This window comes from Micromonospora halotolerans, from assembly GCF_032108445.1.
Classification (GTDB): domain Bacteria; phylum Actinomycetota; class Actinomycetes; order Mycobacteriales; family Micromonosporaceae; genus Micromonospora; species Micromonospora halotolerans.
In genome coordinates, this window is record NZ_CP134876.1 from 5,600,711 (window position 1) to 5,655,840 (window position 55,130).

A 55,130-nucleotide genomic window follows, 5' to 3' on the forward strand; every position below is an offset into this window, starting at 1 on the left:
CGCGCCGCGAGCTGGAGGCGCAGGACATCGCGGTGCGGGGCGCCAGCCGGCGCGGGCTGGCCGAGGAGATGCCGGCCGCGTACAAGGACGTCACCGCCGTGGTGGCGGCGGCCGAGGGTGCCGGCCTGTGCCGGAAGGTGGCCCGGCTCGTGCCGCTCGGCGTGGTGAAGGGCTGAGCCCGCTCACACGTCCAGCGTCACCGCGCAGCGCCAGCCGGCGGGCTCCGCCGCGAAGCGCAGCTCGTGCAGGGACACCGCCTTGGGAACCGCGCCCACCAGCTCCACCGCGTCGGTGCCGGTGGTCCGCCAGCGCACCGCCAGACCGCCGTCTTCGGCCGTCCGCACCTCGGTCTCCAGCGGCAGCTCGTCCGCCGTCTCCAGCCGGAAGATCACCTCGTCGAGGACGCCGACCAGCAGGTCCGCGTCGGCACCCGGCGGCACCCGGAACCCGGTCTCCCCGTCGGCGACCGCCCCCGTGGTGTCCACGAAGGTGTCCACCAGCGCGGTCACCGCCTCGGCCACGCAACCCTCCCGGTCCGGCGCCCACGCCTCGATGCGGACGTCGGCGGTGTGCGGGATGTTCCGGTGCCCGCGGGCCGGTGGTCGCTCCATGCCCCGATCATGCCGCCGCCGGTCCGGCGCCCCACCGGTTTCGACGACCTCAGGAGGACCGACGACCCGGACCACCGCACGGCCCGACCCGGCGGCGGCACGCCGCCAGGCGCACCGGCCGGCGGCTAGCGGCCGCCGGCGGCGGCGCCGGTCCGCTCGGACACCACGAAGTCGGGCGCCCCGGCGGTGAGCACCGCCGTCCGGGTCGGGGCCGCCCAGTCCGCGCCCAGCGCGGCGGCCAGCTCCGCGAGCATCCGGGGCACGACCCGGGGTCCGTCGTCGTGCATCGCCTCGATCACCACCAGCACCTCGGTGGTCTCCGCGCGCACCGCCGACGCGCCGCTCTGCCGGTGCGTCCACCGCCGGGAGTGGGCCCGGCCGGCCGCGTCGGCGAAGATCAGCTCATCCGGCTCCGGATGCTCCTCGTCCCCGCCGAGGGTCCGGTAGACCTCCGTGCCGAGAGCCGGGCGCACGGTCAGGTCCCCGGTGATCCGGGCGAGATCCAGCACGGCCACCGGCACGGCGTAGCCGAGGGAGAGGGCGTTGCCCAGGTCGACCAGCGGATGCAGCCGGGGCAGCGTCCCGTCGCGGCGGAACCGGCGCAGCAGCGACTCGGCGGCGCACCGGTAGCGGGTCGGCGGCGAGCCCGCCCGGGCGAAGGCCCGCCGCCAGGCCTGGATCTCCGGGAAGCCACCCTCCGTGCCGGCGGCGAGGCGGGCGCGGGCGGTGTCGGTGTACCGGGCGAGTCGCGGCGTGACGTCGACGCCGGGGGTGATGCCGGTGGCGTGCAGGACGCCGCAGGTCAGTTCGGGAAAGGTCGACCAGACCTGCGGGGAGTGCCGGAAGCGCACGGAAGGCTCCTATCGGGCGGTGAGGGCCAGGCCGAGGCCCAGGGCGAGGAAGCTGCCGGCGAAGCCGTGCCGCAGCAGGGCGGTGAGCCGGGGCCGCGCCAGCACGCGGCGGCGCAGCGCGCCGGCCAGCAGCGCGTACCCGGCGAAGACCACCAGGGTGGCCGCCATGAACACCGCGCCGCAGGCCAGCATCCGGACCGGCGCGTCCGGCGCGTCCGGCGGGACGAACTGCGGCAGGAACGCCACGAAGAAGACGGTGACCTTGGGGTTGAGCAGGTTCATCAGCACCCCGTCGCGGAACAGCCGGCCGGCCGGGCGGGGCGGGCGGTGCTCGTCCACCGGCAGCGGGCCGCGATCGCGCAGCGCCGCCCACGCCATCCAGAGCAGGTACGCCACGCCCAGCCAGGTCACCACCCGGAACGCCGGGGTGCCGGCGCGGAGCAGGGCCGCCAGACCGGTCACCGCGGCGACCAGGTGCGGGACGAGGCTGAGGGTGCAGCCGGCGGCAGCCACCAGGCCGGCCCGCCGGCCGGCGGAGAGGCCGGTGGCGAGGGTGTAGACGACCCCGGTGCCCGGGGTGATCACCACGACGAGCGTGGTCAGCAGAAAGGCGATGCTCACGCGGTCCAGCCTGGGCCCATAATGGTCGGATGGACAGGGCCAAACCGTCGACGGTCGAGGGGTCCATAACGTCCGGTGCGGATTTCCTCCAGCTCGACGTCGGCGAGGCCCCGCCGGGCGGGCGTGCCGACTGGCTGGCCGCCCGGCTGCGCGCCGCGATCGCCGACGGTCGGGTGCCGGTGGGCGCCCGGCTGCCGGCCAGCCGGGTGCTCGCCGCCGAGCTGGGCGTGTCCCGGGGCGTGGTGACCGAGGCGTACCAGCGGCTGACCGAGGACGGGCACGTGGTCGGGCGGGGCCGGGCCGGCACCGTCGTGGTGGCCACCCCGGCCGCCGTGGTCACCCGGGCGCCCGCGCCACGCCGCCCGCCGGAGGTGTTCGCCACGCGGCCGGACACCACCGTCTTCGACGCGCTGCGCAACGCTCCGGCGGAGCTGGACCTGACGCCCGGCGTACCCGATCTGGCGGCCTTTCCCCGCGCGGCCTGGCTGCGCGCGGAACGCGCCGTGCTGCACCGCCTGGCGCCGGCCGCCTTCGGATACGGCGACCCGACCGGCACCCCCGCGCTGCGGCTCGCCGTCGCCACCTGGCTGGCCCGCAACCGCGGCATCCGGGTGGACCCGGCCGAGGTGGTGGTCGTGGCCGGGGTGTCCCAGGCGCTCGGCCTGCTCGCCCAGGTGCTGCACACCCACGGGGTGCACACGGTGGCCGTGGAGGATCCCGGCTCGCTCGGCGTACGCCAGCACCTGAACAACTGGCGGCTGGACACCCCGCCCGTGCCGGTGGACGCCAACGGCCTGCGGGTCGACCGGCTGGAGTCCAGCGGTGCCCCGGCCGTCATGCTCACGCCGGCGCACCAGTTCCCGACGGGGGTGGTGCTCGACGGCGACCGGCGCCGCCGGCTGCTGCGCTGGGCCCGGCGCGGCGGGCTGGTCATCGAGGACGACTACGACGCCGAGCACCGCTACGACCGCCCGCCGGTGCCGGCGCTGCGGGGGATGCTGCCGGACGGCGTCTGCTACACCGGCAGCGTGTCCAAGCTGCTTGCGCCGGCGCTGCGGATCGGCTGGGTTCTGGTGCCGGCCCGGTGGCACGCCGACCTGGTGGCGGCCAAGCGGATGGCCGACCTCGGCAATGCCGCGCTGCCGCAGCTGGTGCTGGCCGAGCTCATGGACTCCGGCGCGCTGGAACGCCACCTGCGACTGCTGCGCCGCCGGCACGTCCGCCGCCGGGACGCGATGATCCGGGCGGTCCGCGAGCACCTGCCCGGCGCGGTGGTGCACGGCGCCGCCGCCGGCCTGCATCTGCTGGTCACCCTGCCCGGCGAGGTCGACGACACGGCCCTGGCCGCGGCGACCCTGCGCCAGGGCGTCAAGGTCCAACCCCTGTCCTGGCACGCGCAACGCCCGCAACCCCCCGGCCTGGTCCTCGGCTACGCCGCCAACCCGCCCTCGGACATCGACCGCGCCCTCACCACCCTCGCCCAAGCCCTCCACACCCTGCGCTGAACGCCCCCCTCGCCGGGTTGATCAAGAGGTTCGCGTCAGCGAGGAGATCGATCCCGACGCAAACCTCTTGATCGACGATGCGTTCGCCCGGCGGGAGTGGGTAAGGGTCGATGTGGATGGGCGGTCCTGACGGGCGGGGGGCGGGGATGGTGGTCGGGGAGCTGGTCGCGGCGGGTGCCGAGTCCGGGGTGGACCGTCCGCCCGGTACGGTTCTCGGCCGCTACGCCACGGCCGCCGTGCTGGTGCGCCTGGCCGACGAGGGCGCCCGGGTCGCCCTGGTGCTGCTGGCGATCGAGCGGACCGGCAGCGCGGCTTACGGAGGTCTGCTGGTTGCGGCGCTCATGGTGCCGCACGTGGTGGCCGGCCCGGTGGTCGGCGCGGTCGCCGACGCGGTTGGCCGGCGCCGCCTCTTCTACACCCTCGCCCTGCTCGGGTACGGCGGGGCGCTGGTCGCCGCCGTGGCGTCGGCGGCCGCGTCCCGGCCGCTGTCGGTCGCCCTCGTCGTCCTGGCCGGGTGCGTCGCGCCGATCATGCTCGGCGGGATGACGAGCCTGCTGGGCGACCTCGTGCCGGACCGGCTGGACACCGCGTTCGGCATCGACGCCACGTCGTACAACCTGGCGGGCATCGCCGGTCCGGCCATCGCGGCGGTCGTCGCCCTCGCGGCGGGCGCCACCGCGGCGACCGTGGTGCTGGCTGCGCTCGTGGCCCTGGGCGCCCTCATGCTGTGGACGCTGCCGATCCGCGACCGCCCGGCGCGCGCCCACCGCGACGCGGGGCCCGGCCGGCGCAGCCTCCTCGCCGGGGTGCCGCTGCTGTGGCGGCGGCCCCGGCTCGGCGCGGTGACCCTGGCCAGCAGCTTCGGGCAGCTCGGCGTCGGCGCCCTGCCGGTGGTCGCGGCGCTGCTCGCCGGCCGGTTCCAGCACACCTCGTACACCGGGCTGTTCCTGGCGGCCGCGTCGGTCGGAGGGCTGGTCGGCTCGTTGTGGTCCGCGCGCCACCCGATCCGCTCCCACCCGCCCGAGCGGGTCGTCCTGGTCAGCCTGCTCGCCATGGCGGTGCCGTTCGCGCTGGTGCCGCTCGTGCCGTCGGTGTGGGCCACGCTGCCGCTGTTCGCCGCCGTCGGGGTGCTGACCGGCCCGCTGTTCTGCGCGGTGCTCGCGGTGCGGGAGCGGGAGGCGCCGCCGGAGGCGCGCACCCAGGTGTTCACCGTCGGCGCCGGCCTCAAGTGCGGCGCGGCCGCCGCCGGCGCGGCGCTCGCCGGTGCCCTCACCGGCTTCGGGGTCGGCCTGCTGCTGCTCGGCGTGGCCGCCTGCCAGGCCCTCGGCGCCGCCGCGGGCGCTGCCGTCCTGCGCCTGCCGGACCGCCCGTAGCGCACGGTCAGGCCGGTGGCCGGTGGTAGAGGGCGGCCAGCGCGGTGGCGGTCTCCGCCAGCCGGTCGCGCAGCGCGGCGGGGGAGAGGACCTCCACCTCGGCGCCGAGCCGCAGCAGGTCGCCGTGCGCGTGGGTGAGCGACTCGATGGGTACGACCGCCCGCACCCAGCCCGCCGCGTCGGGCGGCCCGGCGCTGGCGTCCACCGCGCCGACCACCGCGTCGCTGGCGACCTCCCGCAGCCGCGCCCGGCCCGCGGGCGAGAGCCGGATGGTCGCCTCGTCCCGGTGCAACCGGGCCCGGAAGGCGACCACGTGCGCCCGCCACCAGGCCGGCAGGTCGAACTCGGGCCGGTCGAACGGCTCGTCCAGCGGGGTCAGGTCGAGGATCTGGTTGACCCGGTAGGTCGCCGGCTCGGCCCGGTCCGGGCGGGCGGCCACCACGTACCAGCGGCCGCCCTTGAGCACCAGCCCGTACGGTTCGAGGACCCGGCTGACCTCGCCGCTCCAGCTCCGGTAGCGGACCCGGACCCGGTGCTCCCGCCACACCGCCTCGGCCGCGGCGGCCAGGTACGGCGACGGGTCGCCGTCGGAGTACCAGCCGGGGGTGTCCAGGTGGAACCGCTGCTCGAGCCGGGCGGCCCGGTCGGCGAGCGGCGGCGGCAGCGCGGCGCGCAGCTTCAGTTGCAGGGTGGCCACCACCGACTCGTAGCCCAGCTCGGCGGCCGGCCCGGGCAGCCCGGCGAAGAGCAGCCGGTCGGCCTCCTCGCCGGTGAGCCCGGTGAGCCGGGTCCGCCAGCCGTCCACGAGCCGGTAGCCGCCGGCGTGTCCCGCCTCGCCGTAGAGCGGGATGCCGGCGGCGTGCAGCGATTCGACATCCCGGTAGACCGTGCGGACCGAGACCTCCAGCCGCCGGGCCAGCTCGGCGGCGGTCAGCCGGCCGTGGGCCTGGAGCAGCAGCAGGAGGGAGAGAAGCCGACTGGCCCGCATTCCACTGACACTAGCTGTCAGGGGAGCAGGCCTACTGTCCGGGCATGGCATTTCGGAACAAGGAACTGACCGTGCCGGGGACCGTCGAGGTCGCCGGCCGGCACGTCAAGCGTTACCACATCGACCAGCCGGAACGCCGCCTCGAACCGGAGGTCGTCGACGCCGCCTACGCGTACCTGCCGAAGCTGCTCCCCGACCCGGACGGCGACACCCCGCCGGCGGCCTGGGTGGTGCTGCACCGGGGCGCGGACACCGGCGCGTACCTGCTGGCGTACAGCTGGTTCTTCGACAACGTGGTGGAGTGCCGGATCGCGATCGCCGGCCAGCCCGCGCTGGACTGCCCCGACGACGACCCGGCGCACTTCGTCCCGCTGGACCGGCCCGGCGTCGGCTGCGTCTGGGAGCTGGGCGTGCTGGAGCACGAGCGGGCCGCCTGGGTCCGGCACGTCCTCGCCCCCGACCGGCCCGACCTGGCCGGCTACCTGGCCGACAGCCGCGCCGAGGGAACGGTGGGTTTCTGATGGGCGACTTCGACTTCCTCGTGGGCACCTGGGACGTGGCCAACCGGCGGCTGCGCGAGCGGCACGTCGGCAGCGACGACTGGGACGAGTTCTCCGGCACCAGCGTGGCGCACTCGTTCTTCGACGGCGCCGGCAGCTTCGACGAGATGCGCTGCCCGAGCCGCGGCTTCTCCGGCTCGACCGTCCGCATCCTCGACCCGGCCACCGGGCTGTGGTCGATCTACTGGATGAACAGCAAGCGCGGGGTGCTCGAATTCCCGCCGATGGTCGGCCGGTTCGTCGACGGCGTGGGCACCTTCTACGCCGACGACACCGACGAGGGGCGGCCGGTCCGCTGCCGGTTCATCTGGACGCGGAGCACGCCCACCTCCTGCCGCTGGGAGCAGGCGTTCTCCACCGACGGCGAGCGGACCTGGGAGACCAACTGGACCATGGACTTCAGCCGGACGGGCTGACCGGCGGGGTGGTGGTCCGGTAGATCGCGGTCAGCCAGACGTCGAGCAGCACGTCGACGACGTCCCGCTCGGCCACCGCCGGCCCGTCCCCGGCGAAGGTCGCGTACCAGACCCGCTCGTTCATGGAGTTCAACGCGATGGCGAGGTCCCGGGCGGGCAGCCCGTCCGGGGCCGCGCCGCGCGCGCGTTCCCCCTCGATGGCCGCCTCGACCGCGCGTACCCAGCGTTCGAGGACCTCGGCCCAGAGCCGGCGCACCTCGGCGTTGGTGCCGCGCACCTGGGCGCAGGCGAGCACCACGTCCCGGTGGCCGCCGAAGGTGGCGTGGAACCGGTCGATCAGCTCCCGCCAGCGGGCCCGCGGGTCCTCGGCGAGCCGGACCAGCGCGTCACCCGCGGCCGCGTCCGCCTCCTCGGTCACCCGGTCGAGCAGGGTGAGCAGCACGGCGTCCTTGGACGGGAAGTAGAAGTAGAAGGTGGGCCGGGAGATGCCGGCGCCGCGCGCCAGGTCGTCGATGGAGATGTCGCCGAAGGGCCGCTGCCGCAGCAGCCGCTCGGCGGTGGCGAGGATGGCCACCTCGCGGTCGTCGCCGGTGGAGCGGCCGGGTCGCCGCCCGCGCGTCGGCGCGGCGCCGGTCGGCGTACGGGCGGGTGTCATGTCGGCCGATGTTACACCCGCTCGACACCGTGTCGATTGCACTCGACAGGGTGTTGACTGGTGTCGACGGTGGTGGATAGTGTCCGGTCCACTGCCGGCCGAACGGGAGATGTCATGGCCTCCGACCACGTCGACGTCCTCATCGTCGGCGCCGGGCTCTCCGGCGTCGGCGCCGCCGTCCACCTGCAACGCCAGTGCCCCGGCAAGACGTACGCGGTGCTGGAGGCGCGGGGCGCCGTCGGCGGCACCTGGGACCTGTTCCGCTACCCGGGCATCCGCTCCGACTCCGACATGTTCACCCTCGGCTACTCGTTCAAGCCGTGGACCAACCCCAAGGCGATCGCCGACGGCGACGCCATCCGGGAGTACGTCCGGGAGACCGTCCGCGAGTACGGCGTGCAGCGGCACATCCGCTTCCACCACCGGGTGCTGCGCGCCGAGTGGGACAGCGCCACGGCCCGCTGGACGGTGCGCGCCCGTCGCGACGACACCGGCGAGGACGTGGTCCTGACCTGCGGGTTCCTGTTCACGAACTCGGGTTACTACCGCTACGACGAGGGCTACACACCCGAGTTCCCCGGCGTCGAGCGGTACGCCGGCCGGCTCGTGCACCCGCAGCACTGGCCCGAGGACCTGGACTACGCCGGCAAGCGGGTGGTGGTGATCGGCAGCGGCGCCACGGCGGTCACCCTGGTCCCGGCCATGGCCGAGCGGGCCGGCCACGTCACCATGCTCCAGCGCTCGCCCACGTACGTCATCTCGCTGCCCTCGCGCGACCCGTTCGCGGACGCGGCGCGGCGCTGGCTCCCGGCGAAGGCCGCGTACGCGGTGACCCGCTGGAAGAACGTCGCCCTCGGGGTGGCCAACTTCCAGCTCAGCCGGCGCGCCCCGGGCCTGGTGAAGACGTTCCTCCGCCGCGCCGCCCGGGGCAAGCTTCCGGTCGGCTACGACCTCGACCGGCACTTCTCGCCCCGCTACAACCCGTGGGACCAGCGGCTGTGCGTGGTGCCCGACGGGGACCTGTTCGCCGCGCTCAGCGCCGGGACGGCCTCGGTGGTCACCGACACCATCGACACCTTCACCGAGCGGGGCATCCGGCTCACCTCCGGCGAGGAGCTGCCCGCCGACGTCGTGGTCACCGCCACCGGCCTCAACCTGCTCGCCCTCGGCGGCATGACCCTGGCCGTGGACGGCGCCGAGGTCGACCTCGCCTCGACGGTCGCCTACAAGGGCATGATGCTCTCCGGCGTGCCGAACTTCGCCATGACCATCGGCTACACCAACGCCTCCTGGACGCTGAAGGCCGACCTGGTCGCCACGTACGTCTGCCGGCTGCTACGCCACCTCGACGACACCGGCCAGCAGGTCGTCACCCCGCTCGCCCCGGACTCGGACGACCTCGTGCCGATCATCGACCTGCAGTCCGGTTACGTGCTGCGCGCCGTCGACCAGCTGCCCAAGCAGGGCCCGGCGGCGCCGTGGCGGCTGCACCAGAACTATCCCCGCGACGTGCTGCTGATGCGCCACGGCCGGCTCACCGATGAGGGCGTGCGCTTCTCCCGCGCGGGCACGCCCGCCACCGTCGCCGACCGGCCCGCGCCCGTCGCCTGACCCCTCAGGAGCGTCATGCGTGACTTCGTCTTCCCCGGCGGCACCGCGGTGCTGACCGGCGCGGCCAGCGGCATCGGCGAGGCCCTGGCGCACGCGCTGGCCCGGCGCGGCGCCGATCTGGTCCTGCTCGACCGGGACGCCGAGCGGCTGGCCGCCGTGGTCGCCGCGATCCGCGCCGCGCACCCCGACCGGCGGATCGAGACCCACCTGGTCGATCTGGCCGACGCCGACGCGACCGACCGCGTGGCCGCCGAGATCCTCGCCGCGCACCCCCGGATCCGGCTGCTGGTCAACAACGCCGGCGTGGCGCTGGGCGGCCGGTTCGACCAGGTCACCCTCGACGAGTTCCTCTGGGTCATCGAGATCAACTTCCGGGCGGTGGTGCGGCTGACCCACGCGCTGCTGCCCGCGCTCAAGGACGAGCCCGGCGCGCACCTGGTCAACGTCTCCAGCCTCTTCGGGCTGATCGCGCCCGCCGGGCAGGCCGCCTACTCGGCCAGCAAGTTCGCGGTGCGCGGCTTCACCGAGGCGCTGCGGCACGAACTCGTCGACGACGGGGTCGGGGTCACCTCGGTGCACCCGGGCGGCATCCGCACCCGGATCGCGGCCAGTGCCCGGGTAGGCAGTGGCGTCCCGGTCGAGGAGTACGAGGCCGGCCGGAAGCAGTTCGAGAAGCTGCTCTCCATCGACCCGGCGAAGGCCGCCGAGGTGATCCTGCGCGGGGTCGAGCGCCGCCGCGGCCGGGTGCTGATCGGCTGGTCGGCGAAACTGCCCGACCTGCTCGCCCGGGTGGCCCCCGCCGGGTACGGGAAGGTGCTGGCCCTGGGGATGCGGCCGCGCCCGGCCCGGGTGCCCGCCCCGGAGGCCGTCCCGTCGGAGCCGGGACGGCCGGCGTGACCCTCGCCCTGCCGCCGGCCGACTCACGGACCGTCGCCGGGCGGCGGGTGCGCTACCGGATCGCCGGCGACGGCCCGCCGGTGGTGCTGCTGCACGGCATCGGCCGGACCATGGAGGACTTCTCCGCCGTGCAGGAGGCGCTGGCCCGGTATCACCAGGTGCTCGCCCTGGACCTGCCCGGGCACGGCGGCTCCGCGCCGCTGGACGACCGGCACACGCTGCCGACCCTGGCCACGGCCGTCGCCGAGTTCCTCGACGCCGCCGGGGTCGCCGGCCCGGCGCACCTGGTCGGCAACTCGATGGGCGGGGCGGTGGCCATGCGGCTCGCCGCCGACGCGCCGGAGCGGGCGGCCAGCCTCGTGCTGGTCAACAGCGCCGGCTTCGGCCGGGAGGTGACCGCCGCGCTGCGGCTGCTCGCGGTGCGGCCCCTGGCCCGCCTGCTGCTGCGCCCGCACCCGGCGATCGCCCGCCGCACCGAGCGCGCCATCTTCCACGACCCGGCGTACGTCACCGAGGCCCGGATCGCCACCGCCCTGGCGGCGGCCCGGCAGCCGCACGCCCCCCGGGTGATGCTGGAGCTGGTCCGCAGCCTCGGCACCTGGCGCGGGGTACGCCCCGAGTGGCGGGCCGAACTGCTCGACGCGGTGGCCGCGCTCGACCTGCCCACCCTGGTCGTCTGGGGCGACCGGGACTTGATCCTGCCCGCCGCCCACCTCGCGTACGCGCGGTCGCGGCTGCCGCGGGCGCAGGGCCACCTGTTCCGCGACACCGGGCACATGCCGCAGATCGAGCGGGCCGCCGAGTTCGCGGCCCTGGTCAAGAGGTTCTGGACGCGTCCCGGTGCCGCAGGACCAGCGTGACGGCCACCAGGGCGACCAGCACCCCGGCGATCAGGTCGACGGGTGCGAACAGCCACGGCGTCACCAGCACCAGCGCGGCCGTGGCGGGGAACAGCACCAGCCCGAGACCGCGTTTGGCCGGTAGGTGCAGCCCCCAGAGGGCGACCAGGAAGACCGCGACCGGCACGGCGACGGCGTAGCCGGCCACCCGGCCGGACACGTGGCCGGTGTGCAGGTCGTGGTCGACCGCCACCGCCAGCCCGGCGCCGACCGCGGCGATCGAGGTGAACGCGAAGTAGTGGCCGTAGCCCCAGAACAGCGCGCCGGGCACCGACTCCGGCGGCAGCGGGTTCGGCCGGTCGAAGTAGAGCCACCAGATCGCGAAGACGATCACCGTGCCGGCGGCGGCCAGCGACCACAGCTGCCCGTTGCCCGCGTCCACCCCGCGCTGGATCGCCACCGACGTGGAGAGGACCACCTCGCCGAGCACGATCAGGGTGAACAGCTGGTACCGCTCGGAGATGTGCCGCGGGTGCCAGGTGGTCTGTCCGCGCCGTTCGCCGAGCACCGGCACCAGCAGGTCGGCGACGACCAGCACCACGAACGCGGGCACCAGCCAGGCGGGCGGCAGCAGGAGCCGGAGCAGCCAGCCGAGCTGCACCACGCCGACGCCCGCCACGAACGTCAGGGTGGTGGCCCGGCGTTCCGGGTCGCCGGCCGCGGCCCGCGCCCAGTTCGCCATGGCGGCCAGCCGCATCACCACGTACCCGTAGGTGATCGTCGTGAAGTCACCCTCGACGAAGGCGCGGGGTACGCCGGCGGCGAGGATCAGCGCCCCGGCGATCTGCACCAGGACGGTCAGCCGGTAGAGGTCGTCGTCGGTGTCGTAGGCGGAGGCGAACCAGGTGAAGCCCACCCAGGCCCACCAGATCGCGAAGAACACGCTCAGGTAGGAGAACACCCCGTGCCCGAGGTGCCCCGCCGCGACGTCGTGGTGCAGGCCCTCGGACGCCTGCGCCACCGCGACCACGAAGCACAGGTCGAAGAAGAGCTCCAGCGGCGTGGCGGACCGGTGCTCCTCGTCGCGCCGGCGCGGCCGCATCGGCCGGTGCCAGGCGCGGAACGAGGCGGTCGTGGTCAAGGGGACTCCTCACCGGCGGCCGGTCAGCTGCGCCCACGATAACCAGCTCAGGCCGCTGCGGACGGGACCGGCTCCGGAACTTCGGCGGAAAGGGGAGCGGTGGCCCCGGCGCGGGACAGCGTGACCAGCGCGGCCTCCACCTCGACCGGCAGCCGGCGCCGGTGCCGCAGCACCCAGCCGGAGTGGCGGGCCGCGTCGCGCAGGCCGGCCCGCCCGGCCGGGTCCCGCCAGGCGTCGGCCACCACCGCGCGCAGCACCGACCCGGGCCGGCGCAGCGCCGCGGTGAGCACCCGGTTGCGCGTTTCCACCCGGCGGCGGGCGCGCGGGTCGCGCCCGGCCGGCACCGGCAGGTGGTGGGCCACCAGCTCCGGCACGTACGCGAGGTTCCAGCCCGCCGCCGCCAGGTCCATGGCCAGCAGCGCCTCCTCGCCGTACGTGCCGAGCCGCTCGGCGAAGCCGCCGACCTGCCGGTACGCGTCGCGACGCAGCACCACGGCGCAGGCCAGGAAGCCGAGCACCGTGGGCCCCGGCGCGTCCGGCTCGGTGCCCAGCGGCGCCCGGGCCATGGCGGCCGAGACGGGGTCCCGCCGGGCCGCCGCACCGACCCGCACCTCCCCGGTGAGCAACGCGGTACGCGGGTGCCGGCGCAGCAGTGCGGCGGCCCGGTCGAGCGCGCCCGGCGCCCAGTACGAGTCGTCGTCGGCGAACGCCACGTACGGCGTGCGGGCCAGGCCCACCCCCACGTTGCGGGCCGCCCCGGCGCCCGCGTTGCGGCCCAGTTCCACGACCCGGACACCGGGGAACTCCCGGGCCACGGCGGCCGGTGTGCCGTCGTCGGAGCCGTTGTCCACCATGATCACCGGAGCGGTGTGCCGGGGCAGCAGGGACAGGAGCTGGTGGCGCCGGTTGCGGGTGGCCACCACGATCGTCACGTCCGTCGTCATGGCGGCCCTGGTACCCCCGCCGGCCGGTCTCACGCATGGCGCGCCGCGCGGCGGGAACACCCCGGCATGGCCGAGGTGACGCTCTTCCTCGCCGGTGACGTGATGACCGGGCGGGGCGTGGACCAGCTCCTCCCGCACCCCGGCTCGCCCGAGCTGCGGGAGGAGCTGGTCACCGACGCCCGCCGGTACGCCGCGCTGGCCGAGTCCGTCGCCGGGCCGGTGCCGCGCCCGGCCCCGCCCGGGTGGCCCTGGGGCGACGCGCTGCGGCTGCTCGACGCGGAACGTCCGGACGCGCGGATCGTCAACCTGGAGACGGCGGTGACGGCGCGCGGGGCGCACCAACCCGGCAAGGGCATCCACTACCGGATGCACCCGGCGAACCTGCCCTGCCTCACCGCCGCCCGGCTCGACGTCTGCGCCCTCGGCAACAACCACGTGCTGGACTTCGGCCCCACCGGCCTGGCCGACACCCTGGACGCGCTACGGGGCGCGGGGATCCGGACCGCCGGCGCCGGCCGGGACGCCGAGGAGGCGTGGCGCCCGGCGCTGGTGCCACTGGCCGGTGACCGCCGGCTGCTGGTCTGGTCGGTGGGCGCGGTGTCCAGCGGGATCCTCCCGCAGTGGGCCGCGGCGGCCGGCCGGCCCGGCGTGGCGTACCTGCCGGAGGTGTCCGCCGCGGCGGCCGGCGCGCTCGCCGAGCGGATGGCCCGGACCGTGCGGCCGGCCGACCTCGTGGTGGTCTCGGTGCACTGGGGGAGCAACTGGGGCCACGAGGTGCCGGACGGGCACGTCGACTTCGCGCACGCCCTGATCGACGCCGGGGTGCACGTGGTGCACGGCCACTCGTCCCACCATCCCCGCGCCGTCGAGCGCTACCGGGGCCGGCTGGTCCTCTACGGCTGCGGCGACCTGATCGACGACTACGAGGGGATCGGCGGGCAGGAGGCGTACCGGCCGGAGCTGCGGCTGCTGTATCTGGCCACCCTCGACGCCGCCACCGGCGAGCTGCGGGGACTGCGCCTCGTCCCGCTGCGGATACGCCGGATGCGCCTGCGACCGGCCACGCCCGCGGAGGCCGGCTGGCTTGCCGACCTCCTCGACACCGTCGGCCGGGGCACCCGCTTCACCCGCGCGCCCGACGGCGTGCTCACGCTGCGCTGACGTGGCCCGGGCCACGTTCGGGCCGGTCGACGACGGTGCCGCGCCGACCGGGGCGCACCATAGATACATGACGCATCCCACCCCCGTGTCCGGGGCGCGGCCCGCCGCACCGTCCGCCGCCGAGCGGGCCTACCGGCACCTCAAGCGGGCGATCCTGGAGAAGGTCTACCCGGGCGGGCTGCTGATCAGCGAGGGGGAGATCGCCGAGGCGACCGGGGTGTCCCGGACGCCGGTCCGGGAGGCGCTGCTGCGCCTCGAGGCCGAGGGCCTCGTGAAGCTCTACCCGAAGCGGGGGGCGCTGATCCGGCCGGTCTCCGCCCGGGAGATCGCCGACGTCGTCGAGGCCCGCCGGCTGGTCGAGCTGCACGCCGCCGAGCAGGTCTGGCCGCGCCGGGCCGCCATCCGCGACGACCTGGCCCGCCGGCTCGACGAGATGCGCCGGGCGCACGCCGCCGGCGACGTCACCGCGCTGATGGCCGCCGACCGGGCCTTCCACGCCACCGTCGTGGAAGCGGCCGGCAACGAGATCCTCGCCGAGCTGTACCACCGGCTGCGCGACCGGCAGCTGCGGATGGGCGAGGCCAGCTTCCGGCTGTCGCCGGGCTGGGCCGAGGTGGCCCTCACCGAGCACGCCGCCCAGCTCGCCGCCCTCGACGGCGACGACCCGCGGGCCTGGCTCGACGCGGTCGGTGCGCACATCGACAACGCCGCGACCGTGCTGCGGACGCTGCGGTGACCGCCGCCGTCCGTGCCGTTGCGCCGCGCCGGTCCGCCGCCCTGGTCTTCGCGGTGGCCGTCACCGCGTACGTGACCGCGGTCTTCCACCGCAGCTCGCTCGGCGTCACCGGGGTCGACGCGGCGGACCGCTTCCACATCAACGCCGCCGCCCTGGCCACCTTCAGCGTCGCGCAGCTCGCCGTCTACGCGGCCATGCAGGTGCCGGTCGGGGTGCTGCTCGACCGGTTCGGCTCGCGCCGGCTGCTGCTGGCCGGCGGCGCGCTCATGGTGGCCGGGCAGCTCTGCTTCGCCGTGGCCACCGACGTCCGGCTCGCCGTCGCTGCCCGGGTGCTCGTCGGCCTGGGCGACGCGATGACCTTCATCAGCGTGCTGCGGATCGTGGCGTTCTGGTTCCCGGGCCGGCGCAACCCGCTGCTGGTGCAGCTCACCGGCACGATCGGGCAGCTCGGCGCGGTGCTCGGCGCCGTACCCCTGGTCGCGCTGCTGCACCACGCGGGCTGGACGCCGGCGTTCCTCACCGCGGCGGCGCTCGGCGCGACCGTGCTGCTGGTGGTGCTCGTCGCGGTCCGGGACACTCCGCACGCGGAGCACACCACCGCGCTCGCGCCCGACCTGACCACGGTACGCCGGCAGCTCGCCGACGCCTGGGCCCAGCCCGGCACCCGGCTGGGCCTCTGGACGCACTTCGTCACGCAGTTCTCCGGCTCGGTGTTCGCCCTGCTCTGGGGCTACCCGTTCCTGGTGCAGGGCCAGGGCTTCTCGCCCACCGCGGCGGCCGGCCTGCTCACCCTGATGACCGTGGTGACCCTGGTCTGCGGCCCGGTGATCGCCCACCTGTGCGCCCGGCACCCGTTCCACCGCTCGGCCGTGGTCTTCGCCATCACCGCCGGCACGGCCGCCGTCTGGGCGGTGGTGCTGGCCTGGCCCGGCCGCGCCCCGCACGGGCTGCTCGTGGCCCTCGTGGTCGTCCTCGCGGTCAACGGCCCCGGCTCGGTGATCGGCTTCGACTACGCGCGCACCTTCAACCCGGTGCACCGGATCGGCAGCGCCACCGGCATCGTCAACGTCGGCGGGTTCGTCGCCTCGATCCTGCTGATCCTGGCGGTCGGCGTGGTGCTCGACCTGGCCACCCCGGCCGGCCGGAGCGCGCCGCCGCTGTCGGCGTTCCGCTGGGCGTTCGCCGTGCAGTACCTGCTCTGGGCGCTGGGCGCGGTGCAGGTGCTGCGCTACCGCAACGCCGCCCGCCGCCGCTACGCCGCCGACACCCTGCGGTTGCCCGCCGGCGCGGTGGGGAGCCCGGTCACGTGAACCGACGCTTGTGGGCCAGCGAGTCCAGGATCAGTGTCAGCCCGGCGGCCACCAGCCAGCTGTCCTTGGCCAGCCCGATGCCGGCCTGGGACGGCTTCAGGCTGTTCCCCTCCCGCATCCCGGGCGTCTTCAGATAGAGCTGCACCAGGCCGGCCCCGAAGGCGGTCAGCCCGGCGCCGGCCAGCAGCGACGGCACGAACGGGGTGAGCAGCGCGGCGCCCAGCGCGATCTCGGAACCGGAGAGCAGCTTCGCGAACTGGTCCGGCGGGAACTGCCGCAGCTGCGGAATCGCTCCCACCGCCATGCCGTGCATGCCGGCGGCGGCCTCACCCTCCAGGGACCGCTTGGACAGCCCGGAATTCAGGAAGAACGCGCCGATGATGATCCGTAGTGGCGCATGGGTCAACCTCATGATCACTCCCGTCGGTGCCGGACAACCGGGCCACCGCGTACCCGGCGACGCGCGGGGATAACCCGCCGGACGGCGGTGGGCCGCGCACCGTGATCAGCGGTAGGTTTTCGACGCACAGCGAACGCAGGGGGCACCGTGAGCGCGAGGAGCGAGCCGGGTCTGCGAGCCCCGCAGTCGCGAACGAAGGAGGCACCGTGAGCGCGAGGAGCGAGCCGGGTCTGCGAGCCCCGCAGTCGCGAACGAAGGAGGCAGAGTGAGCCAGGAAGTCCGGGGAGTCGTTTCGCGGCGCAAGGGCGCGCCCGTGGAGGTCACCACCATCGTGGTGCCCGACCCGGGGCCGGGCGAGGCGGTGGTGCGCGTCCAGTCCTGCGGGGTGTGCCACACCGACCTGCACTACCGCGAGGGCGGCATCAACGACGACTACCCGTTCCTGCTCGGCCACGAGGCCGCCGGCATCGTGGAGCAGGTGGGGGAGGGGGTCACCGAGGTGGCCCCCGGCGACTTCGTGGTGCTCAACTGGCGGGCGGTCTGCGGGCAGTGCCGCGCCTGCCGGCGGGGCCGCCCCTGGTACTGCTTCAACACCCACAACGCCGCGCAGAGGATGACGCTCACCGACGGCACCGAGCTCGCGCCCGCCCTGGGCATCGGCGCGTTCGCCGAGAAGACCCTGGTGCACGCCGGCCAGTGCACCAAGGTCGACCCGTCCGCCCGGCCCGCCGCCGTCGGCCTGCTCGGCTGCGGCGTCATGGCCGGCCTGGGCGCGGCCATGAACACCGGCAACGTGACCCGGGGCGACTCGGTCGCGGTGATCGGCTGCGGCGGGGTCGGCGACGCGGCGGTGGCCGGCGCGACCCTGGCCGGCGCGACCACCGTCATCGCCGTGGACACCGACTCGCGGAAGCTCGACTGGGCGCGGAAGTTCGGCGCCACGCACACCGTCAACGCCTCGGAGGAGGACCCGGTCGAGGCCATCCGCGCCGCGACCGGCGGATTCGGCGCCGACGTGGTCATCGACGCGGTGGGCCGCCCGGAGACCTGGAAGCAGGCCTTCTACGCCCGCGATCTGGCCGGCACCGTCGTGCTGGTCGGCGTACCCACCCCGGAGATGAGGATCGAGCTGCCGCTGCTGGACGTCTTCGGCCGCGGCGGCGCCCTCAAGTCCAGCTGGTACGGCGACTGCCTGCCCAGCCGCGACTTCCCGATGCTCACCGAGCTGTACCGGCAGGGCCGCCTCGACCTGGACGCCTTCGTCACCGAGGAGATCGCCCTCGACCAGGTCGAGGAGGCGTTCACCCGGATGCACCACGGTGACGTGCTCCGGTCGGTGGTGGTCTTCCCGTGACCGCCCGCGTCGACCACACGGTCACCTCCGGCACGTTCTCCCTCGACGGGCAGACCTTCGACGTCGACAACAACGTCTGGGTGGTCGGCGACGACGACGAGTGCGTGGTCGTCGACGCGCCGCACGACGTCGCCGCCATCCGCGCGGTGGTCGGCGACCGCCGGGTGGTCGCCGTCCTGGCCACCCACGCGCACGACGACCACGTCCGGGTCGCGCCCGAGCTGGCCCGGGCCACCGGCGCGCCGGTGCTGCTGCACCCGGCCGACCGGGTGCTCTGGGACCTGGTCCACCCGGACACCCCGCCCGACGGCGACCTCGCCGACGGGGAGACCGTCGAGGTCGGCGGCACCACCCTCCGGGTGCTGCACACCCCGGGCCACAGCCCCGGCGCGTGCAGCCTCTACGCCCCCGACCTCGGCGCGGTCTTCACCGGGGACACTCTCTTCGCCGGCGGTCCCGGCGCCACCGGCCGCTCCTTCAGCGACTTCGGCACCATCGTGGAGTCGATCCGCACCCGCCTGCTCACCCTGCCGCCGCAGACCGTGGTCCACACCGGGCACGGCGACGACACCAGCATCGCCGCCGAGGCGCCCCACCTCGACGAGTGGATCGCCCGGGGGCACTGAGCCGACCGCCCGGCCGGGTCGCGGCCCGGCCGGGCGCCGCCGGCCTCAGCGCTCGCCGTCGAGCACCGGCTTGACATCGAGTACGGGCGTGCCGTCCAGCGCCTCCAGGTCGGCCACCCGCAGCCGGACGCCGTCCACGGCGAGCACCCGCACCCGGTGCAGGCCGATCGGGTTCGGCCGGTGCGGCGAGCGGGTGGCGAACACCCCCGTCTCCGGCCGGGACACGTCGCCGCGCGGGTGCACCGCGAGGACGTCCCGCCGGGCCCGGTCCAACCAGGTCAGCACGAGCACGTCCGCGCCGGGCCGCAGCCCGTCCAGCGCCGGCGCGTACGCCTCGTCGAAGACCAGCCACGCCTCCGGGGCGCCCTCGTCGCCCTGCTTCGGCGCCGCCGCCGGATCGGTCAGGGGCGACTCGACCCGGCCGACCGGACACAGTGTCTGTTCGCTTCCCGTCACGGGACCTCCCGGAGCATGTGCAGCCGGACCGTGGTGCCGGCCGCGGTGGTGTGCAGCAGTACCAGGTCGCACAGGGCGTGCACGATGACCAGACCCCGTCCGCCGATGCCGTCGTGCGCGGGGGTGAGCCGGCCGGCGAGCGGATCGGCCAGCCAGCCGTCGTCGTGGATCTCGCACACCAGGTGCCGGTCGGTGCGCCACGCCTGGAGGGTGCCGGCGCCGCCCGCGTGTACCACGCTGTTCGTGGCCAGCTCGGTGACCGCGATCTGCAGGTCGGCCACCCGGTCGGCGGCCAGCCCGGCGGCAAGCCCGTGCTCGGCGACGAACCGCCGGACCTGCGGCAGCGTAGCCAGGTCGTAGCGGAGCACCGCGACCTGCTCGGCGGGGGTGGGCAACGGCTTGTTGTGCCGCTCGGTGACCGCCGCCGGTGCGTAGCCGGCGATGCGGCGGCACCCACCGCCGTCGGCCAGCAGCGGGTGCGTGCAGCGCGCCTCGGCGAGCACGCCGGGGTCGAGCCGGCCCGCGTCGTACGGGCAGAGGATGCTCGCGGCCCGGCCCGCGAAGGCCCAGTTGATCGCGGCCTCGTGCTGGGCGCAGGCCCGGTACTCCTCGGCGGTGCGTCCCGCCCAGACCGGCTCGCCGATGATCCGGACCCGCCGCTCGGGATGCCGGTCGGCGAACGCCTGGAGCACGCACGGGATGATCTGGCCCGGGTTGCGCCCCGCCTCGGTCATGTCGGCCCATCCGACGGCGTCGCCGGTCGCACCGAGCGCCGCGCGGATCAGCGCGAGCTGCGGGCCCGGCGTCGCCACCAGCACCGGCTCGCCCGCGGCCAGTCCCTCCTGGACGAACGGCACGGTGACCGCCAGCAGGCTCGCGGCGTCGGTGTAGAAGGTCAGCTCGTGGCGGAAGCCGGCCGGCGCCGGCCCGGCGGGCGCGCTCACGCGGGCCGCTCCGGGGTCGGCACGTCACCGAGCAGGTGCAGCAGCCGGTGCAGCGCCGGCCGGCACCCCACCAGCCGCACGCCGGTGGCGCTCGCCCGGTCCGCCCACACGATGGCGGTGGCGGCGCCCACGTCGGCGAAGCTCAGGTCGGAGACGTCCAGCACCGGCGGGAGGCCCGCCGCCCGCTCGTCGGTCGTCACCTCGTCCAGCACCGCGGTGAACGCCTCCCGGTTGCTCCGGTCCACCTGCCCCACGAGCCGCACCCCCGGCGGGTCGGTCGTCCGGTACGCCCGCAGCAGCGGCGCCCAGGTCCGCGCGGCGTGCGGACCGGCCGTGCCCGGATGGGCGGCGGCCAGGGCGCGCAGGTCGTCGGCCGGGAAGAGCCGCCGGTCGTACAGGCACAGGCCGGCGACCCGGGTGTCCAGGAAGAGCGGGTTGAGCGCGGTCTCGTACCGGCGCAGGTCGCCCAGGGTGCTGCCGCTGCGCAGCACCCACGCCATGTCGCCGGCCAGCCGGATCCCCGGGTAACCCTCGTGCCGCGCGCGGTCGACCTCGTCGACCATGACGGCGACCATCGTCTCCGGGGCCGGCGGGCCGCCGGTCGGGTAGGCGTCCACGGCCGGCACGATGCGCAGCTGGCCGGCGGCCACGGCGGCTTCGGTCGGCACGCCGACGGCGTCGACGCGGGCGCGCACCGCCTGCGGCGGGGAGGTATCGGTGAAGCAGACGACCTTGTGGCCGAGCCGCAGGCCGGTGGCGGCGAAGCGGCCGACGACGTCGAGAGCGACCCTCTCGTCGTCGTGCGTCCAGCAGACGTGGTCACCCAGGTGGACCTGGTCGACCACGGTGGTAGCGGTCACGGTGCTGGCCTCCCGGTCGGCGCGCCCCTCACTGTAGCCCCGGCCCGGGCGCCTACCGAGCCGGCCGTGATCCGCTTGTCGGCGGCGGCGTTCCGGGGTAGCCTGCCGGTGGACCCGGATGCCGGCGCGTCACACCACCCGAGGTCCACTCCACCGAACTGGCAGCTCATTCGGCGACACGACGCCGATCCGGCCGCGACCACGCCGCCACCGCCGTCCTGGCTCGCTGAGCACCCGACCCGGGCCTCCACGGGAGTGAACCGGGAGCACGGTTCCCGCGCCGCCCGACGGCTCGCCCGCCGGCCGCGACCTCCAGGCATGACGCCGGAGAGCAGGCTCGCCCGCTCCGGCAGAACGTCCCACCGGCGCACAGGTCAGCGCGGCCACTCGAGCCTGCGCCTTCGCCGCGCGTCCCGCGGTCAGCCCCACCCGGCCGTCGACGACCGGTCCTGCGCCGGTTCGTGGACACGGTGGCCAGGCGCCGCATCCCTCGCCTGCGCACCGAACGAGCCGATGCTCGCTTCTCCCTCGCCTGTCCCGATCGGGACGGCCACTTCTCGAAAGGCACCCGATGACCGACACCTCCGCGCCGCTCCCGGTGAGCGGCATCGTCGACACGGTCGACGACCACGCACTGCTCCGGGTGGACGGCTACCTGCCGTCCACCGCCGACGCCCACCTCAGCGCCGGCCAACTGCGCCGGTACGGCCTGCGCCGCGGTGACCTCGTCACCGGCGCGGTCGCCGCCACCGCCCACCGGGGCCGGCACACCCCGCTCCTCCGGGTCGACACCGTCAACGGGACGCCCCTGGAACAGGCCCGCCGCCGCCCGGAGTTCCACCGCCTCACACCGGTCCACCCGCACCAGCGGCTGCGGCTGGAGACCGAGCCGCACATCCTCACCACCCGGGTGATCGACCTGGTGATGCCGATCGGCAAGGGCCAGCGGGCGCTGATCGTCTCGCCGCCGAAGGCGGGTAAGACGATGGTGCTGCAGGCGATCGCGAACGCGATCACCCGCAACAACCCGGAGTGCCACCTCATGGTGGTGCTGGTCGACGAGCGGCCGGAAGAGGTCACCGACATGCAGCGGTCGGTGAAGGGCGAGGTCATCGCGGCCACGTTCGACCGTCCGCCGCAGGACCACACGACGGTGGCGGAGCTGGCGATCGAGCGGGCGAAGCGCCTGGTCGAGCTGGGCCACGACGTGGTCGTGCTGCTCGACTCGCTGACCCGGCTCGGCCGTGCCTACAACCTGACCGTCCGCTCCGCCGGCCGCACCCTCTCCGGCGGCATCGACGTGGCCGCGCTCACCCCGCCCAAGCAGCTGCTCGCCGCCGCCCGGATGGTCGAGGAGGGTGGTTCGCTGACCGTCGTCGCCACCGCCCTGGTCGACACCGGGTCCGCCGCGGACAACCTCATCTTCGAGGAGTTCAAGAGCACCGGCAACGCCGAGCTGAGGCTGGACCGGGCGCTGGCCGAGCGGCGCACGTTCCCCGCCGTCGACGTGCGGGCCTCCGGCACCCGCCGGGAGGACCTGCTGCTCACCGGCGTCGAGCGGGACCGCCTGCGGGCCCTGCGGTCCGCGCTGTCCACCCTGGACCGCCAGGCGGCGCTCGACCAGCTCCTCCACCAGCTCGCCGCCACCGGCGGCAACGCCCACTTCCTGGCCCGCCTCGGCGCCGCGACCCGCGGCTAGGATCTGTGCCCATGGACGCTCCCCGGGCCGACCGGCCGCCGACCGTACGCCAGTTGCGCCTGGTCGTCGAGGCCGAGGACTACGACACCGCGGTCGCCTTCTTCCGGGACGCGCTGGGCCTGCCGGAGCAGGCCGCCTACTCGGGTGGCGACGGCGCCCGGGTGGTGATCCTGGAGGCGGGCCGGGCCACCCTGGAGCTGGCGAACCCCGCGCAGAAGCGGCTGATCGACGAGGTGGAGGTCGGCCGCCAGGTCGCGCCCCGCCTGCGGGTGGCGTTCGAGGTGGACGACAGCCGGGCGACGGCCGAGCGTCTCGTCGCGGCGGGCGCCACCGAGGTCGCCCCTCCGACGGTCACCCCGTGGCAGTCGCTCAACGCTCGCCTCGACGGCCCGGCGGGCCTGCACCTCACCGTCTTCCAGGAGCTGCGGAGCCCCGCCGAGCGGGAGGCCCTGGACGGGTTCGGCACCGACGGCTGAGAATCCGCGTGGCGTGCCGCCGGCGGGTGCGGCGATACTTCGGCGCGTGCCCGACGTGACGTTGACCCCCGCACAGGCCGCAGCCCTCCAGCACGTCCGCGAGGTCGCCCTCCGCGACCGGCCCGCGGCGCTCGCCGTCATCGCCCGGCACCTCGCCGGGTCCGGCGCCGCCTACCACGCGGAGGAGATCGTCGCCGCGGTGGCCGCCCACGGCCGGCTGACCCTCAACTTCCACCCCGACCGGCTGCTACGCGACGGCCGGACGGTGGCCGAGGCGCTCGACCAGGAGGGCGTCTACCGCAGCCAGTTCGAGACGGGCGTCTCCAACGGTGGGCTGACCGCCTTCCCCGGCGGCGACCGGGACCGCTGGGAGGAGAGGCTGTTCGGCGGGGCGTACCAGCGGCCCGGCGTGCCCCCGGCGGAGCGCCCGAAGTACGGCGGCCTCAACCTACTCGACCACCCGGACGGCGCCTGCCCCCGGTTCGGCTCCTGTCACCTGCGGCTGCGGCCCGCGGCGCTCGCGCGGGCCACCTTCAGCTTCGGGGACAGCCACACCGAGCCGAAGGACCTCGGCACCGTCACCGTGTTCGAGCCCGTGCTCGCCGCGCTGCTGGCGGCCACCGCCACGACCGGGATCAGCCTCGGCGTGGCCGGCATGGACACCGGCACCCTCCTGCGGACGCTGCTGCGCCGCCGGGAGCGCGCGTCCGACGCGGCCGGCCGGGCGCTGGACGACTACATCGAGGCGCAGGTGCACGGTGAGCTGAACCTCGCCCGGGACGTCGAGGCCGTGGTGGTGGACCCGTCGTTCCGGGGCACGGAGGAGGGGCGGATCCTCGCCGGCGTCGCCCGGCGGCACGGCTTCGCGCTGTGCTGGCACACCGGGTTCGAACTGCCGGTCGACGGCGTCGACGCCGAGTTCCGGGGACCGGCCATCCCGCCGCTCGCCGCCCGCGTGCACGCCGAGTTCGCGCGCCCGGGGGAGCCGGTGCACGCCGCGCTGATCGGCCGGGCCGCCGCCTCGGTGGTACGCGAGCCGCACCGCTGGGCCGACCGCGGCCCGGCCGAGGTGACCCTGCAGCACCTCAAGCAGCTCTGGCACGTTCTGGTCCGGTTCGGCGTCCCCGCGGCCGGCTAGGCCGTTTCCGCCGGACCGTCCCGCGCCGTCACGGCCGTCCGGAACGGTCGGTGACCTGGACCGCAGGTCGAGCGGGCACGGGCATTTCCGGAATGCCCGACACGGCGAGCTGGTTGTGTCCCCCGTAGCGCCGGAAGCCAAACCCGTACCGGCGAGTAGTTCCCCCGAGGGGCGCTCACCCCGGAGCGCGTCGTGACGATCGAAAGGGCAACCATCGTGAAGCAGCACTTCACTCGATGGCTCCCCGCCATCGCGAAGACCGCCGTGGCAACGACCGCCATCGCCAAGACCGCCGCCGCGAGGACCGCCGTCGCCGCCGGCCCCAACCGCCGCACCGCGCTGACCGTCGCGGGCGTGGCCTGCCTGGGCGGGCTGGCGTTCGGCCCCACCGCCGTCGCCGCCCCGGTGACCAGCGGCCCGCACGCCGGGGCCCTGGCCGCCATCGACCTGGCCACCGGCAAGAAGACCGGCACCGAGACGGTGAAGTCCGGCCTGACCACCGGCAGTGACAAGGTCCCGACGAAGGCCGACCGTCCCGACCGGGAGAAGCTCATCCCGCGCGGCGTCGAGGGCGCCCAGTCGCGCATCCCGCTCGACGACGCGCAGCTCGACAACGCCAAGGCCATCGTGAAGGCGGCCAAGGAGACCGGCGTGGGGGAGCGGGGCGCCGTGATCGGCGTCGCCACCTCCCTGCAGGAGTCGAAGCTGTACAACCTCGGTCACCTCGGCACGTACAACGACCACGACTCGGAGGGTCTGTTCCAGCAGCGCCCGTCGTCCGGTTGGGGTACGCCCGAGCAGGTCACCGACCCGGACTACGCCAGCAAGGCGTTCTTCAACGCGCTGAAGAACGTCGGCGGCTGGCAGGACCTGCCGCTGACCGCCGCGGCCCAGACGGTCCAGGTGTCCGCCTTCCCGTACGCGTACGCGCAGTGGGAGGAGCAGGCGGCGGACATCGTCCAGCAGCTCTGGTGACGACACCCGCGAAGCGGCCGGCCCTCGGACAGGGGGCCGGCCGCCTCCGTATGCGGGGATGATCCCGACTGTCGACGTCAGCCCCGGCTTCGGTTGTGGGATGAATGTCCGGTTCCCGCGCTCGCCCGGGGGCGGTGAGTGGAACGCTGTGGGTGTCTCCGGTGCCGGGATACACCCATACCGTTCCACCGACCGTCCCGCCTTGGGTGTGGTGTCCGGTTCGCGGGGTGACCGGCGGCATCCCGGCGGTGGAATGGCCGCCGGGTGGGGGTCGTTATACCCGGTGCACGACCGAGGACCACGCCCCGCTCGACGGGGCGCCCCGCCCCGCTACCCGTGCCCGGCCCCCGGGAATGATGGTGGTTGGTCGGTCGTTGGACATGGTCCCGGCGCGACGAAGAGGCCCCCGCCCCGTCCGCTGGATGATCCCCCTTGAGACTTCTTGAGCGCCTGACGGTGCTTGCGCCCACCAGCTAAGAGCCGACCCCCCGGTCGGTGCGTGTGCGCCAACCCCCGAATGGAGCCATCCCCCATGAACACGATGCTGCGTAAGAGCGTGCTGGGTATTGCTGGTCTGGCCTTCACCGGTGGTGTCTTCGCCGGTCCGGTCGCCGCCCACGCCGACGCCCGCCCCGTGCAGGGTAAGCCGGCCGCCGTGGCGACCGTGCAGGGCGCCCAGTCGCACATCGACCTCAACGACGAGCAGCTGGCCAACGCGAAGGCGATCATCGCGGCGACGAAGAAGGCCGGTCTGCCCGAGCGGGCCGCGGTGATCTCGATCGCCACGAGCCTGCAGGAGTCGAAGCTGGAGAACCTCGGCCACCTCGGCGACGCCAACGACCACGACTCGCTGGGCCTGTTCCAGCAGCGCCCCTCCAGTGGTTGGGGTACGCCGGAGCAGATCACCAACCCCGAGTACGCGACCCTGGCCTTCGAGAAGGGTCTGAAGCAGGTCGACGGCTGGGACAAGATGCCGCTGACCGAGGCCGCGCAGACCGTGCAGGTCTCGGCCTACCCGGACGCCTACGCCCAGTGGGAGCAGCAGGCCACCGACATCGTCCACCAGCACTGGAACAGCTGACCCAAACAACACGACCGCTGGCCGGCACCCCCAACGGGGTGCCGGCCAGCGGCGTCTTCACACCGGGGCGCTCTCGGCGCGCAGGCGGGACGAGCCCGTCCCCACCGACCAGCCCGCCACCCACCGGCTGCCGCTGGTGCCGCTGGTCCGGTCAGTGACGTGGTACCAGTCCATCCGGCAGCGCTGCGGGGTCACGTCGAGCACCCCGTACCCGTGCCCGTCCAGCTCGGCCCAGCGCACGTGCGGGTTCGTGGAGCCGAGCAGCCCCGCGCCGAGCCGGCTCAGCGGGTTTCCGGCCGGCAACCTGAGGAAGTCGTTGACGTTGTCGCTGGTCACCGACGGGACGACGAACTCCGCGGCGGCCGGCTCGAACAGTGTGGTCCGGGTGGTCACCTCGTTGGCCCAGGAGGTGTGGATGTCCCCGGTCAGGAAGACCACGTCGCGGGTGCCGGTGGCCCGCAGGTGGTCGACCAGTTCGTTGCGGTCGGCGTTGTAGCCGTCCCACTGGTCGGCGTTGAGCACCGCGCCGTTCTCCGGGATGCCGAGCAGCTTCCCGAGCGGGCCGAGCAGCCAGGACGGCAAGGCCCCGACGTCCAGCCGGGCCATCATCACCGGGTTGCCGACCAGCTTCCAGCGGGCGGCGGAGCCGGACAGTCCCGCCTTCAGCCAGGCCATCTGCGCGTCGCCGGTGATCGTCCGGTCCGGGTCGTCGACGTCGTCGCCGGACGCCTGCGCCGACCGGTACGAGCGGAGGTCCAGCATGGACAGCTCCGCGAGCCGGCCGAACCGGAACCGCCGGTAGATCGCCCCGTCCGCGCCGATCCGCACGGGCATCCACTCCAGGTACGCCTGCCGGGCGGCGGCCAGCCGGTCGGCGAACGGGCCCTCGGCGCCCGGCGTGTGGTTCTCCGCACCGCCGGACCACTCGTCGTTGGCCACCTCGTGGTCGTCCCAGGTGATCACCCAGGGCACGGTGGCGTGCAGCGCCTGCAGGTCGGGGTCGGTCTTGTAGAGCGCGTGCCGGATCCGGTAGTCGGCCAGGGTGAGCACCTCGTGCGCCGGCTGCGTCGGCCGGACCACCCGACCGGCGGCGGCGAACTCGCCGGTCCCGTACTCGTAGATGTAGTCGCCGAGGTGGACGACGAGGTTGAGGTCGCCCCGGTCGGCCAGCCGCCGGTAGGCGGCGAAGTAGCCGGCCTCCCAGTTCGCGCAGGACACCACGCCGATCCGCAGCCGGTCGACGGCGGCGTCCACGGGTGGGGCGGTCATCGTCCGGCCGGTGGGCGACCAGGCGCCGGCGTGGCCGAAGCGGTACCAGTAGGTGGTGGCGGCGGCCAGGCCGGAGACGGCGATCTTCACCGTGTGGTCCCGGGCCGGACCGGTGGTGAGCGTGCCGGCGGCCACCGGAGACCGGAAGTCGGGGTCCGCGGCCACCTGCCAGGTAACCTCCACGTCCGGGCCGGCGCCGGAGCCGGGCCGGGCGTCGGGGGTCGGGGTGACCCGGGTCCACAGCAGGATCCCGTCCGGCAGCGGGTCACCGGAGGCGACGCCGTGCCGGAACGCGGCGGTGGCCGCGCCCGCGGAGGAGGGGCCGGCGAGGGTGGTGCCGGCCAGGACGGCGGTGCCGGCGGAGGCACCGGCGAGGCGCAGGAGGGTACGACGGTCGAGGGTGTTCGTCATGACCCATGTATCTACCGCCGTCTACGTGTCCGACGCACCCCTTGGGACGGCGAATTCGCAAGCTGTTCTGCGCCGGTTCGCAATTCGGCGGCACGGCGGGCCGGCGCGCGCCGGCCGCCCCCGTACGCGGGTCAGGAGGACGAGTCGGAGCGGTTCCGGCCGGCGACGACGTCGACCAGCGCGGCCACCAGCGCCAGCGCGATGATCGCGACGGCCAGCAGCAGGGAGTGCCGGTAGGCGACGGTGAAGTCGCCCCGGCTGTCGGCCAGCGTCGAGAAGAACAGCGCGCCGACCGCGGCGATGCCGGCCGCCGAGCCGATGCGTTGCCCGGTCTGCAGCATGCCGGCGCCGCTCCCGGCCTGCGGCACCGGCACCTCGGAGAGGGTCAGGGTCTGGTTCGGCGCGATGACCAGGCCGCTGCCGAGCCCGGCGAGCAGGAACGGCACGGCGAGCAGCAGCGGCACCGAGTGCCGGGGCTCGTCCCGCAGCACCCAGACGGTGGCGAGCAGGCCGAGGATCACCACCAGCAGGCCGGCGGCGACCAGCGGGCGGCCGTACCGGGTGACGACCCGGCCGCCCACCGCGGAGGCGGCCGCCGAGCCGAGCGCGAACGGGGTGATGGCCAGGCCGGCGACGAGCGCGCTGTAGCCGAGCCCGACCTGCAGGTAGAGCGTGAAGATGAAGAAGATCGCGGTGAACCCGGCGAAGTAGACCAGGCCGATGAGGGAGCCCAGGGTGTAGGAGCGCATCCGGAACAGCCGCAGGTCGAACAGGGGCGTCCGGTGCCGCCCGTACCACCGTTCCCACAGGGCGAAGCCGGCCAGGAAGAGCAGCCCGGCGGGGATCAGCGCCCACTTGCCGGCGCCGCGCCACTGCTCCCGCTGGACGAGTGGCAGCAGCACCAGGGTCACCCCGACGCCGAGCAGCAGCACGCCGACCGGGTCCAGGCGGTGCCGGTCCGGCTGGCCTTCCGGGCGGGCCGGGATGAGCCGCCAGCCGAGCACCACGGCGAGGATGCCGACCGGGATGTTCACGAAGAAGACCCAGCGCCAGCCGTGCTCCTCGCCGCCGAGCTGGATGAGCAACCCGCCGAGCAGCGGGCCGACCGCGGTGGAGATGCCGATCGTGGCGCCGAGCAGGCCGAACGCCCGGCCCCGCTCGGCGCCTCGGAACAACTGCTGGATCATGCCGCTCACCTGGGGGTTGACCACCCCGGCGGCGGCGCCCTGGACCAGCCGGGCGACGACCAGCCACTCCGGCGAGCGGGCCAGGCCGGCCAGCGCGCTGGTCACGGTGAACAGCGCCACCCCGACCACGAACGCGGCACGCCGGCCGCGGGCGTCCCCGAACCGCCCGGCCGGCACCAGCACCAGACCGAAGGTCAGCGCGTAGCCGGAGAGCACCCACTGCAGGTCGCTGGGTGTGGCGTGCAGCGCCCGGTCGATCGACGGCACGGCGACGTTCACGATGCTGACGTCCAGCAGGGTCATGAACGCCGCGACCAGGCCGACGCTGAGGGCCTTCCAGCGGCGCCGGTCGTCGGGTCCGCCGGTGACCACCGGCGCCGACGACCGGTCCGTGTTCATCGTGCCTCCCGTGGACCGTCGATCACGCATCCCCGATCGCTACCCGGCCCCGGGTGGGGCAAACGACGATCACGCCACCTGGCGGGCGCACCACCGCGGTCCGAAGTCCAGGCCGGCCATCGGGGAGTCCTCCCGGTGCAGCAGCCCCCGCTCGGTGAGCAGGTGCAGCGGCTCGCGGAGCTCCTTCTCGGTCATGCCGGCCTCCTGGGCGATCGTGTCCGGGTAGGGGACGTGTCCCCGCACCTCCAGCGCGGTCACCGCCTGGTACACCCGTTCCTCGATCGCAGACAGCCGTACCTGCTGCATCGCTTCCCTCCTCGGCGTGGACCGCCCGACCGGCGGGCGGCCTGCGCCCGGCGGTTACCCGGGCGACGTCCGATGATGCCCACCCGATCGGGGGGTCGCGGCCGGGTGCGTGCCGGGCGGTCGGTCGGTGCCGTGGCCTAGGCTGCTCTCGTGATCATCTGGGACCTCGTCGTGGTCGGTGGCGGCCCCGCCGGCCTCTCCGCCGCGCACGCGGCGGCCCGGGCCGGCGTCCGCACCCTGGTGGTCGAGCGGGCCACCCATCCCCGGTACAAGACCTGCGGCGGCGGTCTCATCGGCACGTCGCTGACCGAGATCGCCGACCGGATCGAGGTGCCCGCGCACGACCGCGTCGACCGGATCACCTTCACCCGCGACGGGCGACGCGGCTTCACCCGCCAGCACTCCACGCCGCTGGTGGCCATGGTCCGCCGCGAGGAGTTCGACGACCGGCTGCGCGCCGCCGCGGTCGCTGCCGGCGTCGAGGTTCGCGAGGGCGTCGCGGTCCGCGCCGTCGAGCAGGACCCCGACGAGGTACGCCTGCGGCTGGCCGACGGCGACACGGTGCGCGCCCGCGCGGTGATCGGGGCCGACGGCTCGTCGGGCGTGACCGCCCGGCACGTCGGGGTGACGTGGCGGCAGGTCGACCTCGGGCTGGAGCTGGAGCTGCCGGTCCCACCCGCCGAGGCGGACCGCTGGCGCGGGCGGGTGCTCATCGACTGGGGGCCGGTCCCCGGCTCGTACGCCTGGGTCTTCCCGAAGGGCGACCGGCTCACCGTCGGTGTCATCGCCGCCCGGGGCGAGGGTGACCGCACCCGCGCCTACCTGCGTGACTTCGTGGCCCGCCTGGGCCTGGCCGGGGTCACCCCGGAGCACGACTCGGGGCACCTGACCCGGTGCCGGGCGGAGGACTCGCCGCTGCGCCGCGGCCGGGTCCTGGTCGCCGGCGACGCGGCGGGCCTGCTGGAGCCGTGGAGCCGGGAGGGCATCAGCTTCGCCCTGCGGTCGGGCCGGCTGGCCGGCGAGGCGGTGGCCGGCGGCGACCTCGACACCTACGCACGGGAGGTCGGCCTCCGGCTGGTGCCGGAGATGCGGGCCGGGCACCGGCTGCTGGAGGTCTTCACCCGGCGGCCCGACGTGTTCCACGCCCTGCTGGCGACCCCGCCGGGTTGGCGGATGTTCGTGCGGTTCTGCCAGGGGCAGGCCAGCTTCGCGCGGGTGCTGGCCCGCCGCCCGGTGCGGGCCGGCCTGGCCCTGCTGGACCGGCTGCCGCCGCGGCAGCCGGGCGCCGCTGAGAACGCGCGGTAGTCAGGGCACGACGACGCCCCAGAACGGCACCTCGACCACCGTCTCCAGCGGGACGGTCGGCGGCTCGTCGGCGACGGCAGGGTGCCGCCGGCCAGGCCGACCAGCAGGATCTGACCGCCGGTGGCGACCACCTGCCGGGCGGTGGTGACCGTGGGGTCCGCGCCGACGAAGTCGAGCACCACGTCCGCGCCGTCCGGCGGCGGGCCCACCAGCGCCCGGATCCGGTCCACGCCGTCCGGACCGGCCTGCACCAGGTCGTGCGCGCCCATCCGGCCGGCCAGGTCCAGGGCCGCGACGCTGGTGTCCACCGCGATGATCCGCACGGCGGTGGTGGCGGCCAGGATCTGCACCGCCATGTGCCCCAGCCCGCCGATGCCGATCACCACGCAGGAGGTGCCGGGACGCAGCCGGTCCCGGGCCAGCTCGACGGCGTGATACGGGGTCAGCCCGGCGTCGGTGAGCGGGGCCGCCTGGGTGAGGTCCAGGTCACCGACGGGCAGCAGCCGGGAGGCGGGCACCACCACGTGGTCGGCCAGCCCCCCGTCGCGGCTGAGCCCGACGCCGCCGACCGGCACCACCCGGCACTTTGGTCGCCCTCCACCTCGTCGCCGGACGGGTCGCCGGGGCGGCTTACCCGGGCCGGATCGGTTGATGCGGCGGCTGGCCGGGCGGGCGGACAATGCGGTCATGAGCGAACCGCGCGAGTCGTTCACCGACGAGGAGTACGCGTTCCTGCGGCACGTCCGCTTCGGCGAACTGCCGCCCGGGGTACGCCCCGAGGAGCGGTTGGAGTCGACCGAGAGCGAGACCGAGCCGCGCCGGGACCGGCCCGACCCGACCGGCGGTCAGCACGAGTGGGACCTGCGGGCCGGGGGCGGCTGACCGGTCCGTGACGCCGACGGGCCCCGGGTGCGACACCCGGGGCCCGCCGTGACCGGTACGGATCAGAAGACCGGCACGCCCTCGCGGACCAGCTTCCAGTTCGGCACGGAGAAGTCGGCCGGGCGGATGACGCCCTTGGCCTGCGCCCAGTCGATGAGCAGCTGGCGGATCTCCTGCTGCTGGTTGTAGACCTGGGTCTTCACGATGCCCGGGAAGTTGCCACCACCGCTGCGCCGGTAGTTGTTGACCGCGACGACGAACTGGGCGTCCGCGGCGACCGGGGTGTCGGTGCCCGGCAGGACCAGGCGGGTGATCCGCTGGCCGACCGGCTTCGAGATGTCGATGTCGTAGTCGAGGCCGGAGATCACGTCGTAGTTGTAGTCCGGGACGGCCGGGTCGCTGATCGTCTCCGGGTTGACCGCCGCGCCCACTCCGACGGTGACGAAGTACTTCGCGGAGTACTCCAGGTACGCCTTCACCTCGGCGCCGGTCATGACGACCGCCTCCAGGGTGTTGTCGAAGACGTACAGCCCGGCGACGTCGCGGATCCGCACGTCCCCGGCGGGGAAGACCGCGGTCCGGCTGAACGGCGACGCCTGCGACAGCACCGGCAGGTTCGCGTACGCGGTGCCGGCCAGGGCCGCGGTGACGACCTCGGCCTGGACGTGGTTGATGAAGTCCAGGATCGGGGTGTCCTTGTACCGCGACTCGACGGTGGACAGCTCCACCTCCGACTGCGCCACGACCTGGTTGACGTACCCGACGGTCTTGGTGTGCTGGCCGCGGACGGCCGCGAGCACCGCCGGGTCCTCGACCACGGTGTTGGTGTTCAACATGGTCGAGCCCTTGCCGACGACCTTCCAGCGGCCCTTCTCCCGGGTCAGGGTGAAGTCCATCCGGGTGAGCCGCTGGCCCCACTTCGACGGCTCCGAGGTGAGCACCTGCGCGCCGGTGGCCGTGTTGGTGACGAACTTCTCCGGCACCTCGTTGTGGGCGTGGCCGAAGAGGATCGCGTCGATCCCCGGCACCTGCTCGGCGATCAGCGCGACCGGGTTCTCGTTCGGCAGCTCCGGGCCGTAGCTGGAGGTGCCGCTGTCGCCGCCGTGGGCGGAGATGATGACCAGGTCGGCGCCGCGCTCGCGCATCACCGGCACCCACGTGGCGGCGGTGGCCACCATGTCGGCGAAGACCAGCTTGCCCTCGACGTTGCCCTTGTCCCAGATGGCCACGCCCGGGTTGGTGAGGCCGAGGATGCCGACCTTCAGCTTCGGCGCGTCGTGCCCGCCGAGGTCGACCTCCTTGATCACGTACGGCAGGAAGGCCGGCTTGCCGGTCTTCTCGTTGATCGCGTTCGCCGCCAGGGCGGGGAAGCCGAGCTGGCCGATCCAGGTGGCGAGCAGCGGCAGGCCGTAGTTGAACTCGTGGTTGCCCAGCGTCACGGCGTCGTACTTCAGCACGTTCATGGCGTTGGCCATCGGGTGCGTCTCACCGGTGCTGGTGATCGGCTCCTGCTTGGCGTAGTAGGTGGCCAGCGGGGTGCCCTGGATGGTGTCGCCGGCGTCCAGCACGAGGGTCGCCTTACCCGTGCGCTGCGCGCGGATCTGGTTGACCAGGGTGGCCAGCTTCGCGACGCCGACGTCGTTGTGCTTGCTGTCGTCGAACTCGGCGTCCCGGTAGTAGTCCCAGTTGTAGACGTTGCCGTGGGTGTCCGAGGTGCCGAGGACCGTCAGGTCCCAGGTCTTCGGCGGCTTCGGCTTGGCCTCGGCGGGAGCGCCGGCGATCAGGGGGGCGGTCGCGGCGGCGGCCGCGACGGCCAGCACCTGGCGGCGCGAGGCGCCGGAGGAGGAGGTCATGAGGTGCCCTTCCATGGGGGTGGACGCGCCTCGTGGGCGCCGTTGCGCACCATAACGACCAGCTGTCACAGACGCCACATCGCCCAGAGGTATCTCACACCAGCAGCGCCGCGGGGCCCCGCGGCGTAACACCCGCGGCCACCGTTTCCGCCCCCGCCCGCGGGGTAGGGCGGGGAGGACGGAGCGACGGCCCGAGGGAGACCCGGTGAGCGACGACCAGTACACCCAGCAGGACCCCACCCGCCAGTACGGTCAGCGGCAGGGCCAGCCCGGCCAGCAGCAGTCGGCGCCCGGCACGGAACGCGAGATGGGCCCGAAGCCGGACCACGGTGAGGAATCATACCGGGGCAGCGACCGGCTCAGCGGCAAGCGGGCGGTGATCACCGGCGGTGACTCGGGCATCGGCCGGGCGGTCGCCATCGCCTACGCCCGCGAGGGCGCCGACGTGCTGATCTCCTACCTCGGCGAGGAGGAGGAGGCGGACGCCCGGGAGACCGTGCGGCTCGTCGAGCAGGCCGGGCGCAAGGGCGTCGCCGTGCGGTGCGACGTGCGGGAGGAGGCGAACTGCCGGAGCCTGATCGAGCGAGCGCTGGCCGACCTCGGCGGCATCGACATCCTCGTCAACAACGCGGCCTTCCAGATGTCGCAGGACCGGGGCCTGCTCGACATCAGCACCGAGCAGTTCGACCGGGTCGTCAAGACCAACGTGTACGCCATGTTCTGGCTCTGCAAGCTGGCCGTGCCGCACCTGCCCGAGGGCTCGGCGATCATCAACACCTCCTCGATCCAGGCGTTCGACCCGTCGCCGCACCTGCTGGACTACGCCACCACCAAGGCGGCCATCGCCAACTTCACCAAGGCCCTCGCGCTGAACCTGGCCGGCCAGGGCATCCGGGTCAACGCCGTCGCGCCCGGCCCGGTCTGGACGCCCCTGATCCCGGCCACCATGCCCGAGGAGAAGGTGAAGCAGTTCGGCACCGACACGCCCATGGGTCGCCCCGGCCAGCCCGCCGAGCTGGCGCCCGCGTACGTCTTCTTCGCCTCCCAGGAATCCAGCTACGTGACCGGGGAGATCCTCGGCGTGACCGGCGGCCGGCCCACCAAGTGACGCGACCGCCCGGCCGCGCGGGTGGTCAGCGCGGCCAGGCGGCCATCCGGCGGCGGACCTCGGCGACCTGGCCGGGGTCCAGGCCGTAGCGGGCGAACCGGCGGTCCGGCACCCGGTCCAGGTAGCGCCCGGCCGCCCGGACGTCGTCGTCGTCCAGCGCGGGGTCCACCTGCCGGGCCAGCTCCAGCAGCTCGGCCACCGCGTACCGGTCCAGCGCGGCCGACACGTCGATGTAGTCCCGGACCTCCCGGCGGTTGACCAGCGCGGCGGTCTTGTTGGCGATGAGGTCCCGGACGTCCATCACCGGGCCCAGGTCCATCACCACCGGGCTGCGGTACCGGTCGAGCCGGGCCAGGCTGAGCCGGATCTGCCGGCCGTCCCGGCTCACCACGAAGTCCCGCAGGTCCCGGTCGTAGCCATCGAACAGCTCGCCCAGCTCGCTGCCCGGATCGGCGTCGGCCACCCGGTAGCCGGCCCGTTCCAGGGCGGCCCGCACCCCGGCCGCGGCCGCGGCGGCCGCGCCCTCCACGTCGGCGAACAGGTCCACGTCCTCCGTCGGCCGGGTGACCAGGCCGTGCGCTGCCCAGGCCACCCCGCCGCCCAGCACGAACCGGTGCGGGCCGGCGGCCGCGAGGGCCACCCGGGCCACCTCCCGGTAGAAGTCGTGCAGGTGGGTCACGCGGCGCGCAGGCCCCGGTGCCGGCTCTCCCACGCGAGGCGTACGCCCCGGGGCAGGTTCAACAGCGGCCACACCCGGCGCAGCGTCCCCCCGTGGATCAGCTCGCGCAGATCCTCGACGCGGCTCGTCTCGCGCAGCACGTTCTCGTACATCCAGAGCAGGTCGTCGGGGTCGCCCAGGTCGAAGGCGCGCTCGCTGCTCCACATCAGGCGCACCGGCAGCTCCACGATGCCCCGGGTGGGGCCGGCGAGCTCGCCGAGGGTGCGCGCCACCACGGCGGGTCGCCCAGGACGGGCGAGGTACGCGGTGCTGGTGGCCGACATGGTGTCAGGGTAACCCCTGTCCGGCGTTTTCCCCTCGCCCTGACCTGCCACCCGCCGACCCCCGAGCGTTGACTCGACCGGTCCGCGCCGTTCGGTGACGCCCCGCCCGGCCTGGGGTGGTTGTCCGGATCGGGGCTGTGATCCGCGGCATCCCGGTGGCGGAATGGCGGGTGGGTGGGGGTCGTTGTATCCCCGTGAACGACCGAGGAGGACGGCCCCCGAGGCGGGTGCCCGAGGCCCGGAATGATGGCGGGCCGGCGGTCGTTGTACATGGTCCGGCGCGATGAAGTGGCCCCCCCGGCCCCGCGCTGATGATCCCCCCGAGTGACTTCTTCGAGCGCCTGACGGTGCTTGCGCACGCCAGCTTGCCGACCCCCCGGTCGGGGTGTGCGTCGACCCCCGAATGGAGCTACCCCCATGAACACGATGCTGCGTAAGAGCGTGCTGGGTATTGCCGGTCTGGCGTTCGCCGGTGGTCTGGCTGCCGGTCCGCTGAACCATCAGGAGACGGCGCCGGTGACCGGGCTGTCGGAGGCGGCGGTGGTGCAGGCCGACAAGCCGGACATGGGCAAGCTGATCCCGCACGGTGTGCAGGGCGCCCAGTCGCACATCGACCTGAACGACGAGCAGGTGGGCAACGCGAAGGCGATCATTGCCGCCACGAAGAAGGCCGGCCTGCCGGAGCGGGCGGCGGTCATCTCGATCGCGACGAGCCTGCAGGAGTCGAAGCTGGAGAACCTGGGTCACCTCGGCGACATGAACGACCATGACTCGCTGGGCCTGTTCCAGCAGCGCCCGTCCAGTGGTTGGGGCACGCCGGAGCAGATCACCGATCCGGAGTACTCGACGCTGGCGTTCCTGAAGGGTCTGAAGCAGGTCGACGGCTGGCAGGACATGCCGCTGACCGAGGCCGCCCAGACCGTGCAGGTCTCGGCCTACCCCGACGCGTACGCGCAGTGGGAGCAGCAGGCCGCCGACATCGTCGCCCAGTACTGGAACAGCTGAGTCGGCAACCGGTGGCCGGCACCCGGGAACGGGGTGCCGGCCACCGGTGACCGCCGTCACCGACAACCGGCGGAAGAACGAGCGAGCCAGTACCGTTGTGCAGAGCGTCGGTGTGTCCAGTGTCCCCGGGCCTCACCTAAATTGCCTTCGCGGAATACCGTTCGGCTGGAGCCGCGTCGCGCCACTCGCCGAGAGGCGACCTGCACACCGACGCCCAGCGGCGCCCCGGCCATCCGGCCGGGGCGCCGCTGTTTCTGCGTCTCCCGGGCTGCACCGCGACCCCGCCCGGCCGGGGCGCCGCTGTTTCTGCGTCTCCCGGGCTGCACCGCGACCCCGCCGGGCCGGGGCGCCGCTGTTTTCCGCGTCCTGGGTCGCGAGCACACCTCGGCTGGCCTAATGTTCAAGAGGTCAGCTACCCGCCAGCCGGGAAGGGGGTGCGCCGCATGGGGGTGAAGACCTTCATCCAGGGGTGGCCGGTCTACCGGCAGCTCACCGGCACCGACCCGCTCGGTCGGGGCGCCGCGGCGCAGTCGGCCCGCTCGGCGGCGCTGACCGCGCGCACCGAGACCGCCGACAGCATGGCCCGCTCGGTCTGCCCCTACTGCGCGGTGGGCTGCGGGCAGCGGGTCTTCGTCTCCGACGGGCAGGTCACCCAGATCGAGGGCGACCCGGACAGCCCGATCTCCCGCGGCCGGCTCTGCCCCAAGGGTTCGGCCAGCAAGAGCCTGGTGACCAGCCCGCTGCGGCAGACCAAGGTGCGCTACCGCCGGCCGTACGGCACGGAGTGGGAGGACCTGGATCTCGACGTCGCGCTCGACATGATCGCCGACCGGATCCTGGCCGCCCGCGACGAGACCTGGGAGGACGTCGACGACCAGGGCCGCCCGCTCAACCGGACGCTGGGCATCTCCAGCCTGGGCGGGGCGACGCTGGACAACGAGGAGAACTACCTCATCAAGAAGCTGTTCACGGCGATGGGGGCCCTCCAGATCGAGAACCAGGCCCGCATTTGACACTCCGCCACCGTCCCCGGTCTGGGGACCAGCTTCGGTCGCGGCGGCGCGACGGACTTCCAGCAGGACCTGGTCAACGCTGACGTCATCGTCATCCAGGGCTCCAACATGGCCGAGGCCCACCCGGTGGGCTTCCAGTGGGTGATGGAGGCCAAGAAGCGTGGCGCCAAGGTCTTCCACGTGGACCCCCGGTTCACCCGGACCAGCGCGCTCGCCGACACGTACCTGCCCATCCGGGCGGGCACCGACATCGCGCTGCTCGGCGGCGTGGTGCGGTACATCCTGGACAACGAGCTGGACTTCCGGGAGTACGTGCTGACGTACACCAACGCGGCCACCGTCGTCAGCGAGCGGTTCGCCGACACCGAGGACCTCGACGGGCTCTTCTCCGGCTACAACCCGGAGACCGGCTCGTACGACCAGACCACCTGGCAGTACGAGGGGCACGAGAGCGAGTCCGCGGAGCGGGGCACCGGCAAGGAGCGCGACAGCGCGGCCGGCCTGCGGCACGAGTCGCACGGCATGCCCGTGCCGGCGCAGACCCAACGCGACGAGACGTTGCAGCACCCGCGCTGCGTCTACCAGATCCTCAAGCGGCACTTCGCCCGCTACACGCCGGAGATGGTGGCCCGGGTCTGCGGCATCCCCGAGGAGAAGTTCCTGGAGCTGGCCCGTGCCTGGACGGAGAACTCCGGGCGGGAGCGGACCGGGGCTCTGGTCTACTCGGTGGGCTGGACCCAGCACACCGTCGGCGTGCAGTACATCCGCACCGGCGCCATCATCCAGACCCTGCTGGGCAACATGGGCCGGCCGGGCGGCGGCATCCTGGCGCTGCGCGGGCACGCCAGCATCCAGGGCTCCACCGACATCCCGACCCTGTTCAACCTGCTGCCCGGCTACCTGCCGATGCCGCACCACGCCGACCACCCGACCTTCGACGAGTGGGTGGACAGCATCCGGCACCCCGGCCAGAAGGGCTTCTGGGGCAACTCCCGGGCCTTCGCGGCGAGCCTGCTCAAGGCGTACTGGGGGGACGCGGCGACGCCGGAGAACGACTTCTGCTACGGCTACCTGCCCCGGATGACCGGCGACCACGGCACCTACCAGCAGGTGCTCAACATGATCGACGGCAAGATCAAGGGTTACTTCCTGCTCGGCCAGAACCCGGCGGTCGGCTCGGCGCACGGCCGCGCCCAGCGGCTCGGCATGGCCAACCTGGACTGGCTGGTCGTCCGCGACCTGTTCATGATCGAGAGCGCCACCTTCTGGCGGAACAGCCCGGAGATCGCCACCGGCGAGATCGTGCCGGAGGAGTGCCGCACCGAGGTGTTCTTCCTGCCCGCCGCGTCGCACGTGGAGAAGGAGGGCACCTTCACCCAGACCCAGCGGCTGCTCCAGTGGCGGGAGAAGGCCCTCGACCCGCCGGGCGACTGCCGCTCCGAGCTGTGGTTCTTCTACCACCTCGGCCGGGTGCTGCGGGAGAAGCTGGCCGGCTCCACCAAACCCCGCGACCGGGCGCTGCTCGACCTGGCCTGGGACTACCCGACGCACGGCCCGGACGCCGAGCCGAGCGCCGAGGCGGTGCTCAAGGAGATCAACGGCTACGAGGTGGCCACCGGCCGCCTGCTCGGCGGTTTCCCGGAGGCCAGGGACGACGGTTCCACCGCCGTCGGCTGCTGGATCTACACCGGTGTCTATGCCGACGGCGTCAACCAGGCGGCCCGCCGCAAGTCCCGGCACGAGCAGGACTGGGTGGCCGCCGAGTGGGGCTGGGCCTGGCCGGCCAACCGGCGCATCCTCTACAACCGCGCCTCGGCCGACCCGGAGGGCCGGCCGTGGAGCGAGCGCAAGAAGTACGTCTGGTGGGACGCCGACAAGGGCGAGTGGACTGGCTACGACGTGCCGGACTTCGAGAAGACCAAACCGCCGAGCTACCGGCCTCCGGAGGGTGCCGCGGGTCCGGCAGCCCTCGCCGGGGACGACCCGTTCGTCATGCAGGGCGACGGCAAGGCCTGGCTGTACGCGCCCACCGGCGTGCTCGACGGGCCGCTGCCGACGCACTACGAGCCGGCCGAGTCCCCGATGCGCAACCCGCTCTACGGGCAGCAGGCCAACCCGACCCGGAAGGTCTACGAGCACCCGGTGAACTCGGTCAACCCGAGCCCGCCCGAGCCGCACAGCCAGGTCTTCCCGTACGTGTTCTCGGTCAGCCGGCTCACCGAGCACCACACGGCCGGTGGGATGAGCCGGACCGTGCCGCGCCTGGCCGAGCTGCAACCGGAGATGTTCGTCGAGGTGTCCCCGGAGCTGGCCGCCGAGGTCGGGCTGACGCACCTCGGCTGGGCGCACCTGGTCAGCGGCCGCGCGGTGATCGAGGCGCGGGTCCTGGTCACCGACCGGCTCACCCCGCTGCGGGTCGACGGCCGGGTGATCCACCAGCTCTGGTTGCCGTACCACTTCGGCAGCGAGGGCCTGGTCACCGGCGACTCCGCCAACGACCTGTTCGGCATCACCCTGGACCCGAACGTGCTCATCCAGGAGAGCAAGGTGGGCACCTGCGACGTGCGGCCGGGCCGCCGGCCCACCGGGCCGGCCCTGCTCGACCTGGTCGCCGACTACCAGCGGCGGGCCGGGCTGACGCCGGGCCGGAAGGTGCCGCTGGTCACCACCGGCACGGCGGGCGGGGACGACGCCGCCGGCAGCACCGACGAGCGGTCCGCCGACGCGGCGCGGGACAGGGGCGGGGATGCCTGACGTCAACAGCCTCTACGGCCCGCTCGACCCGGCCCCGGACGCCGGCTGGGTCGAGGCCGGCCCCCGGATGGGGTTCTTCACCGACACCAGCGTCTGCATCGGCTGCAAGGCCTGCGAGGTCGCCTGCAAGGAGTGGAACGGCGTCCCGGACTCGGGCTTCGACCTGCTCGGCATGTCCTACGACAACACCGGGGCGCTGACCGCCAACTCCTGGCGGCACGTCGCGTTCATCGAGCAGCCCCGCCCCGTCGGGCACGGCACCCCGCCGTTCGCGGACAACCCGACCGGCCCGCCGAGCAGCGCGGGCAGCGCGGCGACCGCCGCCGGCACGGCCACCGACACCGGCACCGACCCGGGGCTGCCGCCGGGCCGGCCGGAGGTGGCGGCGCGGATGGCGGCCGGCCCGGAGTTCCTCGGCATGCCCGGCGCCCAGCCGCCGGGGCGGGCCACCGGCGTCGACACCCGGACCGACTTCCGCTGGCTGATGATGTCGGACGTCTGCAAGCACTGCACGCACGCCGCCTGCCTGGACGTCTGCCCCACGGGGTCGCTGTTCCGCACCGAGTTCGGCACGGTGGTGGTGCAGGAGGACATCTGCAACGGCTGCGGCTACTGCATCTCCGCCTGCCCGTACGGGGTGATCGACCAGCGCAAGGACGACGGCCGGGCGTGGAAGTGCACGCTCTGCTACGACCGGCTGGGCGCCGGGAAGACGCCGGCCTGCGCGCAGGCCTGCCCCACCGAGTCGATCCAGTTCGGCCCCCTGGACGAGTTGCGGGAACGCGCCGCGCAGCGGGTCGCCAAGCTGCACGAGCACGGCGTGCCGGAGGCCCGCCTCTACGGCCACGACCCGACCGACGGCGTCGGCGGGGACGGCGCGTTTTTCCTGCTCCTCGACGAGCCCGAGGTGTACGGCCTGCCGCCGGACCCGGTGGTCACCACCCGGGACCTGCCGAGGATGTGGAAGCGCGCGGGGCTGGCCGCCCTGGCCATGGCGGCGGCGGCCGTCGCCGCGTTCGTCGGAGGTTCATCGTGAGTCCGGAGCGCCCCGCCGTCGGTGCCCTGTTCCGCCGCTTCCGCGAGCGGCTCGCCGCCCAGGGGCCGGTCCGCCCGGGCGAGCCGGGTGGCCACGCGCCGAAGACGGGTGCGAACGGGAGCCGGGCGACCGGCACCGGGGCCGGCGTGGCGCGCACCGACACGGCGGCCGCCGGCGCCCGGCTGGCGCCCCAGCCACCCCGGGACGTCCCGCCGACGGAACGCCGCCGGCGCCGCCGCGGGGGCGGCGGCGGGGAGCAGCTCACCGTGCCGCCCGCCGAGTTCACGTCGTACTACGGGCGGCCGATCCTGAAGGCGCCCGTGTGGAAGTGGGACGTCGCCGCGTACCTGTTCACCGGCGGGCTCGCGGCCGGGTCGTCACTGCTGGCCGCCGGTGGACAGCTCACCGACCGGCCCGCGCTGCGCCGGGCCGGTCGGGTCACCTCCCTCGCGGCGGTCAGCGCCAGCGCGTACTTCCTCATCCACGACCTGGGCAGACCGGCCCGGTTCCACCACATGCTGCGGGTGGCGAAGCCGACCTCGCCGATGTCGATGGGCACCTGGATCCTCAGCGCCTTCGGCCCCGCGGCCGGTGTCGCGGCGGTCGCCGAGGCCGCGCGCTGGCTGCCGGAGCGGGGTGTGCTCGGACTCGGCCGGAGGCTGCTGCCGCCGGCCGGGAACGCCGCCGGGCTGGCCGCCGCGGTCACCGCCCCGGCCCTCGCCACTTACACCGGGGTGCTGCTCGCCGACACGGCGGTGCCGTCCTGGCACGAGGCGTACCCGGAACTGCCGGTCATCTTCGCGGGCAGCGCGCTGGCCAGCGGGGCCGGCGTCGGGCTGCTGGCCGCGCCCACCCGGCAGGCCGGGCCGGCGCGGCGTCTCGCGGTCGCCGGCGCGGCGCTGGAGCTGTGGGGCGGGCACCGGGTGGAGACCCGGCTGGGCCTGCTCAGCGAGCCCTACGCGACCGGCACCGCCGGGAAGCTGCTGCGTGCCGGGCGGGCGCTCACCGCCGCCGGGGTGCTCGGCGCGCTGGCGGGGCGCCGCAGCCGGGTGCTCTCCGGGCTGTCGGGCGGCGCGCTGCTCGCCGCGTCGGTCTGCACGCGGTTCGGCATCTTCCACGGCGGGGTCGCCTCGGCGCGGGACCCGAAGTACACCGTGGTGCCACAGCGGGACCGGGCCCGGCGACGGGAGAGCCCGGGAACAGACATCAACGGGCCGGGCGCCGGCCCGAACGGGGGATAGGCAGGACAGGCGCCGGCCCATGAGCCGATACGGGGGTACCGCTCATGGCCACAACAGCCGCGCATTCGCGGGGGGATCGACCACCGACACGAGGCCGCTGGGGTCTCGTCGTCGCCGCCGTGCTCGTCCAGCTCGCGCTGGGCGCCGTGTACGCCTGGAGCGTGTTCAACAAGCCGCTCCAGGCCGAGTTCGGGTGGAGCAAGGCCGAGGTGGTGCTGCCGTTCGAGGTGGCGATCGGGACCATCTTCATCGGCAGCCTGGTGGGCGGGCGCATCCAGGACCGGCGGGGGCCACGGCCCGTGGCGCTGGGCGGCGGGATCCTCTACGCCGTCGGGACCATGCTCGCGTCGCTGGTGTCGTCGAGCGACCAGCTGTGGCTCCTGCTGCTCACCTACGGCGTGCTGGGCGGCATCGGGCTCGGTGCCGCGTACATCACGCCGATCGCCATGCTCAGCAAGTGGTTCCCGGACCGGCGCGGGCTGATCACCGGGATCGCCGTGGCCGGCTTCGGGTTCGGTGCGGTCATCACCGCGCCGGTGGCGAAGGCGCTGCTGAACGGCACCGACCACAAGACCAGCGTCTTCCTGCCGCTGGGCATCGCCTACCTGGTCGCGGTGCTGCTGGGGGCGTCCTTCTTCCGCGATCCGCCGGCCGGCTACCAGGTGCCGGGTTTCACCCCGGCGGTCGGTGGCCGGGCCGTCGCCGGCACCCGGGTGTACACCTTCGGCGAGGCCCTGCGCACCCGGCAGTGGTACCTGCTCACGCTGATCCTCACGCTCAACGTGACCTGCGGGATCGCGCTGATCTCCCAGGCGGCGGACGCCGCGCAGGCGGTTGCCGGGGTCGGCGCCGCGACCGCCGCCGGCCTGGTCGGCGTCCTGGGCCTGTTCAACGGTGGCGGGCGGGTGGCCTGGGCGTGGCTGTCCGACCGGATCGGCCGGATGACGGCGTTCATCGGCATGCTCGCGTTGCAGGGCGTCTGCTTCCTGATCCTGCCGCACGCCTCCGCGTTCTGGCTGTTCGCCGTCCTCGCCGCCCTGGTCTACCTCGCCTACGGCGGCGGCTTCGGCACCATGCCGGCGACCGCCGCCGACTACTTCGGGACGCCGAACGCCGGCGCCATCTACGGGGCGATGATCGTGGCGTGGAGCATCGGGGGAGTGGTGGGTCCGCTGCTCACGTCGCTGCTGTACGAGGCCAGCGGCAAGAGCTACACCCTGCCCTTCACGGTGATCGGCATCCTCGCCTTCGTGGCGCTGGTGCTTCCGCCCATCACCCGCCTGCCCACCACTCCCGGCAAGCCACGACCCCACTTCCAGACGCCGGGGCCCTGATCCGGTGCGCTTCCCGCCCTCGCCGGGCGTCCGGAGATCGCATGTGGTTAGGTGCTGGGTGGAGGCGTTCAGGCGGCTGGTGCCCCTCCCGGTCTTCAAAACCGGAGTGGTCCGGGACCCGGGCCAGGCGGGTTCGATTCCCGTCCGTCTCCGCCAAGCTGTCCCCTGGGAGACCCGATGCGTGACGTCGACCCGCGGCGGCGGGTGCCGCGCACCGACGCGCTGCTCGCCGACCCGGCGCTGGCCGCCGCGGCCGGCACGCTCGGCCGCGACCGGGTCAAGGCCGCGATCGTGCGGGCGCAGCGGCGCGCCCGCGCGGGCGAGCTCGCCCCCGAGCAGGTACGCGACGCCGCGCTGGCCGACCTGCCCGCGCCGACCCCCCGGGCGGTGCTCAACGCCACGGGCGTCGTGCTGCACACCAACCTGGGTCGGGCCCCGCTGGCGGCCGCCGCCGTCGACGCCCTGGTGGCCGCCGCCGGGCACACCGACGTGGAGCTGGACCTGCGCACCGGGCGGCGGGCCCGGCGCGGCCGGGAGGCGCTCGAGGCGCTCGCCGCCGCCGTGCCCGACGCGGCGGCCGTGCACGTGGTCAACAACGGCGCGGCCGCCCTGGTGCTGGCCGCCACCGCCCTCGCCGCGGACCGGGAGATCGTGGTCAGCCGCGGTGAACTCGTCGAGATCGGCGACGGGTTCCGCCTGCCCGACCTGCTGGAGAGCACCGGCGCCCGGCTGCGCGAGGTGGGCACCACCAACCGCACCGGCCTCGGGGACTACGCCGCGGCCGTCGGCCCGCGTACCGGGTTCGTGCTCAAGGTGCACCCGTCGAACTTCCGGGTCACCGGCTTCACCTCGGCCGTGCCGGTCGCCGAGCTGGCCACCCTCGGCGTGCCGGTGGTCGCCGACATCGGCTCCGGGCTGCTCGCCCCCGACCCGCTGCTGCCCGACGAGCCGGACGCCGCGACCACCCTGCGCGCCGGCGCGCACCTGGTCACGGCCAGCGGCGACAAGCTGCTCGGCGGACCGCAGGCCGGGCTGCTGCTCGGCGCGGCGGACCTGGTCGAGCGGCTGCGCCGGCACCCCCTCGCCCGGGCGCTGCGGGTCGACAAGCTGACCCTGGCCGCGCTCGCCGCGACCCTGCACGCGCCGACCAACCCGACCCGGGAGGCGCTGCACGCGGAGCCGGGCGCGCTGCGCGCCCGCACCGAGCGGCTCCGCGACCGGCTCGGCGAGGACGGCTGCAAGGCCGAGGTGGTGCCCAGCGTGGCGGTGGTGGGTGGCGGCGGCGCCCCCGGGGTCGACCTCGACTCGTGGGCGTTGAGCCTGCCCGAGCGGTACGCCGAGCCGCTGCGCACCGGCGCGCCGCCGATCCTCGGCCGGGTGCTGCACGGCCGGCTGCTGCTCGACCTGCGCTGCGTGCCCGCCGCCGCGGACCCGGACGTGCGGGCGGCGATCCTGCGGGTCGGGGCCTGACCGTGTGGGTGGTGGCCACCGCCGGGCACGTCGACCACGGCAAGTCCACGCTGGTCCGGGCGCTGACCGGGATGGAACCCGACCGGTGGGCGGAGGAACGCCGCCGGGGCATGACCATCGACCTCGGCTTCGCCTGGACCACCCTGCCCTCCGGCGGCACCGTGGCGTTCGTCGACGTGCCCGGGCACGAGCGGTTCGTGCCGAACATGCTGGCCGGCGTCGGGCCGGTCCCGGCCGCGCTGGTCGTGGTGGGCGCCGACGAGGGCTGGATGCCGCAGTCCGCCGAGCACCTGGCCGCGCTGGACGCGCTCGGGGTGTCGTACGGGCTGCTGGCGGTGACCCGCGCCGACCTGGCCGACCCCGGCCCGGCGCTGGCCCGCGCCCGCGCCGAGATCGCCGCGACCTCGCTCGGCGAGGTGGAGGCCGTGCCGGTCAGCGGGGTCACCGGGGCCGGCCTGCCCGAGTTGCGGGCCGCGCTGGACCGGCTGGCCGCCCGGCTGCCCGACCCGGCCCGCGACGCCTCGGTCCGGCTGTGGGTGGACCGCTCGTTCACCGTCCGCGGCAGCGGCACGGTGGTCACCGGCACCCTCGGCGGCGGCCGGCTGCGCGTCGGCGACACGCTCGAACTCGCCGCCACCGGGGAACCGGTCCGGGTCCGCGGCCTGCACGCGCTGAACACCGCCCACGCCCAGGTCGACGCGGTGGCCCGGGTGGCCGTGAACCTGCGCGGGCTGTCCCGCGACCGGGTGGCCCGCGGCGACGCCCTGCTCAGTCCCGGCCGGTTCCGGGCCACCGACCTGCTCGACGTGCGGCTCGCCGGCGATCCGGCGGCCGACCTGCCGCCCACCCTCACCCTGCACGTGGGCTCGGCCGCCGTGCCGGCCCGGGTCCGCCCGCTCGGCCCGGACACGGTCCGGCTCCGGTTGGACCGCCCGTTGCCGCTGCTGATCGGCGACCGGGCGCTGCTGCGCGACCCGGGCCGGCACCACGTGAGCGGCGGGGTGACCGTGCTGGACGTGGACCCGCCGCCGCTGCGCCGCCGGGGCGCCGCCGCCGCCCGGGCCACCGTGCTGGCCGGGTTGGACGGCCGGCCCGACCTGGCCGGCGAGCTGCGGCGGCGACGCCTGGTCCGCGCCGGTGACCTGACCCGGATGGGCGTGCCCGCCGACGCCGCCCCGGTCGCCGGGGACTGGCTGGCCGACCTGGACCACTGGCGGGACCTGGGCCGCCGGCTGGCCGAGGAGGTCGCCCGGTACGCCCGCGAGCAGCCCCTGGCGGCCGGCGTGCCGGTCGACGTGCTCCGGCACCGGCTGGACCTGCCGGACCGGGCGCTCGTGGAGGCGCTGCTGCGCCCGCCGCTGCGGCTGCGGGGCGGCCGGGTCACCGCCACCTCCGGCGACGCGCTGCCGGAACCGGTGGCCCGGGCGGTGGCCCGGGTCCGCGCCGAGTACGGCGACCGCCCGTTCCAGGCGCCCGAGGCGCACCGCCTGGCCGATCTCGGCCTCGGCCCCCGCGAGATCGGGGCGGCGGTGCGTGCGGGCGCCCTGCTCCGGCTCGCCGACAACGTGGTGCTGCTGCCCGGCGCCCTGGACGACGCGGTGCGGGTGCTCGCCGGGCTGCCGCAGCCGTTCACGCTCAGCGCCGCCCGGCAGGCGCTGGACACCACCCGCCGCGTGGCGGTGCCGCTGCTGGAACTGCTCGACCGGCGGGGCGCCACGCGGCGGCTGCCCGACGACGCCCGCGAGGTGGTCCACCCGGGCGGGTGAGCCAAGCGGCACCGGCGGCCCCACCCGGTCACCTACCGTGACGCCATGGACCCCTCCGCGGTCTGGCGGGACAGGAACCACCGGTGGCGCATCGAGGCGTACCGGGCACCGGACCTACGGTTCGCCATCTTCGCCACGAACGGCACCACCGAGTCGGCGCCGCTGTGGCTGTTCGGGATGGGCGCGCTGGCCCGGTGGCTCATGACCCACGCGATCTCCCTGGACGACCTGGAGACCGACTGATGGCCGGCCAGCTTGTCCTGGTGCTGGTCCTGGTGCTGGTCAACGCGGCGCTGTCCGGCAGCGAGATGGCCATCGTGACGCTGCGCGAGGCGCAGCTGCGACGGCTGGGCCGGACCGGGCGCAGCGGGGCGCGGCTGACCCGGCTGGCCCGGGAGCCGAACCGCTACCTGGCCACCATCCAGCTGGGCATCACCCTGGCCGGGTTCCTCGCCTCGGCGGCCGCCGCGGTGTCCCTGGCGGAGCCGCTGGTCGGCCCGCTGGGCTTTCTGGGCCGGGCCGCCAGCCCGGTGGCCGTGGTGCTGGTGACGGTGGCGCTGACCTTCGTGACGCTGGTCGTCGGCGAGCTGGCCCCGAAGCGGCTGGCCATGCAGTCGGCGGAACGCTGGGCGCTGCTCAGCGCCGCGCCGCTGGACCTGCTCGCCCGGCTGTCCCGCCCGGCGGTGTGGCTGCTCAGCCGGGCCACCGACCTGCTGGTCCGGCTGGCCGGCGGCGATCCCCGGGCGAACCGGCAGGAGGTGACCGAGGAGGAGCTGCGGGAGATGCTGGTCAGCCAGCGCGGGCTCTCCGCGCAGCAGCGGGAGATCCTGTCCGGGGCGTTCGACATCGCCGGCCGTACCCTGCGGGAGATCCTGGTGCCGCGCCGGGAGGTCACCATGCTGCCGGTGGATCTGTCGGCCGCCGAGGCCATGCGCCGGCTGGCCGCCACCGGCCGGTCCCGCGCGCCGGTGACCGGTCCCGGCGGGCTGGACGACGTGCGCGGGGTGGTGCACATCCGTGACCTGGTCGACGCCGACGGGGCGGGGGTCGGGCAGCGCGCCCGGCCGCCGGTGCTGCTGCCCGGCACGCTGCCGGTCGCCGACGCCATGCGGCAGCTGCGCCAGCGCCGCGAGCAGCTCGCCCTGGTCATCGACGAGTTCGGCGGGGTCGACGGCCTGGTCACGATGGAGGACCTGCTCGAGGAGGTGGTCGGCGAGCTGTACGACGAGACCGACCGGGACGTGCACCAGGCGGTCCGGGAGCCCGACGGCGCGCTGCTGCTTCCCGGCGACTTCCCGCTGCACGACCTGCCCGACGCCGGCGTGCAGGTGACCTTTCCGCTGACGCGGGAGTACACCACCGTCGCCGGGCTGGTCCTGGCCGGGCTGGGCCACCTGCCCACCGGGCCGGGGGAGCGGATCCGGCTGCCGGGCCTCACCGTCGAGGTGGTCGAGGTGTCCGACCGGACGATCCGCCGGGTGCGCCTGCGCGGCCCGGCCGCCGGCTGCCGGGCCGAATGACCCCCGACCGGGGGACAGGCACGCCAAACCGGTCTTCCGTGGCGCCGGAGCGCCGTACCGTCCGGAACGTGAAGGACCGAGGACTGCGGACGTTCATCACCGTGCTGGCCGGACTGGCCGTGATCTACTTCGGCGCCACCGGGCACCGCAGCAGCGGTGAGGAGGGCGGGGGCATCTCCGGCGGCGTGGTGCTGCTGGCCCTGCTCGCCTCGGCGCTCGCGTGGAACCTGACCAAACCGGGCCCGGCCAAGTGACGCGCGGCCGGCTCAGCGGGCCGCCGCGGTCCGGCTGATCTCGCCGGCCGACTCCTCGCCGAGCGCCACCCGCACCAGCGCCGACGCCAGTCGCCCGAAGTCGGCCTCGCCGACCAGCCCGGCCAGGCCGCCGGGGTTCGCCGGCAGGCCCAGCCGGCGGGCGCCGGCCAGGGTCCGCCGGTCGGCGTACGGGCGCACGTCCGGCCACACCGCCTGTGCCTCGCGGAGGAAGATGTCCGCCCCGGTCGGGCCGATGCCGGGGAACTCGGTGAGCAGCCGGCGCAGCGCGGTCCGGTCGCCGTCGGCCTCCTTGTGCATCCGGCGCAGGTCCCCGTGCCACCGGTCCAGGCAGAGGCGGGCCCCGGTGCCGAGCATGGTGGCGGTCCGCTCGTCGTAACGCCGGTAGTGGCCCCGGCCGAGCGCGTCGACGCGGTCCTGCCAGCTCGCCGCCTCCATGGCCTGAGGGGTGCGGCAGCCGGCGGCGAAGAGTTCCCGCGCCGCGGCGATCGCCACGCACGCCCGGATCCGGGTGCTCAGCAGCGTGGTGAGCACCAGCAGCTGGTAGAGCGGGCCGGGCCGGTCGGCGAGCGCGATCCCGGCCTCCTCCGCGTAGGTCCGGGACTGCCGGTCCAGCAGCGCCCGCGCCACGTTCCGATCGTCTGGCATCCCTCGGTGATACCCGCCCGGCGGCGGACCAGACGCCCGCGGCCCGGCCCGAATGCGCCTCCCGGCGGCGGGTACCCAGCTCAGGTGCGCGGCCCAACCGTGCGCCGTCAGCGGAGGGAGAGACCTGTGGTCAAGCCGCAGCAGGAGGAACTGCGCCGGAGCGACAAGGGCGCGACCAGCCAGGACAGCCGGGAACTGATTCCCCAGAGCGGCAGCAAGGGGCCGCACGGCAAGGGTGGGAGCTCCAACGCGGACGTGGGGCGGCCGGTCCCGAAGGGACAGGTGTCGCCGTACGGCCCGGCGGGCCAGCCGGTGGCCGAGGACGAGAGCGACCGGCGGGGCTGAGTCAGCCCCGCCGTGACGGCGGCCGCAGCCTCCGCCAGGTGGCTGCGGCCGCCGCTCCGTACGCCAGGTGCGGCACCAGGTCGGACAGCCAGTCGGCCCGGCCCCAGGTCCGCGGGTCGCTGATGCGGAGCGCCGCGATGGAGCCGTCGGAGGTGGCCATGACGCCGCCGCCGAGCAGCCCCACGGCCACCGGCAGCGGAATCCGGCGGCGAGCGGCCAGGAGACCGAACAGCGCGCCGGCCGCGATGCCGGTGCCGTACCCGATGACCGGGCCGAGGCCGGAACGGCGGTTCGCCGCCTTCGCCTCGGGCCCCAGGTCCACGTGCGCCGCGTCGGCCAGCTTGCCGGCGGTCTGCTCCGGTGTGCTGCTCGCGGGCCGCCCCCGCACCGCCATGTCCAGGTAGCTCACCACGTTCAACGCGGCGCTGCCGACGGCGCCCGCGATGGCGCCGTCGACAACGGGAGCGGCCCTCACTTCGGGTCGCCCGGTTCGCGTTCGCCCTTGGGCCCGAACGTCCGTTCGCCCCGCACCACGCCCCGCTGGCCGCGGTCGTCCTGGAGGATCCGGTTCGCGACCTGGTTCGCCTCCTGGTCGGCGGCGCGCCCGGACTGCTCGATCACATCGCGCAGCCGCGCCCGTTCCTTGTCGTACGCGTTGCTGCCCGGCCGTGGTCCTGGCATCGCTGCCTCCTCCGGTCGCTGTGGCTGACCGTACGGTCTACCCGCCGTGGCCGGGGCCAACCGTTCAGCCGGGTGCGCGGACCACGGCCACCGGGCAGTCGGCGCGGTGCAGCACCCCCTGGCTCACCGAGCCGAGCAGCAGCCCGGTCAGCTCGCCCCGGCCGCGCCGGCCCACCACCAGGAGCTGGGCCTCCCGGGACGCCTCGACGAGCGCGGCGACCGGCCGGGCGTGCACCACGGCCCGGGTGACCGGCACCTCCGGCCGGCGCTCGGTGAGCCCGCCGAGCGACTCGGCCAGCACCCGGTCCTCCTCGTCGCGCAGGTCGCTCTCCTCGTACACCAGGGGTTGCATGTCGCCGGGGCCAGCGGACGCCGGGTGGGTGTAGGCGTGCACGGTGTGCAGCCGGGTGCCACGGATCACGGCCTCCTCGGCGGCGAAGTCCACGGCCGCGCGGGACAGGGTGGAGCCGTCGACCCCGACCACCACCGGACCGGCCGGGCGGGCCGTGCCGCGGGCGACCAGCACCGGGCAGTCGGCGTACGAGGCGACCTGGATCGCGACCGAGCCGAGGACCAGGGCGGCGAATCCGCCGAGACCGCGGTCGCCCAGCACGATCATCGCGGCGGTCGGGGACTCGCCGAGCAGCACGGCGGCGGCCTCCCCGTCGATGATCTCGCCGGAGACCCGCAGCCCGGGCGCGGCCGACTCGGCCTCGGCGACCGCCTCGGCGACCAGCTCCTCGGCCTGGTGCCGCAGGCCGCCGCCGGGTGGTCCCTCGGCCGGCGCCGACACGGGTACGCGCAGCAGCGGCCAGATGAATCCGTGCACCACCCGCAGCGGGCGCTGCCGCCGGGCCGCCTCCTGGGCCGCCAGGCGCACGGCGGTGCGCGCCGGCTCCGAGCCGTCGACCCCGACCACCACCGCCGCGCCGTTCGCCGAGTTCACGCGTACCTCCTCGCCGTGGTCGCCCGCGGCCAGTATCGCGGCCCCCGGGCCGTCGCCGAGGCGATACCGCGCGAGCCGACCCGTGGGTACGCTGGCGACCGTCGCCGGAGAGAGGGAGCGTTGTCGATGGCCGAGCCCGACCAGCCGAGCACCGCCCGCATGATCGACTACTGGCTCGGCGGCGAGCACCACTACCCGGTCGACGTGGCCGCGGCGGGCGCCTTCGAGAGCGCGTACGGGCCGTGCGCGGAGATCTTCCGTTCGCTGCGCGCCTTCCTCGGCCGGGCGGTCCGGTCGATCGCCGACGCCGGGGTGGACAGCTTCCTGGTCTTCGGGGCGGGCGTGCCCACTCGGGGCAACGTGCACGAGGTGGCCCCGGACGCCACCGTGCTCTACACCGACGTCGACCCGGTGACGATCCGGCTGGGCCAGCGCCTGCTGGCCGACAGCGACCGGGCCGGCTACGGCTACGGCGACGCCACCGACATCGGCACGGTCGACCCGGCCCAGCTGCACCGGTTCGTGCCAGGGTGGGGGAGGCAACCGGTCGGGGTGGTCTTCCTCGGGCTGGCCGCGTTCCTCGACGACGACACCCTCGCCCGCACCCTCGACGAGCTGTACGAGGCGGTCGCGCCGGGCAGCTTCCTCGCGATCGACTTCGACAGCGAGGAACTCGCCGCGTACCCGGAGGCGCTGGCCATGATGGGTCCGGCGTTCCGGATGCGGGCGCCCGCGCGGTTCGCGCCGCTGCTCGGCCGCTGGCAGCCGACGGCGGACGGCATCGTGCCGGTGGCGCGGTGGCGGCCGGCCGGCGCCCCGGAGCCGGTGCCGGACGCCTTCCACGGCGCGCTGGCCACCAGGCCGGCCGGCTGACGCGGGACCGTCCACCTCGAACGGCGCGGGTCGGAGCCGGGTCGTGCCGGTGTCGGCGGGCCTCCGTATGATGCTTGCTCTACAGCAATAATCGCCATCGGAGGATGTCAGCATGCCGGACGCGTCCGGAGCGGTGTCGCGCGCACTGCGCGCCGCGCCCCCCGACCAGTTGGCAGAGGCCGCGGACGCGGCGCTCCGCCGGGTGTTCGGCGCGTCGCGGACCGAGGTGTTCGTGGCCGACTACCGGTTCACCGGGCTCTGGCCGGTGCTGGACCCGGAGCTGCCCGAGGGCGGCTTCCTCGCCTGCCAGGGCGTCGCACAGCGCTGCTTCAGCAGCCAGGAACCGGTGCTGGACACCGGCGAGGACGGCCGGTGCCGGGCCTACCTGCCGCTGTCGGCGTGGGGGGAGCGGCTCGGTGTGCTGATGGTCGAGCTGCCGGCCGCACCGGACGCCGCGACGGTGGCGGCGGTCCGGGACGCCGCGGGCGAGCTGGCGGTGGCGCTGCGGGCGGCCGACCGGGAGACCGACCGCTACCGCCGCGCGCGCCGCCGGGAACGGCTCACCATGGCCGCCGAGATGCAGTGGGACCTGCTTCCCGGGCGCAGCGTCACGCACGGCGACTTCGTGCTGGCCGGGCAGCTCGAACCGGCGTACACGGTGGGCGGTGACCACTTCGACTGGTCGGTCGACGGCGACCGGCTCACCGTCACGGTGCTCAACGGCGCCGGCAGCGGGCTGGCCGCCTCGCTGCTCACCGCGGTGACGGTCAACGCGATGCGCAACGCGCGACGCTCCGGCGGCAGCCTGGTGGAGCAGGCCGAGCTGGCCTCGGACACCATTTTCCACCAGCACCGGGGGAGCCGGCACGTGGCTACGCTGCTGCTGGAGCTGGACAACCGGCGGGGCGTGGTGCGGGCCGTGGACGCGGGCTCGCCGCAGGTGCTGCGGCTGCGCGGCGGCACGGTCACGCCGATCACGCTGGATCAGCAACTGCCGCTGGGCATGTTCGCCGAGACCCGCTACGACGTGCAGGAGTTCACCGTGGAGCCGGGGGACCGGCTCTTCGTGGTCAGTGACGGGGTGTACGCGGCCGAGCCGGCCGGCCGGGAGCCGTACGGGGACCGGGCCATGGCCCGCGCGATGCGGTCCACTCGGTTGCAGCCGGCGACCGAGGCAGTTGGTACGGTGATGCGCGAACTGCACGCGTACCACGTCGAGGCGGATCTTCGCGACGACGCGGTCGTCGTCTGCCTGGACTGGCGCGGTTCCCGCCCGCCGGACGGCGACGTCGGCGGGCGGTGACGGACCGGCGGAGCGAACACGAGCGGGACGATCGCAGGGGACACCGGGTGGAGCGACCTCCGAATCTTGCCGCGGCCATCGATGCGGCGGCCGAGGCGCTCATCGGTGTGCTCGACTCCGCCACCTCGCGGCACACCGTCAGCGTCTCGCCGACCCAGCTGCGGGTGCTGTCGCTGATCATGGCGCACCCGCGCACCAACGTGAACCGGCTGGCCGAGCTGCTCGACGTGGTGCCCTCGTCGGCGAGCCGGCTGTGCGACCGGCTGGAGGCCGTCGGCCTGCTGCGCCGGGTGGCCGACCCGCGCGACCGGCGTGAGGTGCGGCTGATCCCGACGCCCGCGGCGGAGACCCTGCTCCGCGAGCTCGCGGAGCGGCGGCACCAGGCCGTCCAGGCGGTGCTGGACCGGATGCCCCACCGGGTGCAGCACGAGCTGCTGCTGGCGCTTGTCGCGTTCGGCCAGGCGGCGTCGATGAACGCTCCCCAGGCTGCCGCCGCCGACTCCACCGCCCGCACGGCCTGACCGTCGACCGCGTCGAGCGAACCTCGGCGTGGTCACGGCATTCAACTAGTGTCCTAGGATGCCTTAGCGGTGGTGTGGCGCCGCACACACGCCGAACCTGAGCACCGGCACAGCGCGGGGCCCGGGGCGGGCCGGGGGAGCCCGATATAGTGGCAGCGCAACTGGCCGGCCCATGATCGACGCGATCCTGGGCCGCGAGGGGAGGTCCCAGCCCGGGATCGCAGAGAGGGCGCCGGCGTCTGACCGGCCGGCAACGCGCACGTTCCCGCGGCGGCCGTTCACTCGGCCGCCGGACCGTGCTGCGAAGGGAGGTTCGGTGTCGCGTCGGCCGGCTCCATCGGAGCACCCGGCTACCGGCGGTGCGGCGGAGGTCGTGGGCGACCGTGTCCTCACCGTGCCGAACCTGATCAGCTTCGTCCGGCTCGTCGGTGTGCCGCTCTTCCTCTACCTGT

At 74.8% G+C, this 55,130-nt stretch carries 57 protein-coding genes, 1 tRNA gene and 1 pseudogene (2 of these 59 running past the window's edge); 37 read left to right on the top strand and 22 right to left on the bottom strand.

Features of this window, described 5'->3' with window-relative positions; translation table 11 throughout:
- Nucleotides 1–176 carry the end of an RtcB family protein gene (locus RMN56_RS26330; protein WP_313720308.1) on the top strand. Its footprint begins 1,243 nt before the window's first position, so the window shows 176 of its 1,419 coding nt (coding positions 1,244–1,419); its start codon lies off the left edge, out of view; its stop codon occupies nt 174–176.
- A 6-nt stretch (nt 177–182) separates the two neighbouring features.
- Here the strand turns inward: RMN56_RS26330 and RMN56_RS26335 are convergent, their stop codons facing one another.
- The 3 genes from RMN56_RS26335 to RMN56_RS26345 all read right to left on the bottom strand — a co-directional run bounded on the left by RMN56_RS26335 (nt 183) and on the right by RMN56_RS26345 (nt 2,083).
- A complete protein-coding gene (locus tag RMN56_RS26335) occupies nt 183–611 on the bottom strand; it encodes an archease (RefSeq protein ID WP_313720309.1) in 429 nt (142 codons plus the stop codon).
- A 125-nt stretch (nt 612–736) separates the two neighbouring features.
- Nucleotides 737–1,462 (bottom strand): B3/B4 domain-containing protein, encoded by a 726-nt coding sequence (locus RMN56_RS26340; RefSeq protein ID WP_313720310.1) that lies wholly within the window; start codon nt 1,460–1,462, stop codon nt 737–739.
- A gap of 9 nt (nt 1,463–1,471) precedes the next feature.
- On the bottom strand, nt 1,472–2,083 hold the full coding sequence (locus tag RMN56_RS26345; RefSeq protein ID WP_313720311.1) for a LysE family translocator: 612 nt from the start codon (nt 2,081–2,083) through the stop codon (nt 1,472–1,474).
- A gap of 29 nt (nt 2,084–2,112) precedes the next feature.
- Here RMN56_RS26345 and pdxR point away from each other — a divergent pair, with 29 nt between their 5' ends.
- The gene (pdxR, locus tag RMN56_RS26350; protein ID WP_313720312.1) at nt 2,113–3,588 is read left to right on the top strand and encodes a MocR-like pyridoxine biosynthesis transcription factor PdxR; all 1,476 of its coding nucleotides are present in this window, start codon (nt 2,113–2,115) and stop codon (nt 3,586–3,588) included.
- A gap of 116 nt (nt 3,589–3,704) precedes the next feature.
- Entirely contained in the window at nt 3,705–4,961 is a 1,257-nt protein-coding gene (locus RMN56_RS26355) for an MFS transporter (RefSeq protein WP_313720313.1), read from the top strand.
- Between the two features lie 7 nt (nt 4,962–4,968).
- Here the strand turns inward: RMN56_RS26355 and RMN56_RS26360 are convergent, their stop codons facing one another.
- Complete coding sequence (locus RMN56_RS26360) at nt 4,969–5,949, bottom strand: helix-turn-helix transcriptional regulator (protein ID WP_313720314.1); 981 nt, start codon at nt 5,947–5,949, stop codon at nt 4,969–4,971.
- A gap of 44 nt (nt 5,950–5,993) precedes the next feature.
- Between RMN56_RS26360 and RMN56_RS26365 the strand changes: the two genes are divergently transcribed.
- Together RMN56_RS26365 and RMN56_RS26370 are read left to right on the top strand one after the other, a co-directional pair.
- The gene (locus RMN56_RS26365) at nt 5,994–6,470 is read left to right on the top strand and encodes a hypothetical protein (RefSeq protein ID WP_313720315.1); all 477 of its coding nucleotides are present in this window, start codon (nt 5,994–5,996) and stop codon (nt 6,468–6,470) included.
- Nucleotides 6,470–6,925, top strand: coding sequence for a hypothetical protein (locus tag RMN56_RS26370; protein WP_313720316.1), 456 nt, complete (start codon nt 6,470–6,472; stop codon nt 6,923–6,925). Before RMN56_RS26365 ends, RMN56_RS26370 begins: the two co-directional genes overlap by 1 nt.
- Here the strand turns inward: RMN56_RS26370 and RMN56_RS26375 are convergent.
- Nucleotides 6,909–7,580, bottom strand: a complete 672-nt coding sequence (locus RMN56_RS26375; protein ID WP_313720317.1) for a TetR/AcrR family transcriptional regulator — start codon at nt 7,578–7,580, stop codon at nt 6,909–6,911. The two genes, RMN56_RS26370 and RMN56_RS26375, sit on opposite strands and share 17 nt — an antisense overlap.
- A 114-nt stretch (nt 7,581–7,694) precedes the next feature.
- Here RMN56_RS26375 and RMN56_RS26380 point away from each other — a divergent pair, with 114 nt between their 5' ends.
- Genes RMN56_RS26380 through RMN56_RS26390 form a run of 3 tightly spaced genes read left to right on the top strand, consistent with a single transcriptional unit; the run spans nt 7,695 to nt 10,948 of the window.
- Nucleotides 7,695–9,191, top strand: coding sequence for a flavin-containing monooxygenase (locus tag RMN56_RS26380; protein WP_313720318.1), 1,497 nt, complete (start codon nt 7,695–7,697; stop codon nt 9,189–9,191).
- Nucleotides 9,192–9,206: 15 nt separating this feature from the next.
- On the top strand, nt 9,207–10,088 hold the full coding sequence (locus RMN56_RS26385) for an SDR family NAD(P)-dependent oxidoreductase (protein ID WP_313720319.1): 882 nt from the start codon (nt 9,207–9,209) through the stop codon (nt 10,086–10,088).
- Nucleotides 10,085–10,948 (top strand): alpha/beta fold hydrolase, encoded by an 864-nt coding sequence (locus tag RMN56_RS26390; protein WP_313720320.1) that lies wholly within the window; start codon nt 10,085–10,087, stop codon nt 10,946–10,948. The genes RMN56_RS26385 and RMN56_RS26390 overlap by 4 nt, the downstream gene beginning before the upstream one ends.
- On the opposite strand, the gene RMN56_RS26395 is transcribed toward RMN56_RS26390, so the two are convergent.
- Nucleotides 10,905–12,068 carry a low temperature requirement protein A gene (locus RMN56_RS26395; protein WP_313720321.1) on the bottom strand — a complete coding sequence of 388 codons (1,164 nt, stop codon included), beginning with the start codon at nt 12,066–12,068 and terminating at the stop codon, nt 10,905–10,907. The genes RMN56_RS26390 and RMN56_RS26395 overlap by 44 nt on opposite strands.
- Before the next feature lie 47 nt (nt 12,069–12,115).
- Nucleotides 12,116–13,012 (bottom strand): glycosyltransferase family 2 protein, encoded by an 897-nt coding sequence (locus tag RMN56_RS26400; protein WP_313720323.1) that lies wholly within the window; start codon nt 13,010–13,012, stop codon nt 12,116–12,118.
- Between the two features lie 66 nt (nt 13,013–13,078).
- Here RMN56_RS26400 and RMN56_RS26405 point away from each other — a divergent pair, with 66 nt between their 5' ends.
- The 3 genes from RMN56_RS26405 to RMN56_RS26415 all read left to right on the top strand — a co-directional run bounded on the left by RMN56_RS26405 (nt 13,079) and on the right by RMN56_RS26415 (nt 16,219).
- Nucleotides 13,079–14,173 (top strand): CapA family protein, encoded by a 1,095-nt coding sequence (locus RMN56_RS26405; RefSeq protein WP_313720324.1) that lies wholly within the window; start codon nt 13,079–13,081, stop codon nt 14,171–14,173.
- A 67-nt stretch (nt 14,174–14,240) separates the two neighbouring features.
- Complete coding sequence (locus RMN56_RS26410; protein WP_313720325.1) at nt 14,241–14,909, top strand: GntR family transcriptional regulator; 669 nt, start codon at nt 14,241–14,243, stop codon at nt 14,907–14,909.
- Nucleotides 14,906–16,219, top strand: a complete 1,314-nt coding sequence (locus RMN56_RS26415) for an MFS transporter (protein ID WP_313720327.1) — start codon at nt 14,906–14,908, stop codon at nt 16,217–16,219. The genes RMN56_RS26410 and RMN56_RS26415 overlap by 4 nt, the downstream gene beginning before the upstream one ends.
- Here RMN56_RS26415 and RMN56_RS26420 read toward each other — a convergent pair.
- The gene (locus tag RMN56_RS26420; protein WP_313720328.1) at nt 16,212–16,631 is read right to left on the bottom strand and encodes a hypothetical protein; all 420 of its coding nucleotides are present in this window, start codon (nt 16,629–16,631) and stop codon (nt 16,212–16,214) included. The genes RMN56_RS26415 and RMN56_RS26420 overlap by 8 nt on opposite strands.
- A gap of 253 nt (nt 16,632–16,884) precedes the next feature.
- On the opposite strand from RMN56_RS26420, the gene RMN56_RS26425 reads away from it, so the two are divergent.
- Both RMN56_RS26425 and RMN56_RS26430 read left to right on the top strand, forming a co-directional pair.
- Nucleotides 16,885–17,973 (top strand): S-(hydroxymethyl)mycothiol dehydrogenase, encoded by a 1,089-nt coding sequence (locus RMN56_RS26425; RefSeq protein ID WP_262281756.1) that lies wholly within the window; start codon nt 16,885–16,887, stop codon nt 17,971–17,973.
- Nucleotides 17,970–18,599 (top strand): MBL fold metallo-hydrolase, encoded by a 630-nt coding sequence (locus RMN56_RS26430; protein ID WP_313720329.1) that lies wholly within the window; start codon nt 17,970–17,972, stop codon nt 18,597–18,599. The genes RMN56_RS26425 and RMN56_RS26430 overlap by 4 nt, the downstream gene beginning before the upstream one ends.
- A gap of 45 nt (nt 18,600–18,644) precedes the next feature.
- Here RMN56_RS26430 and tsaA read toward each other — a convergent pair whose 3' ends face one another.
- The 3 genes from tsaA to RMN56_RS26445 are packed head-to-tail and all read right to left on the bottom strand — an operon-like array spanning nt 18,645 to nt 20,859.
- Nucleotides 18,645–19,055: a tRNA (N6-threonylcarbamoyladenosine(37)-N6)-methyltransferase TrmO gene (gene tsaA / locus RMN56_RS26435; protein ID WP_313720330.1), complete on the bottom strand. Its 411-nt coding sequence runs from the start codon at nt 19,053–19,055 to the stop codon at nt 18,645–18,647.
- Nucleotides 19,052–19,999, bottom strand: coding sequence for an anti-sigma factor RsbA family regulatory protein (locus RMN56_RS26440; RefSeq protein ID WP_313720331.1), 948 nt, complete (start codon nt 19,997–19,999; stop codon nt 19,052–19,054). The genes tsaA and RMN56_RS26440 overlap by 4 nt, the downstream gene beginning before the upstream one ends.
- Nucleotides 19,996–20,859 carry an MEDS and STAS domain-containing protein gene (locus RMN56_RS26445; RefSeq protein WP_313720332.1) on the bottom strand — a complete coding sequence of 288 codons (864 nt, stop codon included), beginning with the start codon at nt 20,857–20,859 and terminating at the stop codon, nt 19,996–19,998. Before RMN56_RS26445 ends, RMN56_RS26440 begins: the two co-directional genes overlap by 4 nt.
- 571 nt (nt 20,860–21,430) lie before the next feature.
- On the opposite strand from RMN56_RS26445, the gene rho reads away from it, so the two are divergent.
- From rho to RMN56_RS26470, 5 genes are all read left to right on the top strand, one after another.
- Nucleotides 21,431–22,558 (top strand): transcription termination factor Rho, encoded by a 1,128-nt coding sequence (gene rho, locus RMN56_RS26450; RefSeq protein WP_376787232.1) that lies wholly within the window; start codon nt 21,431–21,433, stop codon nt 22,556–22,558.
- 11 nt (nt 22,559–22,569) lie between these two features.
- Nucleotides 22,570–23,034, top strand: coding sequence for a VOC family protein (locus tag RMN56_RS26455; protein ID WP_313720333.1), 465 nt, complete (start codon nt 22,570–22,572; stop codon nt 23,032–23,034).
- Nucleotides 23,035–23,080: 46 nt separating this feature from the next.
- Nucleotides 23,081–24,172 (top strand): DUF3626 domain-containing protein, encoded by a 1,092-nt coding sequence (locus RMN56_RS26460; protein WP_313720334.1) that lies wholly within the window; start codon nt 23,081–23,083, stop codon nt 24,170–24,172.
- Between the two features lie 216 nt (nt 24,173–24,388).
- Nucleotides 24,389–25,147, top strand: coding sequence for a hypothetical protein (locus tag RMN56_RS26465; protein WP_313724866.1), 759 nt, complete (start codon nt 24,389–24,391; stop codon nt 25,145–25,147).
- Between the two features lie 532 nt (nt 25,148–25,679).
- Nucleotides 25,680–26,228, top strand: a complete 549-nt coding sequence (locus RMN56_RS26470; RefSeq protein ID WP_313720335.1) for a hypothetical protein — start codon at nt 25,680–25,682, stop codon at nt 26,226–26,228.
- A 57-nt stretch (nt 26,229–26,285) separates the two neighbouring features.
- Here the strand turns inward: RMN56_RS26470 and RMN56_RS26475 are convergent, their stop codons facing one another.
- From RMN56_RS26475 to RMN56_RS26485, 3 genes are all read right to left on the bottom strand, one after another.
- Nucleotides 26,286–27,908, bottom strand: coding sequence for an alkaline phosphatase D family protein (locus RMN56_RS26475; RefSeq protein ID WP_313720336.1), 1,623 nt, complete (start codon nt 27,906–27,908; stop codon nt 26,286–26,288).
- Between the two features lie 131 nt (nt 27,909–28,039).
- On the bottom strand, nt 28,040–29,494 hold the full coding sequence (locus RMN56_RS26480) for an MFS transporter (protein ID WP_313720337.1): 1,455 nt from the start codon (nt 29,492–29,494) through the stop codon (nt 28,040–28,042).
- Nucleotides 29,495–29,563: 69 nt separating this feature from the next.
- The gene (locus tag RMN56_RS26485) at nt 29,564–29,800 is read right to left on the bottom strand and encodes a hypothetical protein (protein WP_313720338.1); all 237 of its coding nucleotides are present in this window, start codon (nt 29,798–29,800) and stop codon (nt 29,564–29,566) included.
- Between the two features lie 150 nt (nt 29,801–29,950).
- On the opposite strand from RMN56_RS26485, the gene RMN56_RS26490 reads away from it, so the two are divergent.
- A complete protein-coding gene (locus RMN56_RS26490) occupies nt 29,951–31,105 on the top strand; it encodes a geranylgeranyl reductase family protein (RefSeq protein WP_313720339.1) in 1,155 nt (384 codons plus the stop codon).
- A 122-nt stretch (nt 31,106–31,227) separates the two neighbouring features.
- Here RMN56_RS26490 and RMN56_RS26495 read toward each other — a convergent pair.
- Nucleotides 31,228–31,794, bottom strand: a pseudogene (locus RMN56_RS26495) (zinc-binding dehydrogenase); the annotation flags it as partial.
- On the opposite strand from RMN56_RS26495, the gene RMN56_RS26500 reads away from it, so the two are divergent.
- On the top strand, nt 31,793–31,987 hold the full coding sequence (locus tag RMN56_RS26500; RefSeq protein WP_262284275.1) for a hypothetical protein: 195 nt from the start codon (nt 31,793–31,795) through the stop codon (nt 31,985–31,987). The pseudogene RMN56_RS26495 and the gene RMN56_RS26500 sit on opposite strands and share 2 nt — an antisense overlap.
- Nucleotides 31,988–32,049: 62 nt before the next feature.
- Here the strand turns inward: RMN56_RS26500 and RMN56_RS26505 are convergent, their stop codons facing one another.
- Nucleotides 32,050–33,840: a bifunctional metallophosphatase/5'-nucleotidase gene (locus tag RMN56_RS26505; RefSeq protein ID WP_313720340.1), complete on the bottom strand. Its 1,791-nt coding sequence runs from the start codon at nt 33,838–33,840 to the stop codon at nt 32,050–32,052.
- A gap of 205 nt (nt 33,841–34,045) precedes the next feature.
- On the opposite strand from RMN56_RS26505, the gene RMN56_RS26510 reads away from it, so the two are divergent.
- Nucleotides 34,046–34,948, top strand: a complete 903-nt coding sequence (locus RMN56_RS26510; RefSeq protein WP_313720342.1) for an SDR family oxidoreductase — start codon at nt 34,046–34,048, stop codon at nt 34,946–34,948.
- Between the two features lie 25 nt (nt 34,949–34,973).
- Here the strand turns inward: RMN56_RS26510 and RMN56_RS26515 are convergent, their stop codons facing one another.
- A complete protein-coding gene (locus tag RMN56_RS26515; protein ID WP_313720343.1) occupies nt 34,974–35,627 on the bottom strand; it encodes a nucleotidyl transferase AbiEii/AbiGii toxin family protein in 654 nt (217 codons plus the stop codon).
- A complete protein-coding gene (locus RMN56_RS26520) occupies nt 35,624–35,950 on the bottom strand; it encodes a hypothetical protein (protein WP_313720344.1) in 327 nt (108 codons plus the stop codon). The genes RMN56_RS26515 and RMN56_RS26520 overlap by 4 nt, the downstream gene beginning before the upstream one ends.
- Nucleotides 35,951–36,367: 417 nt before the next feature.
- Here RMN56_RS26520 and RMN56_RS26525 point away from each other — a divergent pair, with 417 nt between their 5' ends.
- The 11 genes from RMN56_RS26525 (at nt 36,368) to RMN56_RS26575 (ending at nt 49,343) form a co-directional block, all read left to right on the top strand.
- A complete protein-coding gene (locus RMN56_RS26525) occupies nt 36,368–36,955 on the top strand; it encodes a hypothetical protein (RefSeq protein ID WP_313720345.1) in 588 nt (195 codons plus the stop codon).
- A gap of 443 nt (nt 36,956–37,398) precedes the next feature.
- Entirely contained in the window at nt 37,399–40,722 is a 3,324-nt protein-coding gene (fdh, locus tag RMN56_RS26530; RefSeq protein WP_313720346.1) for a formate dehydrogenase, read from the top strand.
- Nucleotides 40,715–41,758, top strand: coding sequence for a 4Fe-4S dicluster domain-containing protein (locus tag RMN56_RS26535; RefSeq protein WP_313720347.1), 1,044 nt, complete (start codon nt 40,715–40,717; stop codon nt 41,756–41,758). Before fdh ends, RMN56_RS26535 begins: the two co-directional genes overlap by 8 nt.
- Nucleotides 41,755–42,999, top strand: a complete 1,245-nt coding sequence (gene nrfD / locus RMN56_RS26540; RefSeq protein ID WP_313720348.1) for an NrfD/PsrC family molybdoenzyme membrane anchor subunit — start codon at nt 41,755–41,757, stop codon at nt 42,997–42,999. The genes RMN56_RS26535 and nrfD overlap by 4 nt, the downstream gene beginning before the upstream one ends.
- Before the next feature lie 44 nt (nt 43,000–43,043).
- Entirely contained in the window at nt 43,044–44,333 is a 1,290-nt protein-coding gene (locus tag RMN56_RS26545) for an L-lactate MFS transporter (protein WP_446685806.1), read from the top strand.
- Nucleotides 44,334–44,393: 60 nt separating this feature from the next.
- Nucleotides 44,394–44,489, top strand: a tRNA-Sec gene (locus tag RMN56_RS26550).
- A gap of 21 nt (nt 44,490–44,510) precedes the next feature.
- Complete coding sequence (selA, locus tag RMN56_RS26555) at nt 44,511–45,803, top strand: L-seryl-tRNA(Sec) selenium transferase (RefSeq protein ID WP_313720350.1); 1,293 nt, start codon at nt 44,511–44,513, stop codon at nt 45,801–45,803.
- 2 nt (nt 45,804–45,805) lie between these two features.
- Nucleotides 45,806–47,569 (top strand): selenocysteine-specific translation elongation factor, encoded by a 1,764-nt coding sequence (gene selB / locus RMN56_RS26560; RefSeq protein WP_313720351.1) that lies wholly within the window; start codon nt 45,806–45,808, stop codon nt 47,567–47,569.
- Nucleotides 47,570–47,614: 45 nt separating this feature from the next.
- Complete coding sequence (locus tag RMN56_RS26565; protein ID WP_091258094.1) at nt 47,615–47,812, top strand: hypothetical protein; 198 nt, start codon at nt 47,615–47,617, stop codon at nt 47,810–47,812.
- Nucleotides 47,812–49,089 (top strand): hemolysin family protein, encoded by a 1,278-nt coding sequence (locus RMN56_RS26570; RefSeq protein ID WP_313720352.1) that lies wholly within the window; start codon nt 47,812–47,814, stop codon nt 49,087–49,089. The genes RMN56_RS26565 and RMN56_RS26570 overlap by 1 nt, the downstream gene beginning before the upstream one ends.
- 68 nt (nt 49,090–49,157) lie before the next feature.
- Nucleotides 49,158–49,343 carry a hypothetical protein gene (locus tag RMN56_RS26575; protein WP_151461500.1) on the top strand — a complete coding sequence of 62 codons (186 nt, stop codon included), beginning with the start codon at nt 49,158–49,160 and terminating at the stop codon, nt 49,341–49,343.
- Nucleotides 49,344–49,355: 12 nt separating this feature from the next.
- Here RMN56_RS26575 and RMN56_RS26580 read toward each other — a convergent pair whose 3' ends face one another.
- A complete protein-coding gene (locus RMN56_RS26580; RefSeq protein WP_313720353.1) occupies nt 49,356–50,009 on the bottom strand; it encodes an HhH-GDP family DNA glycosylase in 654 nt (217 codons plus the stop codon).
- 126 nt (nt 50,010–50,135) lie between these two features.
- On the opposite strand from RMN56_RS26580, the gene RMN56_RS26585 reads away from it, so the two are divergent.
- Nucleotides 50,136–50,354 (top strand): hypothetical protein, encoded by a 219-nt coding sequence (locus RMN56_RS26585; RefSeq protein WP_313720354.1) that lies wholly within the window; start codon nt 50,136–50,138, stop codon nt 50,352–50,354.
- Between the two features lies 1 nt (nt 50,355).
- Here the strand turns inward: RMN56_RS26585 and RMN56_RS26590 are convergent, their stop codons facing one another.
- The 3 genes from RMN56_RS26590 to RMN56_RS26600 all read right to left on the bottom strand — a co-directional run bounded on the left by RMN56_RS26590 (nt 50,356) and on the right by RMN56_RS26600 (nt 51,981).
- Complete coding sequence (locus RMN56_RS26590) at nt 50,356–50,829, bottom strand: hypothetical protein (protein WP_313720355.1); 474 nt, start codon at nt 50,827–50,829, stop codon at nt 50,356–50,358.
- Nucleotides 50,826–51,035, bottom strand: coding sequence for a phosphatidylethanolamine-binding protein (locus RMN56_RS26595; RefSeq protein ID WP_091258078.1), 210 nt, complete (start codon nt 51,033–51,035; stop codon nt 50,826–50,828). The genes RMN56_RS26590 and RMN56_RS26595 overlap by 4 nt, the downstream gene beginning before the upstream one ends.
- Nucleotides 51,036–51,099: 64 nt before the next feature.
- Entirely contained in the window at nt 51,100–51,981 is an 882-nt protein-coding gene (locus RMN56_RS26600; protein ID WP_313720356.1) for a universal stress protein, read from the bottom strand.
- Nucleotides 51,982–52,107: 126 nt separating this feature from the next.
- On the opposite strand from RMN56_RS26600, the gene RMN56_RS26605 reads away from it, so the two are divergent.
- The 4 genes from RMN56_RS26605 to clsA form a co-directional block, all read left to right on the top strand.
- Nucleotides 52,108–52,854: an SAM-dependent methyltransferase gene (locus RMN56_RS26605; RefSeq protein WP_313720357.1), complete on the top strand. Its 747-nt coding sequence runs from the start codon at nt 52,108–52,110 to the stop codon at nt 52,852–52,854.
- 112 nt (nt 52,855–52,966) lie between these two features.
- Entirely contained in the window at nt 52,967–54,157 is a 1,191-nt protein-coding gene (locus RMN56_RS26610; protein WP_313720358.1) for a PP2C family protein-serine/threonine phosphatase, read from the top strand.
- Nucleotides 54,158–54,204: 47 nt separating this feature from the next.
- Entirely contained in the window at nt 54,205–54,678 is a 474-nt protein-coding gene (locus RMN56_RS26615; RefSeq protein ID WP_313720360.1) for a MarR family transcriptional regulator, read from the top strand.
- A gap of 316 nt (nt 54,679–54,994) precedes the next feature.
- Nucleotides 54,995–55,130, top strand: partial view of a cardiolipin synthase ClsA gene (gene clsA / locus RMN56_RS26620; protein ID WP_376787233.1) — the 5' end (the start) only. The gene runs 506 nt beyond the window's last position; only the first 136 of its 642 coding nucleotides appear in the window; it begins with the start codon at nt 54,995–54,997; its stop codon lies beyond the right edge, outside the window.

Bases quoted from the DNA above. Each gene is read 5' to 3' on its own strand.
- RMN56_RS26580 (WP_313720353.1), bottom strand. From the start codon at position 50,009: ATGCCAGACGATCGGAACGTGGCGCGGGCGCTGCTGGACCGGCAGTCC.
- rho (WP_376787232.1), top strand. From the start codon at position 21,431: ATGACCGACACCTCCGCGCCGCTCCCGGTGAGCGGCATCGTCGACACG.
- RMN56_RS26485 (WP_313720338.1), bottom strand. From the start codon at position 29,800: ATGCAGCAGGTACGGCTGTCTGCGATCGAGGAACGGGTGTACCAGGCG.
- RMN56_RS26480 (WP_313720337.1), bottom strand. From the start codon at position 29,494: ATGAACACGGACCGGTCGTCGGCGCCGGTGGTCACCGGCGGACCCGAC.
- RMN56_RS26355 (WP_313720313.1), top strand. From the start codon at position 3,705: ATGGGCGGTCCTGACGGGCGGGGGGCGGGGATGGTGGTCGGGGAGCTG.
- RMN56_RS26410 (WP_313720325.1), top strand. From the start codon at position 14,241: ATGACGCATCCCACCCCCGTGTCCGGGGCGCGGCCCGCCGCACCGTCC.
- RMN56_RS26400 (WP_313720323.1), bottom strand. From the start codon at position 13,012: ATGACGACGGACGTGACGATCGTGGTGGCCACCCGCAACCGGCGCCAC.
- RMN56_RS26520 (WP_313720344.1), bottom strand. From the start codon at position 35,950: ATGTCGGCCACCAGCACCGCGTACCTCGCCCGTCCTGGGCGACCCGCC.
- RMN56_RS26565 (WP_091258094.1), top strand. From the start codon at position 47,615: ATGGACCCCTCCGCGGTCTGGCGGGACAGGAACCACCGGTGGCGCATC.
- RMN56_RS26470 (WP_313720335.1), top strand. From the start codon at position 25,680: ATGAACACGATGCTGCGTAAGAGCGTGCTGGGTATTGCTGGTCTGGCC.
- RMN56_RS26375 (WP_313720317.1), bottom strand. From the start codon at position 7,580: ATGACACCCGCCCGTACGCCGACCGGCGCCGCGCCGACGCGCGGGCGG.
- RMN56_RS26525 (WP_313720345.1), top strand. From the start codon at position 36,368: ATGAACACGATGCTGCGTAAGAGCGTGCTGGGTATTGCCGGTCTGGCG.
- RMN56_RS26610 (WP_313720358.1), top strand. From the start codon at position 52,967: ATGCCGGACGCGTCCGGAGCGGTGTCGCGCGCACTGCGCGCCGCGCCC.
- RMN56_RS26420 (WP_313720328.1), bottom strand. From the start codon at position 16,631: ATGAGGTTGACCCATGCGCCACTACGGATCATCATCGGCGCGTTCTTC.
- pdxR (WP_313720312.1), top strand. From the start codon at position 2,113: ATGGACAGGGCCAAACCGTCGACGGTCGAGGGGTCCATAACGTCCGGT.
- RMN56_RS26385 (WP_313720319.1), top strand. From the start codon at position 9,207: ATGCGTGACTTCGTCTTCCCCGGCGGCACCGCGGTGCTGACCGGCGCG.
- RMN56_RS26535 (WP_313720347.1), top strand. From the start codon at position 40,715: ATGCCTGACGTCAACAGCCTCTACGGCCCGCTCGACCCGGCCCCGGAC.
- RMN56_RS26405 (WP_313720324.1), top strand. From the start codon at position 13,079: ATGGCCGAGGTGACGCTCTTCCTCGCCGGTGACGTGATGACCGGGCGG.
- RMN56_RS26370 (WP_313720316.1), top strand. From the start codon at position 6,470: ATGGGCGACTTCGACTTCCTCGTGGGCACCTGGGACGTGGCCAACCGG.
- RMN56_RS26360 (WP_313720314.1), bottom strand. From the start codon at position 5,949: ATGCGGGCCAGTCGGCTTCTCTCCCTCCTGCTGCTGCTCCAGGCCCAC.
- RMN56_RS26475 (WP_313720336.1), bottom strand. From the start codon at position 27,908: ATGACGAACACCCTCGACCGTCGTACCCTCCTGCGCCTCGCCGGTGCC.
- selA (WP_313720350.1), top strand. From the start codon at position 44,511: ATGCGTGACGTCGACCCGCGGCGGCGGGTGCCGCGCACCGACGCGCTG.
- RMN56_RS26455 (WP_313720333.1), top strand. From the start codon at position 22,570: ATGGACGCTCCCCGGGCCGACCGGCCGCCGACCGTACGCCAGTTGCGC.
- RMN56_RS26505 (WP_313720340.1), bottom strand. From the start codon at position 33,840: ATGACCTCCTCCTCCGGCGCCTCGCGCCGCCAGGTGCTGGCCGTCGCG.
- RMN56_RS26570 (WP_313720352.1), top strand. From the start codon at position 47,812: ATGGCCGGCCAGCTTGTCCTGGTGCTGGTCCTGGTGCTGGTCAACGCG.
- RMN56_RS26335 (WP_313720309.1), bottom strand. From the start codon at position 611: ATGGAGCGACCACCGGCCCGCGGGCACCGGAACATCCCGCACACCGCC.
- RMN56_RS26365 (WP_313720315.1), top strand. From the start codon at position 5,994: ATGGCATTTCGGAACAAGGAACTGACCGTGCCGGGGACCGTCGAGGTC.
- RMN56_RS26545 (WP_446685806.1), top strand. From the start codon at position 43,044: ATGGCCACAACAGCCGCGCATTCGCGGGGGGATCGACCACCGACACGA.
- RMN56_RS26595 (WP_091258078.1), bottom strand. From the start codon at position 51,035: ATGCCAGGACCACGGCCGGGCAGCAACGCGTACGACAAGGAACGGGCG.
- RMN56_RS26380 (WP_313720318.1), top strand. From the start codon at position 7,695: ATGGCCTCCGACCACGTCGACGTCCTCATCGTCGGCGCCGGGCTCTCC.
- RMN56_RS26605 (WP_313720357.1), top strand. From the start codon at position 52,108: ATGGCCGAGCCCGACCAGCCGAGCACCGCCCGCATGATCGACTACTGG.
- RMN56_RS26500 (WP_262284275.1), top strand. From the start codon at position 31,793: ATGAGCGAACCGCGCGAGTCGTTCACCGACGAGGAGTACGCGTTCCTG.